Source organism: uncultured Roseibium sp. (genome assembly GCF_947499295.1).
Classification (GTDB): domain Bacteria; phylum Pseudomonadota; class Alphaproteobacteria; order Rhizobiales; family Stappiaceae; genus Roseibium.
The window spans coordinates 57,672-114,625 of sequence record NZ_CANMNP010000011.1 but is presented as its reverse complement, the minus strand read 5'-3'; the positions used below and the strand labels follow the sequence as shown (position 1 = coordinate 114,625).

The 56,954-nt window shown below is 55.7% G+C and carries 53 protein-coding genes and 2 pseudogenes (2 of these 55 cut by a window edge); 38 read left to right on the top strand and 17 right to left on the bottom strand.

All coding sequences use genetic code 11. The features are described 5' to 3' along the window. The 9 genes from Q0835_RS17570 to Q0835_RS17530 all read left to right on the top strand — a co-directional run. Window positions 1-188, top strand: partial view of an ABC transporter ATP-binding protein gene (locus tag Q0835_RS17570; protein ID WP_298963431.1) — the 3' end only. It extends 658 nt beyond the left edge of the window; only the last 188 of its 846 coding nucleotides appear in the window; the start codon falls outside the window, past its left edge; its stop codon occupies window positions 186-188. Beyond that, entirely contained in the window at window positions 185-916 is a 732-nt protein-coding gene (locus tag Q0835_RS17565) for an ABC transporter ATP-binding protein (RefSeq protein WP_298963429.1), read from the top strand. The genes Q0835_RS17570 and Q0835_RS17565 overlap by 4 nt, the downstream gene beginning before the upstream one ends. Window positions 917-926: 10 nt before the next feature. Further along, window positions 927-1,295, top strand: a complete 369-nt coding sequence (locus Q0835_RS17560; protein WP_298821547.1) for a DUF6867 family protein — start codon at window positions 927-929, stop codon at window positions 1,293-1,295. A gap of 165 nt (window positions 1,296-1,460) precedes the next feature. Then, window positions 1,461-2,561, top strand: a complete 1,101-nt coding sequence (locus Q0835_RS17555; RefSeq protein WP_298821546.1) for a branched-chain amino acid ABC transporter substrate-binding protein — start codon at window positions 1,461-1,463, stop codon at window positions 2,559-2,561. 323 nt (window positions 2,562-2,884) lie between these two features. Further along, window positions 2,885-3,406 (top strand): ubiquinone biosynthesis methyltransferase UbiE, encoded by a 522-nt coding sequence (locus Q0835_RS17550; protein WP_298821544.1) that lies wholly within the window; start codon window positions 2,885-2,887, stop codon window positions 3,404-3,406. Continuing rightward, window positions 3,403-4,581: a class I SAM-dependent methyltransferase gene (locus Q0835_RS17545; RefSeq protein ID WP_298821542.1), complete on the top strand. Its 1,179-nt coding sequence runs from the start codon at window positions 3,403-3,405 to the stop codon at window positions 4,579-4,581. The genes Q0835_RS17550 and Q0835_RS17545 overlap by 4 nt, the downstream gene beginning before the upstream one ends. Then, complete coding sequence (locus Q0835_RS17540) at window positions 4,578-6,986, top strand: SpoIIE family protein phosphatase (protein WP_298963427.1); 2,409 nt, start codon at window positions 4,578-4,580, stop codon at window positions 6,984-6,986. Before Q0835_RS17545 ends, Q0835_RS17540 begins: the two co-directional genes overlap by 4 nt. A 3-nt stretch (window positions 6,987-6,989) precedes the next feature. After that, window positions 6,990-7,535: an ATP-binding protein gene (locus Q0835_RS17535; RefSeq protein ID WP_298963423.1), complete on the top strand. Its 546-nt coding sequence runs from the start codon at window positions 6,990-6,992 to the stop codon at window positions 7,533-7,535. A 31-nt stretch (window positions 7,536-7,566) separates the two neighbouring features. Further along, window positions 7,567-7,905, top strand: a complete 339-nt coding sequence (locus Q0835_RS17530) for a hypothetical protein (protein WP_298821534.1) — start codon at window positions 7,567-7,569, stop codon at window positions 7,903-7,905. Between the two features lie 73 nt (window positions 7,906-7,978). Here Q0835_RS17530 and Q0835_RS17525 read toward each other — a convergent pair whose 3' ends face one another. The 7 genes from Q0835_RS17525 to Q0835_RS17495 all read right to left on the bottom strand — a co-directional run bounded on the left by Q0835_RS17525 (window position 7,979) and on the right by Q0835_RS17495 (window position 16,590). Next, the gene (locus tag Q0835_RS17525; protein WP_298821520.1) at window positions 7,979-8,386 is read right to left on the bottom strand and encodes a hypothetical protein; all 408 of its coding nucleotides are present in this window, start codon (window positions 8,384-8,386) and stop codon (window positions 7,979-7,981) included. A 204-nt stretch (window positions 8,387-8,590) separates the two neighbouring features. Next, window positions 8,591-9,064 (bottom strand): hypothetical protein, encoded by a 474-nt coding sequence (locus Q0835_RS17520; protein ID WP_152498926.1) that lies wholly within the window; start codon window positions 9,062-9,064, stop codon window positions 8,591-8,593. Between the two features lie 40 nt (window positions 9,065-9,104). Then, entirely contained in the window at window positions 9,105-10,313 is a 1,209-nt protein-coding gene (locus tag Q0835_RS17515; RefSeq protein ID WP_298963421.1) for a hypothetical protein, read from the bottom strand. Between the two features lie 169 nt (window positions 10,314-10,482). After that, a complete protein-coding gene (locus tag Q0835_RS17510) occupies window positions 10,483-11,241 on the bottom strand; it encodes a TfuA-like protein (protein WP_298963417.1) in 759 nt (252 codons plus the stop codon). Next, window positions 11,231-12,433, bottom strand: coding sequence for a YcaO-like family protein (locus Q0835_RS17505; protein ID WP_298963414.1), 1,203 nt, complete (start codon window positions 12,431-12,433; stop codon window positions 11,231-11,233). The genes Q0835_RS17510 and Q0835_RS17505 overlap by 11 nt, the downstream gene beginning before the upstream one ends. Window positions 12,434-12,437: 4 nt before the next feature. Next, window positions 12,438-15,569, bottom strand: coding sequence for an AAA family ATPase (locus Q0835_RS17500; protein ID WP_298963411.1), 3,132 nt, complete (start codon window positions 15,567-15,569; stop codon window positions 12,438-12,440). A 547-nt stretch (window positions 15,570-16,116) separates the two neighbouring features. Beyond that, entirely contained in the window at window positions 16,117-16,590 is a 474-nt protein-coding gene (locus tag Q0835_RS17495; RefSeq protein ID WP_298963408.1) for a nuclear transport factor 2 family protein, read from the bottom strand. A 252-nt stretch (window positions 16,591-16,842) separates the two neighbouring features. On the opposite strand from Q0835_RS17495, the gene Q0835_RS17490 reads away from it, so the two are divergent. From Q0835_RS17490 to Q0835_RS17465, 6 genes are all read left to right on the top strand, one after another. Continuing rightward, the gene (locus Q0835_RS17490) at window positions 16,843-17,376 is read left to right on the top strand and encodes a TetR/AcrR family transcriptional regulator (protein WP_298963405.1); all 534 of its coding nucleotides are present in this window, start codon (window positions 16,843-16,845) and stop codon (window positions 17,374-17,376) included. A gap of 82 nt (window positions 17,377-17,458) precedes the next feature. Beyond that, entirely contained in the window at window positions 17,459-17,878 is a 420-nt protein-coding gene (locus Q0835_RS17485) for a nuclear transport factor 2 family protein (protein WP_298963402.1), read from the top strand. Between the two features lie 242 nt (window positions 17,879-18,120). Beyond that, entirely contained in the window at window positions 18,121-18,564 is a 444-nt protein-coding gene (locus tag Q0835_RS17480) for a DMT family transporter (protein ID WP_298821492.1), read from the top strand. 296 nt (window positions 18,565-18,860) lie between these two features. Beyond that, window positions 18,861-19,856 (top strand): MBL fold metallo-hydrolase, encoded by a 996-nt coding sequence (locus Q0835_RS17475; protein WP_298963399.1) that lies wholly within the window; start codon window positions 18,861-18,863, stop codon window positions 19,854-19,856. Window positions 19,857-19,934: 78 nt separating this feature from the next. Beyond that, on the top strand, window positions 19,935-20,885 hold the full coding sequence (locus Q0835_RS17470; protein WP_298963398.1) for an NADP-dependent oxidoreductase: 951 nt from the start codon (window positions 19,935-19,937) through the stop codon (window positions 20,883-20,885). A gap of 81 nt (window positions 20,886-20,966) precedes the next feature. Continuing rightward, on the top strand, window positions 20,967-21,527 hold the full coding sequence (locus Q0835_RS17465; RefSeq protein WP_298821485.1) for a TetR/AcrR family transcriptional regulator: 561 nt from the start codon (window positions 20,967-20,969) through the stop codon (window positions 21,525-21,527). A gap of 125 nt (window positions 21,528-21,652) precedes the next feature. Here Q0835_RS17465 and Q0835_RS17460 read toward each other — a convergent pair whose 3' ends face one another. Genes Q0835_RS17460 through Q0835_RS17440 form a run of 5 tightly spaced genes read right to left on the bottom strand, consistent with a single transcriptional unit; the run spans window position 21,653 to window position 30,240 of the window. Beyond that, complete coding sequence (locus tag Q0835_RS17460) at window positions 21,653-23,440, bottom strand: hypothetical protein (RefSeq protein ID WP_298963396.1); 1,788 nt, start codon at window positions 23,438-23,440, stop codon at window positions 21,653-21,655. Beyond that, window positions 23,419-24,516, bottom strand: coding sequence for a glycosyl hydrolase family 8 (locus tag Q0835_RS17455; RefSeq protein WP_298963394.1), 1,098 nt, complete (start codon window positions 24,514-24,516; stop codon window positions 23,419-23,421). The genes Q0835_RS17460 and Q0835_RS17455 overlap by 22 nt, the downstream gene beginning before the upstream one ends. Before the next feature lies 1 nt (window position 24,517). Beyond that, a complete protein-coding gene (locus Q0835_RS17450; protein ID WP_298963392.1) occupies window positions 24,518-26,803 on the bottom strand; it encodes a cellulose biosynthesis cyclic di-GMP-binding regulatory protein BcsB in 2,286 nt (761 codons plus the stop codon). An 8-nt stretch (window positions 26,804-26,811) separates the two neighbouring features. Continuing rightward, entirely contained in the window at window positions 26,812-29,067 is a 2,256-nt protein-coding gene (gene bcsA, locus Q0835_RS17445; protein ID WP_298963390.1) for a UDP-forming cellulose synthase catalytic subunit, read from the bottom strand. Between the two features lie 18 nt (window positions 29,068-29,085). Continuing rightward, window positions 29,086-30,240 carry a LuxR C-terminal-related transcriptional regulator gene (locus tag Q0835_RS17440; protein WP_298963388.1) on the bottom strand — a complete coding sequence of 385 codons (1,155 nt, stop codon included), beginning with the start codon at window positions 30,238-30,240 and terminating at the stop codon, window positions 29,086-29,088. A 990-nt stretch (window positions 30,241-31,230) separates the two neighbouring features. Here Q0835_RS17440 and Q0835_RS17435 point away from each other — a divergent pair. Continuing rightward, window positions 31,231-32,055, top strand: a pseudogene (locus tag Q0835_RS17435) (integrase arm-type DNA-binding domain-containing protein); the annotation flags it as partial. Window positions 32,056-32,351: 296 nt separating this feature from the next. On the opposite strand, the gene Q0835_RS17430 reads toward Q0835_RS17435, so the two are convergent. Further along, complete coding sequence (locus tag Q0835_RS17430; RefSeq protein WP_298963386.1) at window positions 32,352-32,810, bottom strand: mobile mystery protein A; 459 nt, start codon at window positions 32,808-32,810, stop codon at window positions 32,352-32,354. A gap of 709 nt (window positions 32,811-33,519) precedes the next feature. Here Q0835_RS17430 and Q0835_RS17425 point away from each other — a divergent pair. From Q0835_RS17425 to Q0835_RS17410, 4 genes and pseudogenes are all read left to right on the top strand, one after another. Continuing rightward, the gene (locus Q0835_RS17425; protein WP_298963384.1) at window positions 33,520-34,476 is read left to right on the top strand and encodes a zincin-like metallopeptidase domain-containing protein; all 957 of its coding nucleotides are present in this window, start codon (window positions 33,520-33,522) and stop codon (window positions 34,474-34,476) included. Beyond that, window positions 34,473-34,796, top strand: a pseudogene (locus Q0835_RS17420) (DUF2958 domain-containing protein); the annotation flags it as partial. The gene Q0835_RS17425 and the pseudogene Q0835_RS17420, both read left to right, overlap by 4 nt. 102 nt (window positions 34,797-34,898) lie before the next feature. Beyond that, window positions 34,899-35,396, top strand: a complete 498-nt coding sequence (locus Q0835_RS17415) for a pirin-like C-terminal cupin domain-containing protein (RefSeq protein ID WP_298963537.1) — start codon at window positions 34,899-34,901, stop codon at window positions 35,394-35,396. A gap of 39 nt (window positions 35,397-35,435) precedes the next feature. Then, the gene (locus Q0835_RS17410) at window positions 35,436-36,050 is read left to right on the top strand and encodes an isochorismatase family protein (protein ID WP_298963382.1); all 615 of its coding nucleotides are present in this window, start codon (window positions 35,436-35,438) and stop codon (window positions 36,048-36,050) included. A 359-nt stretch (window positions 36,051-36,409) separates the two neighbouring features. Here Q0835_RS17410 and Q0835_RS17405 read toward each other — a convergent pair whose 3' ends face one another. Beyond that, window positions 36,410-36,913, bottom strand: coding sequence for an SRPBCC family protein (locus tag Q0835_RS17405; RefSeq protein ID WP_298963380.1), 504 nt, complete (start codon window positions 36,911-36,913; stop codon window positions 36,410-36,412). A gap of 376 nt (window positions 36,914-37,289) precedes the next feature. On the opposite strand from Q0835_RS17405, the gene Q0835_RS17400 reads away from it, so the two are divergent. Further along, a complete protein-coding gene (locus Q0835_RS17400; RefSeq protein WP_298963378.1) occupies window positions 37,290-39,356 on the top strand; it encodes a protein-disulfide reductase DsbD domain-containing protein in 2,067 nt (688 codons plus the stop codon). Here Q0835_RS17400 and Q0835_RS17395 read toward each other — a convergent pair. Further along, complete coding sequence (locus Q0835_RS17395) at window positions 39,353-40,249, bottom strand: LysR family transcriptional regulator (protein ID WP_298963376.1); 897 nt, start codon at window positions 40,247-40,249, stop codon at window positions 39,353-39,355. The two genes, Q0835_RS17400 and Q0835_RS17395, sit on opposite strands and share 4 nt — an antisense overlap. A gap of 172 nt (window positions 40,250-40,421) precedes the next feature. Between Q0835_RS17395 and Q0835_RS17390 the strand changes: the two genes are divergently transcribed. Together Q0835_RS17390 and Q0835_RS17385 are read left to right on the top strand one after the other, a co-directional pair. After that, the gene (locus tag Q0835_RS17390; protein WP_298963373.1) at window positions 40,422-41,480 is read left to right on the top strand and encodes an SRPBCC family protein; all 1,059 of its coding nucleotides are present in this window, start codon (window positions 40,422-40,424) and stop codon (window positions 41,478-41,480) included. Window positions 41,481-41,497: 17 nt separating this feature from the next. Beyond that, a complete protein-coding gene (locus tag Q0835_RS17385; protein ID WP_298963370.1) occupies window positions 41,498-42,865 on the top strand; it encodes a dienelactone hydrolase family protein in 1,368 nt (455 codons plus the stop codon). Between the two features lie 596 nt (window positions 42,866-43,461). Here Q0835_RS17385 and Q0835_RS17380 read toward each other — a convergent pair. Continuing rightward, a complete protein-coding gene (locus tag Q0835_RS17380; protein WP_298963367.1) occupies window positions 43,462-43,989 on the bottom strand; it encodes a Crp/Fnr family transcriptional regulator in 528 nt (175 codons plus the stop codon). Window positions 43,990-44,057: 68 nt separating this feature from the next. On the opposite strand from Q0835_RS17380, the gene Q0835_RS17375 reads away from it, so the two are divergent. Next, window positions 44,058-44,618 (top strand): hypothetical protein, encoded by a 561-nt coding sequence (locus Q0835_RS17375; RefSeq protein WP_298963364.1) that lies wholly within the window; start codon window positions 44,058-44,060, stop codon window positions 44,616-44,618. A gap of 65 nt (window positions 44,619-44,683) precedes the next feature. Here Q0835_RS17375 and Q0835_RS17370 read toward each other — a convergent pair whose 3' ends face one another. Continuing rightward, window positions 44,684-44,887: a heavy-metal-associated domain-containing protein gene (locus Q0835_RS17370; protein WP_298963361.1), complete on the bottom strand. Its 204-nt coding sequence runs from the start codon at window positions 44,885-44,887 to the stop codon at window positions 44,684-44,686. Window positions 44,888-45,049: 162 nt separating this feature from the next. Here Q0835_RS17370 and Q0835_RS17365 point away from each other — a divergent pair, with 162 nt between their 5' ends. From Q0835_RS17365 to Q0835_RS17300, 14 genes are all read left to right on the top strand, one after another. Beyond that, a complete protein-coding gene (locus Q0835_RS17365; RefSeq protein ID WP_298963356.1) occupies window positions 45,050-47,560 on the top strand; it encodes a heavy metal translocating P-type ATPase in 2,511 nt (836 codons plus the stop codon). An 11-nt stretch (window positions 47,561-47,571) separates the two neighbouring features. Further along, entirely contained in the window at window positions 47,572-47,964 is a 393-nt protein-coding gene (gene cueR / locus Q0835_RS17360; protein WP_298963353.1) for a Cu(I)-responsive transcriptional regulator, read from the top strand. Next, window positions 47,964-48,383: a cytochrome c gene (locus tag Q0835_RS17355; RefSeq protein ID WP_298963352.1), complete on the top strand. Its 420-nt coding sequence runs from the start codon at window positions 47,964-47,966 to the stop codon at window positions 48,381-48,383. Before cueR ends, Q0835_RS17355 begins: the two co-directional genes overlap by 1 nt. 46 nt (window positions 48,384-48,429) lie before the next feature. After that, window positions 48,430-48,732, top strand: a complete 303-nt coding sequence (locus Q0835_RS17350) for a hypothetical protein (RefSeq protein WP_298963349.1) — start codon at window positions 48,430-48,432, stop codon at window positions 48,730-48,732. 60 nt (window positions 48,733-48,792) lie between these two features. Next, on the top strand, window positions 48,793-49,377 hold the full coding sequence (locus Q0835_RS17345; protein ID WP_298963346.1) for a cytochrome c: 585 nt from the start codon (window positions 48,793-48,795) through the stop codon (window positions 49,375-49,377). 3 nt (window positions 49,378-49,380) lie between these two features. After that, on the top strand, window positions 49,381-50,271 hold the full coding sequence (locus Q0835_RS17340) for a cytochrome c (protein ID WP_298963343.1): 891 nt from the start codon (window positions 49,381-49,383) through the stop codon (window positions 50,269-50,271). A gap of 4 nt (window positions 50,272-50,275) precedes the next feature. Further along, on the top strand, window positions 50,276-51,670 hold the full coding sequence (locus Q0835_RS17335; protein ID WP_298963341.1) for a multicopper oxidase family protein: 1,395 nt from the start codon (window positions 50,276-50,278) through the stop codon (window positions 51,668-51,670). Window positions 51,671-51,731: 61 nt separating this feature from the next. Then, the gene (locus tag Q0835_RS17330) at window positions 51,732-52,085 is read left to right on the top strand and encodes a hypothetical protein (protein ID WP_298963339.1); all 354 of its coding nucleotides are present in this window, start codon (window positions 51,732-51,734) and stop codon (window positions 52,083-52,085) included. A gap of 131 nt (window positions 52,086-52,216) precedes the next feature. Then, window positions 52,217-52,522 carry a hypothetical protein gene (locus tag Q0835_RS17325; protein ID WP_298963337.1) on the top strand — a complete coding sequence of 102 codons (306 nt, stop codon included), beginning with the start codon at window positions 52,217-52,219 and terminating at the stop codon, window positions 52,520-52,522. Next, window positions 52,515-52,979: a DUF411 domain-containing protein gene (locus tag Q0835_RS17320; protein ID WP_298963335.1), complete on the top strand. Its 465-nt coding sequence runs from the start codon at window positions 52,515-52,517 to the stop codon at window positions 52,977-52,979. Before Q0835_RS17325 ends, Q0835_RS17320 begins: the two co-directional genes overlap by 8 nt. Before the next feature lie 6 nt (window positions 52,980-52,985). Next, the gene (locus Q0835_RS17315) at window positions 52,986-53,651 is read left to right on the top strand and encodes a L,D-transpeptidase (RefSeq protein ID WP_298963333.1); all 666 of its coding nucleotides are present in this window, start codon (window positions 52,986-52,988) and stop codon (window positions 53,649-53,651) included. Beyond that, window positions 53,651-54,139, top strand: coding sequence for a c-type cytochrome (locus Q0835_RS17310; protein ID WP_298963331.1), 489 nt, complete (start codon window positions 53,651-53,653; stop codon window positions 54,137-54,139). The genes Q0835_RS17315 and Q0835_RS17310 overlap by 1 nt, the downstream gene beginning before the upstream one ends. Next, the gene (locus Q0835_RS17305) at window positions 54,136-54,882 is read left to right on the top strand and encodes a DsbA family protein (protein WP_298963328.1); all 747 of its coding nucleotides are present in this window, start codon (window positions 54,136-54,138) and stop codon (window positions 54,880-54,882) included. Before Q0835_RS17310 ends, Q0835_RS17305 begins: the two co-directional genes overlap by 4 nt. Window positions 54,883-55,227: 345 nt before the next feature. Further along, window positions 55,228-56,954, top strand: partial view of a hypothetical protein gene (locus Q0835_RS17300; RefSeq protein ID WP_298963326.1) — the start only. The gene runs 2,230 nt beyond the window's last position; only the first 1,727 of its 3,957 coding nucleotides appear in the window; the start codon lies at window positions 55,228-55,230; its stop codon lies beyond the right edge, outside the window.

Here is a 56,954-nt window from a genome sequence, read left to right as displayed (position 1 = left end):
TCCTTCTTATCGAGCACGACATGAGCGTCGTCATGGAAATCTCCGATCACGTCGTGGTGCTGGACTATGGCGAAAAAATCTCCGACGGCACCGCACCCGAAGTGAAGGATGACCCCAAGGTGATTGCCGCTTACCTCGGCGTTCCGGATGAAGAAGTAGATGCAGTGGAAGAGGAGGTCGGCCTATGACAGCCCCGAACCATATGCTTGAAGTCCGGAATGTTGAAACCCACTACGGTAAGATTATCGCGCTGCGCGGCGTCGACCTGACGGTAGACAAAGGCGAGATCGTTTCCCTGATCGGTGCCAACGGGGCAGGCAAGTCCACCCTGATGATGACCATATGCGGAACGCCTCATGCTTCGTCTGGCGAAGTCCTCTATGACGGCGAAAACATCACACACATGCCGACGCATGAAATTATGCGAAAGTCCATTGCGCAGTCGCCTGAAGGCCGCAGGATCTTCCCGCGCATGAGCGTTATGGAAAATCTTGTCATGGGTGCGGAAATGGCCGGAAACGAGGACGTGGAAGGCAGCCTTGATCGTGCATTCGACCTGTTCCCGCGCCTGAAGGAAAGGCGAAACCAGCGTGGCGGCACATTGTCCGGTGGGGAGCAGCAAATGCTTGCCATTGCCCGGGCGCTCATGTCCAAGCCGCGCTTGCTTCTGCTCGATGAGCCCTCCCTCGGTCTGGCGCCGATCATCGTGAAGCAGATTTTCGATGCGATCAGGGACCTTAACCAGACTGACGGTCTGACGGTGTTCCTTGTGGAGCAGAATGCCTATCACGCCCTGAAACTGGCACATCGTGGATATGTGATGGTGAACGGCAAGATCACCATGTCCGGAACTGGTAAGGAGCTGCTGACGCGTGAAGACGTGCAGGCGGCCTACCTTGAGGGCGGACGGCACTAGGAGACGCGACATGGGTATTCTTTATGAAACGAACTTTGGCGTCTTTTTGATCCTGCTGTGCGGGCTCGGAGGCGGCGCGGCCTGGATGACGGGGCGCGCCTGCGCCAGCACCTGGCGTCCGATTTGGGTGTTGCTGTGGTTCTTGTTCTTGTTGACAGTGGCAATCAGGTTCCTGACCTTCGCGCTTTTCGAAGGCTCTCTGTTGTCAGTGCATTACTTGATTGTGGATTATCTGGTTGTGCTTGCCTTCGGTCTCGCGGGCTGGCGTTTCACGCGGACTAACCAGATGACAACACAGTATGTTTGGCTTTACCAAAAAACAGGTCCGTTCACTTGGCGGTTGCGTGAAGGACAATCTGACCGTTACGCTGAGGGCTGAAAAATTCCAGGGGCGCATATTGTGTGCCCATGGGGAACCGGCCGGGTTCTGGACGAAATAAGAAAAGAATCGTTCTAGCCGCGGCCAAAGTTGAAGCAGGCGTTTTGGGAAGCGCAGGCTTTGTGTCCAAAATGGTCCAGAAAACTGGAACCAGGGGAGTTGACAATGAAAAAATATCTATTGGCGAGTGTTGCTGCAGTTGCTGGTGTGGCCATGTCCACTGCCGCACTTGCAGACATCGTGATTGCAACAGCCGGACCGATGACTGGTCAGTACGCGTCTTTCGGAGCGCAGATGAAAGCTGGTGCCGAACAGGCAGTTGCTGACATCAATGCTGCCGGGGGCGTCAACGGCGAAAAGCTTGTTCTGGAAGTGGGTGACGATGCCTGCGATCCCAAACAGGCTGTTGCGGTTGCAAACCAGATGGTTGGCAAGGGCGTTGTGTTCATGGCCGGTCACTTCTGTTCCGGTTCGTCCATCCCGGCTTCCGCTGTTTATGCTGAAGAGGGTATCGTTCAGATTTCTCCGGCATCCACCAACCCGAAATTCACCGATGAGCGTCCTGGTCCGGGTGTCTTTCGCGTGTGCGGTCGTGACGACCAGCAGGGTCAGGTTGCCGGTACTTATCTGGCTGAGGAATTCGGCGACAAGAACATTGCCGTTGTTCACGACAAAACTGCCTACGGCAAGGGCCTGGCCGACGCCACCAAAGGCGTTATGAACAGCCTTGGTAAAGAGGAAACTCTTTACGAAGCCTACACCGCCGGTGAAAAGGACTACACCGCGCTGGTCTCCAAGCTGAAGCAGGATAAAATCGACGTTCTTTATGTCGGCGGCTACCATACGGAAGCAGGTCTGATGAAGCGCCAGATGGTTGACCAGGGTATGGACACCATCCTCGTTTCCGGTGATGCGCTCGTCACCGACGAGTATTGGTCAATCACCGGCCCGGCCGGCGAAGGCACATTGATGACCTTCTCTCCGGACCCGCGCAAGAACCCGATTGCGGCGCCCGTCGTGAAAGCGCTTGAAGATGCCGGTAAAACCGCAGAAGGCTACTCTCTGTACACATATGCGGCGATCCAGGCATGGGCGGCAGCTGCAACGACTGCAAAGTCCACGGACTATGATGCTGTCGTTGGCGCTCTGAACGCTGGTGATTTCGCAACCGTTCTCGGCGACTTGTCCTTCGACGACAAGGGCGATGTCTCTCTGCCTGGCTATGTCTGGTACGAGTGGAAAGACGGTCAGTACGACTACAAGTAAGTTGCCAACACACTGATCGGAACGACCCGATTGAGCCCGTCCGGATAATTCCGGGCGGGTTTTCTTGTTTTCGGATTTGATGATGACGCGCGAAGTAGCAACTTGGAACCTTAGGAAAAAACCAAAAAGGCTTTACCTCGTGTTTTCATGGAATGTTGCATGCGATTGCTGTTGCTATATCGCCGACAATGAGCGAAACCCTATTATTAAATAAGTGAATTACTGATGACACACGTGTCACCAGAGCATTTTTACGTGCAAAGTGTAAAACAGCGAACACTCCGCATAAGGGTGCAAGGGACTATGCCAACGGGGGAATAGAAATGCAGGCGACTTCTGAAGGCATGTCATTGAATTCCGACGTGCCGCAGATGCTCCATATGGACTTGGATATCAAGGATTTTTGCTCTGATTGGGCGCATTGCGATCTGATGTCGGGTTATCTGGCCCGAATGGTCAGCCACAATCGGCTGGATTCGCTGCTTTTTTCAAATCTCTATTCATCCGCCTTGAACGAACTCCTGGAAACTGTATTCCGCGTTCATGGAGAAGACGGCAAGCTTGAATGCGCGGTGCGCCGTCAAGGCAACCACGACCGGATAGAGCTGACCTTTCCTGCAGATCAACCAACATTCGAGACTTACCGGCAAGCTATTGAAAAGGTGCAGGCCTCGGATGCGGAAGCACTTTATCTGGAAGCATTGTTCACGGAAGACGAACCGGATGCAGGCCTTGGACTGCTGGAACTGGGTGTCGACTACGGTGCGCGTTTGACAATCGACAGGCTTGAAAATGGCCGTATGTGTCTTGTCGCTGAATTGGCGCTTGAGGACGAAACAGAATGATCGCTGACAGTATTTCGCAAGGATTTCAGTGGAATTTCAACGAAAACGACCAGGAATTTTCATTGCACGGCAGCTTGAGGCCGCAGCGCAGCGAAGAAATGAACAGCTGCATTTCCGCGCTTGAAAACTCCGTTTCCGGCGTCAGCGGGCGCTTCTATGTCAATGTGCGCCGGCTGGTGCGCATGAACAATGTCGCTTTTCATGCCTTCGCGGGCAAGATCCTGGACCTGGTGCGCGGGCGCAGCGATCTGAAAGTGCACGTGACAACCTCGAGCGTGGTTGGCTGGGCGACCCGCAAATTCGCGGTGCTCGAGACCATGTCCGAAAACATCACCGTCGGTGAATACGACAACGAGTTTTATCCGGGTCAGACGTTCCTGGAAGAGGGCGGCTTTATCCCGATTTTGCGCACGCAGACCAAACTGACATGGCGTCATGAACGGGCCATCTTGCAGCGCCATGGCCTGGAACCCGGATTGCAGGTAGCAGACATCTGCTGCGGTATCGGGGACTTCGCGGTTCTCTTGCAAAAGGAATTTCAGCCCGATCGGCTGGTCGCTCTGGATCACAGTCGGTCCAGTCTCGACTATGCGCGCAAGGTCGCGACGGATTTCGGCATTCGCGGTATCGACTATGTGTTTGGTGATGCTTCTGAAATGCTGCTGGAAAGCGACCAGTTCGACTTCGTCACCTGCCGCCATTCCCTTCAGGTGTTCGACCGGCCCGAACTGATCCTTCAGGAGCTGCTGCGCATCTGCAAGCCGGGCGGACGCATTTACATCACCAACGAGAAAAACTCCCACTGTCTTGGTGAACCGAGATCGGAATCGATCCAGCGCACCTACAATGAAGTCGCGCGGCTTTGGGCCCACTTCAACATGGATATCGAGCTTGGCCCCAAGAGCCGGCGGTATCTGATCGATGCAGGCCTTGAAGATATTCAGATGGAATCGTTCATGGTGACCAACCTGGACGGTGATCCTCAGGATTTCGCCGATATTATCCAGTCCTGGGAAGATGTCTATGCCGGCAAGATGGCTGTCGAGCGTGGCGACAGTGAAGAGCAAATCCGCGAATTCAGGCAGGGTTTCCAGGATCATATCTTCGCGGCCAAGCATCCACGAGGATATGCAGGCTGGCCGATCTGGGTCGCTTCGGGACGGAAACCAAAATGAGTGTCACACATGTAGGGACTGAGGCTCCGGATCCGCAGGACGGGCAATCAGTTGGCCGGTTTTCGAGGCACAGTTTTCGGGCCAAATTCATTGCGGTCGTCGGTGCGGCGGTTCTGTTCGATCTCATGTTGGCGGGCGGCGTTGCCATCTGGAATGTGCAACGTTTGTCCAATGATGCGACCGAGAAGGTCGCGACCGGCCTCACCAGCGCCACGGAAGAGTATCTGCGGACCTATATCGACACGACAGCGCTCAGAACCGATCTGCTACTCGATCAGGTTTTTTCCGAGGTTGAAGCGCTTGGCGGCGCCATGCAGACGCTGATTGACAATCCTCAGACCGGCACCAATGTCGGCAGGACTGTCGAAGCAGACCCTAAGCTTGGCGACAAGCTGGTTTACAATCCGCAGGCTGGCTGGTCACAGAATTCTCCGGGGGAATCTGTTGTCAGCGTCTGGGGGTATCTGCTGGATGACGAGGGCAATCCGCTGCCCGAGGTCGAGGCACAGATATCAGACAGCTCCGCTTTTAATCTGATTGCACCAGGTATCCTGAAGACCGGTTCGCCAAAGCTGCAGATGTATTATGTCGGCCCGAAAGACAAGCCGATCATGCGCACAACGCCGTATACCGACCAGGCGCAGACATTCGACAAGCTTTATCCCGGCCACAATGAAGACAACTTCTGGGATTTTTTCTTTCCAGGCGTCTATGAGGGCTGGCAAAGCTGGATCAAGGACCCGGGCAATCGGCCGGTTGACCGCGATATCGTGGGTACGGACCCCTATATTGATGCGATCACCGGTGCGCGCATCGTGAGCTTCTTTTATCCGTTGTGGACCGCAGACCGTTCAGATGTCGCCGGCATGGCAGCCGTGGACATCACGCTCGATCAGCTTTCCAATCTGGTGGAAAATGTAAAGATCGCTGAAACCGGCTTTGGTTTTCTCACATCGTCGGCCGGGAATGTCATCGCTGTGAGCGAAGCCGGAGCGGAAACGCTTGGTCTCGTCTCCGTCGGTGGTGAAGGCCAGGGCGTGACAGGGATCGATCGGCTCCTTGGAAAGAGCCGTTTCCCTGAGGTTGCAAATCTTGAGCTGCCGCACAATACGGGCACGGTCATCGATTCCATAACGCTCGGCGGCGATGGCGATTTCAACGAAGAGACGGGCGAAGGATATATCGTTGTTCTGAAGGAACTTTCGCCCATCAATCTCTGGAATGGGGAAACGATTGTTTCGGAAAATCTGACACTTGGCTTCATGGTTGCCAAGGATGAGATCTATGCACCGTTGACAGCCGTGCAGTTGGAGTTGTCCGAGGCGACTGAGCGGATCGTTTATTGGCAGATCGCGGCGCTTCTGATCAGCTTGGTGATCGTGACCGTTGCCGTTTATGCCATTTCCGGCCGGATCACCAAAGGCTTGTCGCAGCTGGCCGGTGCAGCTCGTGCACTGCAAAACAAGGACTACTCCGTCAGGGTGGATATCCCGACCCGCGATGAAGTGGCAGCTGCCGGACTTGCCTTCAACCGCATGGCCGAAGAGATCAGCTTCCATACCGAAAACCTTGAGAACCTGGTCGACGAGCGAACGAAGAAGCTCGAAACAGCGAACAAGGAAATCGGTGCTCTTAACAAGCGGCTCAAGTCGGAGAATGTGCGTCTGGGCGCGGAACTTGATGTCGCCAAGCGCATTCAGGAGATGGTGCTTCCGCGTCGCAGTGAGCTGGAGATCATCCCGCAAATCGAAATTGCGGCCTTCATGGAACCGGCCGATGAGGTTGGTGGCGACTACTACGACGTGCTCTTTGATGGCGAACACATCAAGGTGGGTATCGGTGATGTGACCGGCCACGGCTTGGAAAGCGGAGTTCTGATGCTGATGGTTCAGTCAGTCGCCCGCGCCTTGCAGGAAAAGGGTGACAAGGACCCGATCGCGTTTCTGGATGTGCTCAACCGGGCTGTCTACAAGAACATCACACGGACCAAATCCGACAAACATCTGACCCTTGCATTTGTCGACTACATTGATGGCAAGGTGACGCTGTCCGGCCAGCATGAAGAAGTGCTGATCATCCGATCAACTGGCGAGACCGAGCGTATCGACACCATGGATCTCGGGTTCCCGGTCGGATTGGAAGCAGATATCTCCGCGTTTGTCGCGACGCTGGATTTGAGTTTCGGTCCGGACGATATTCTGATCCTTCACACCGATGGCATCACCGAAGCTGAAAACGCGGCTGGAAACATGTTTGGTCTGGATCGGTTGAGCGAGAGTGCCCACAGCAATCGCCACAAAACGGCAAAGGGTATCGCTGAAGCCGTCATAGATGACGTCAAGATGCACATCGGTGAATATAAGGTATTTGACGATATCACGCTCGTGGTTTTGAAGCACAGGTAGGTCATGGTCGAGGATTTTGGACATACTCATTCTTCAAACGGCGGCGACGCGACGCGGTTCTGCCTGAAGTTGATGGCCGAGCCATTGGAACTCAGCTGGCATCATTGCGGTGTGACATCGGATTTCATCGGTGAGTATTTCAGCCGGGCCTGTCCCGGAGATGTCGACCCGGTCGATGCCCGCCACAGCATCAGTTACATGATCAACGAGATCCTCGAGAACGCGGTCAAATTCCGATATGGCGGCGACATCGCCATCGACAGCAGTCTCCTGGGAGAAACGTTTGAGATTCAGATCGTCAACAAGATCGACAATGAGACGGCGTCACGTTTTCAGGAGCTTCTGCGCGAACTCCTGGAGCGCGACCCCGGTGAGCTCTTGTTGGAGAAAATCGAAGAAAATGCCCTTAATCCCGACTCGACCGGCTCAGGCCTCGGCCTGCTTACGCTCATGAGCGACTACGAGGCCAAATTGGGCTGGTCTTTCCTCCGCGAGCATGTAAGTGAAGGCGTAAAGCTGACCACGTTTGCCTCATTGCGACTTTCCTGATCGCTGACTTATTCCAAAGGAAGAAACCAACATGGAAATCAGCACCAACGATTACCGCGTTTGGACTGAAGGTGCGTCCATCCACTATGAAGGCACCATGCGGCTTTCAGGTACGGAAGCCTATGCGCCGATACTTGAAATCATGAACTCCGTTCTCGGGTCCAAACCTGATCTCATCACGCTTGATCTGACCGGTCTTGAGTTTCTGAACAGTTCCGGCATCAATCTCTTTGCAAAGTTTACAATCGAAATCCGGAAACAGCCGGACGTCGGCGTCCGCGTTCTCGGCTCCAAGAGCATCCCCTGGCAATCCAAGTCCCTCCGCAACCTTCAACGGCTGCACCCGGCGCTGGAACTGACGATTTCCTGACGGCGTTTTGGACATCTGACCGACAGAGCCCCATGCAACACCGGTCAGGTTCTGTCTTGCCCGGCAAGTTTGCTCAGGCCTCGCTGCTTTTCTCGCAGTGGAAGCGGACGTAAAGTCGGCCTGGTGCCAGCGAGGTTTTATCGGCACGCATCTTGACGGACATTTCGAAGGCGTCTTCGACCGTGAAGGCGGATTTGACACCTTCGGTTGCCCAATAGCTCGTATCGCTTTGCAGGAGCAACTTCAGATCCTCGATATGGACGATCTTGTCACCTGAGCTATTGACTGTCGCAAACGCCTCGATAGTAACATCGAGAGCGTTTTCGTCCGGATTGTTGGGCACATAGGAAAATTCAGCCGATGTCACGGTCATCTCGCCTGGAACAACACCTTTGGCCAGGTTCTCCTGGCCGTCTAGTGCCATGATCCTGATCTGACCGACTTCATAGGTTCCGCAAAAAGGTTGTTTTTCATCGGACATCGCGATGAGGTCCTCCTCGTTCTCAGTGTTTTATGGACCGGTGCTGGATGTATTGTCAGCGTCAATGGACATACGCACCTCCCAACAGGTGATTTGGGCGTTGCTATCTTTTTTGCCGAATAACCAACAGTAGCACATGCCCTCGCCGGGTCTCTTTGCCATGACCCCGGCGCGATTTGGCAACGCGTGCCGGCATGGCCGGACCTATGACGTCAGTCTTCCGGATTTATGTGCCATTTGCATATTGGCCGCATAGGAATTCGGCGACCTGCGACCCGGCATGTTGGCTTCCAGAACAAGAGTTTCAAGCAATCCGTCTTCCACGGAGATTTCTGTTGTTCTGTTGAGTTTGTTCATGCGCCAGAACTGAAGCTTCCGGTTTTTTGGAACGTAGTCGCCTGGAATATCGGTTGCGTCACCGGTGACCACCATGATCTTGGGTTTCGGCAATTCGTAATAGTTGCCTTCATAAACATAGGCCCTGATCAATGCGATCTGCTGGTCCGCACCGGTGTCCATCAACTGGATGGTCAGCCGGCTGTCCGGGCTGCCGCCGGACTCGATCTTGACCTCGGCCACCGTCTTGCTGCCGCTGCCGGCAATGTTGCTTCCAATAAGAATGATTTCCGCCGGGTCGTATGGTGGTATGGACAGGATGGTCGGCAGTTGATCGCTCATTTAACTTCCCCCTTTTGAAATTCTGATTGTCGACGGCATGTCAGGTTCTCACCAGGATTTCCCGCCACGCCAGGTTTTCCATCAGGATGTCTCCGGCGGCAGAGTTGCCAAGGGCATCCAACTGGTCGGCAATTGCGGCGCCGGCCAGCGCATAGTTGAGTGTATCGGGATTGAGCGCACTCCAGGACCGCGCAATTGCCGATCCCATGAGGTCCCTTGCATTTGCCAGCGCCGATTTGAGCAAAAACTCACGCGCATTGAAGGCATCGGCAAACCGGTGCCCAATCAGTTCGATTTCATGATGATCAAGCTCGAACAGCCGGTCATGCGACACGCTTTCCGGAAGATCAACCAGGTTTCCGTCAACCGCGTTGTGGTGGTAAATCTCAATCAGGGTATCGAATATTGCACCGGTAAAGGGCTTTGACAGATCGTGCACGGAATCTGTGACGGTGCTCATTTTTCGGTCGTTGCTGGCAGTCCGGATCTGTCGGTCACCGGACAGTTCCGCTATCCGGTTAAGTTCATTCATTGTCAGAAGATTGCCACGGGTCGATCGCAGCAGCCGGTCGAGTACGCTGTCGAAATGAAGAAGCGAAATGAGTGCGATCATGTCCGAAACGCTCTCGTGGTAACCGAAATATTCGCGGTTCGCGCTCCCGCCGACAGGTGTTCCCATTTCTGCAAAAATGAGCGCATGGCCGAATTCGTGGGCGATGACGTCGAAGTTCAGCGCATATGGATAGACCGTCTCCTGATCATTGAGCTCAGTACCGAACTCCATATATCCATATCCAGACTGGGCATTGTTCCAGTTGACAAAAGGAATGATCTCAAGCCGTTCGTAGGTTTGCGAAAAATGCCAGATGATCTCATGACCGAGGTAACTTTCCCAGATGTCGAGGACGCGCCTGAGTGAAGCAAACACGTGAGCGCAGACAAATTGACGGCTTGATGGGTCCAGATGATCGAAATGTCCGTCTGGTCCGGCTTCTGCGGGCGGATGTTGTTCACCGTTGAAAGGAGGCTGGAAGGGGTACTCGTATACAGGCTTTTCAAAAAGCGGATCTGCGACATACATGCGGCGGTCCGCCGGTCCTGGCTGGATCTCGTTCGGCGACGTGCTGATCCAGACTGTTTCCGGTTTCTCATAGCCCGCCAGGTGCGGCACCTGCGGATAAAGAAGAAACCGGGTGCCGAGACGCCCCGTTTCAGGTGAGATGGTTTCCCGATCGAGATAGATACTCAATTCAACCTCTGAAATCCGGTAATTTCACATCCGGTCCGGAAACCGGCGTTGGTCACAATCTCTTGTTGCGCAAGCGTGTAAGTTGTTTCTCCGTTTTCCGCACAGCATTCAAAAACGATGTTTTGGGCTTGCCCATCGAAACTTCCGCAGGGGAATTATTGAAAGACTATCAAGCACCTGAGAAGCTGTCCAATGAAAATCCCGCATCTGCGAGGTCCTGTCGAAACGCGTCAGTTGGCACGAAAGTCCCTGCAGTTGAGGCGGGAGGCCAGCTGCCTGATTTCTGACGATCGGTGAGCTCATCTAGTAGAAGTTGCGCATCAAATTGCTTTTGAGTGCAACCGGGTTTCACCAGATCTGAAGTCGAAATATTTGCACCATTTTTCCGGGCGCTGTCCAACACGGTTTTCAAGCGCCGCTCTGTGTAATGAAGCTGTGAAGCCGCAAGAACCAGGGCACTTTCTTGAGGCGAGGTGATATTGCCTTTCTTTCGCGAATTCTTGACCTGAATGCGCAAATCAACAAGGGCCTCAGTGATCGCGACGGCACCGAGTTCCTCTGGCGTATGAAGGACCGCGACCGCATCATCAGGTGCAAGGGCGTATCGCCGGTACCACCGATAGATCAACCCTCGACCATGCATTCCATGGTCCGACAGTTCAGCAGCTCTGAGAGCACCCATGCTGGCAGCACCGAAAATGGAAGCGCCGCGATCAATCGCCCAGAGGATCTCTTTGTGTCTGACTGCGGGAGCACCTTGAAAAACACCATCGATCAGAGCAACGACGCAGTCTTTTGCCTCAAGCGACACAGCAGCAATATCGCCCTGTGCTGCAGGCGGGCGAATATCAGCCTCAAGAGCCTGAGGAAGGCCGCCGGGTGGTAAACTCGGGCCAATGAAAACGACAAGTGGACGCTTAGTCTGCATCATGCCTCCCAACCCGGCCGACCAGCGGCACGATCCGGACGATGAAAAGCGGAACGTCTTTTAAGGCAAGGACCGGAACAATGGCTGCGGTCAATCCTGCTTCCGCCAGCGCTTCGGCAAAATCCTTCATCCTCACGGGTGAATTTTTTCCGACGAATGATGCGTCCTGCCCTGACCTCTTGCCCATTTGCCGCCTTTCAAAGGCGATCAGCTGATCATCGGGATTTCTGGGGTAGGAACTGCGGGTTATGTCTTCGCGAGCGCCCGAAATTACCGATGCGCGTGTTTGAATGCTTTCAAGAAGTGCCGCACGCAGCGCTGCGCTGAGGGTGGGGCGGCAGGCAAATCCATCCGCAGCAAATGGAAGAGAGGTTGCCGACGCACGTTCATCCAGGAGTTTGACCCAGACCACGGGAAAGCGGCCAACCGGGCTGCATTCAAAGGCAGCAAACAAGAGACCGGCATCTTTTACCTGGGAAATGAGTCTGGCTGTGCAACGGTCGGCACTCGTTTCCGGTACAATGCGGTTTTTCTCGAAGAACCCATGTGTCGTCATGGCCTGGTCTGTGCTTATCCGCTCCAGAACTTCAAGGAACCCGTGCTGAATTGCTTCCTCCAAACTCGCCCCACCGCCCAGGCCGGTCGTGCTACGGATGAAAGGGGACAATGCATGAATTGAAGATGGCGTGTAATCGGTGCTGACCAGAGCTGCAGGAACGCTGACGATATCCTGTGAAATAGGTTCAATTCCGCGCAAAAACGCAATTGGCTCCTTCGCCCACTCGTCTGACGCCTTCGACGCCAAATGACAGGACAGATTGTGTGCTGCCGCGTGTCCATAGACGTCGTTGGGCGATGCCCTGTCGCCGATTTGCTCAGGCGTTTCGCAGGCATAGGTTTCGACAGCTTCGATGGTTGCGCTGACAGCTGCCTCTGCAAGGGTTAAGCCTTTACCCTGGTTGACGGCGTTCGATCGCGCCAGCGGCCGGACAGCCTGGACAACCGGGATACCAACGCGATCAAGACCGGTGACATCTGCCAGCCGTGTAATGCCGAAGGACGTCAGATGAGGCCTTAAACGGGCAAGATAGTCGTCTGCGCGAAAGCGACGCGAGAGCTCCGACGCGGGCGATTCGCGGCATATTGCGATGATTTCATTGAACAATTCCTGGTTTGGGTGGATTGCCTCCATCCCCTCAGCTCAGACGGCTTGCCAGTAGGGCGGATGTGCGAACCTTTTCGCTACCTTGTTCCAATTCCTGCAGAATGCGCTGGGCCCGCTCCAGATGTCCTGGTGTTGCTTTGTCTGGCTGCAGCGTCACCAAGTCTGCTAAGGCCCTCAAGATCAGAACTTTCGCATTCTGGCTCAGGGCGACGTCTTCGGCCTTGGCGAGGTCCGCAAGAATCTGGTCTGCTCCGGATCCGGCTCTGGCACCAAGGCGGGCGCGCCGCCGGTAGAGTTCGGCAAGCCAGAAGGCATGTCCTGTTTCCTCAGCACGTTCAATCGCTGAACTCAAGACGGCCAATCCGTTGTCAGAACGGCCCAGCATTCCGTCGAGTTCGCCCGCCATCTCAAGGTAGACGGGAAAGTCTTCTTCCGTGCCGATCTCCTGCTGAATGGCCAACCCTTCTGTCAGATTGGCACGGCCACGCTCAGGGTCTCCCGACATTCCCTGTGCCCAGCCTGCAAAGATCAGGCTTTTGGCCTCCAGAGACTTAAGGTCGTGTTCCACGGCAGCTGTTTTCATGCGCCTTGCAAGACTTGCCACTCGGTCGACATCACCTCTGTAGCGATGGAGCATGATGCCGATATCAAGCGCGTGGCAGTTGCTGCCGACATGATCAATGTGCCTGGCCCAGGCATCCGATTGCTCCATGTGGGCGACTGCCGATTCCGTTTGCCCGATGAACCAGGAGGACAAGGCTTTTTCGCCGAGGCCACAAACCCTGGCATCGTGGCCGCCATATCGGGTTCGATGTTCCAGTGCTTCATCTTCGCTATAAAGTTCAAGCCCCTTGGAAATGGCTTCCAGGCAGTCATTGTGATTGCCAAGATTGAACGCTGTAGCCCATCGGCAATGGTGGGCCTGAAGCTCGATTTCCCTATCGTTCACACCCGTCAGGTCGCTGAGAATGGTTTCAGCCCGTTCGCGTTGTTCCTTGAAATTGGCAGCCGTGAACCACCAGCCCCAGTAAAGCGGAAATCCCGTAGCACGAAGGGTTTCCGGCGTTTCGTGCAGAAGCTCCACACCGCGTTTATAAAGTGCTGAGGCTTCCTTCGAGCCCGTTCCGTCCATCGTGGCAACAACGGGACCGAGCAACTTGACGATTTCCAGTTCAAGTTCGCCAGCGACGGCCTTGTCGCTGATTTTTTCTGCGATTGAGCGGGCGCGGGTCAGATGGGTTCGGGCTTCCTTGAGTGCAGACTGCGAAGATGCGGAGCGGGCGGCGTCAATATAGTGCCGGGCAGCTGCGACAGGCAGTTTGGCTTGCTCAGCGTGAACCGCAAGTTCGGCGCTGGTGAACGGTTGTCCGGTGGCCTCGTTGCCTGTGGCAATTCTATAGAGCGCGGTGTGCAGTGTGCGCCGGTTCGCCCGCAATAGCCCGGCATACGCAGCTTGTTGCAGCAACATGTGCCGGAAGCGGTAGGCCGGTTCCGCCTCATTTGAATGCTTTTCGATAAAGCCGCCCGCCATAAGCTGGTTGAGGCTCTCATCGGCAGAGGCAGGTGTGCCGGTAGATGCCAGAAGCGCGACCAGCGTCAGAATATTGAAGCTTCTGCCGATCACGCTTGCGGCCTGAGCTACAATCTTGGCTTTGCCGAGAGCTGCAAGCCGCGCAGCCAGAAGATCCTGCAGGCTGGCGGTCTCTTCAGACTCAAAGAGGGATTCCCAGGCACTCTCGTCGGCCATTTTTTCTGCGCCGCGGTCTATCACAAAGCGTGTCAGTTCTTCGGCAAACAAAGGCACACCCTCGCAACGCGCTGCGATGGCGCGGGCCAGGCGGGGCGGCAATGCAGCAGCTCCAGTAATGTTTCCGACCAATTCAATGATGCTGTCCTCACCCAGTCGCGACAAGCGCAGCTTGGAAACGTGAGGGAGCTCAGTCCATTCGCGTTTGGGCCGCTCACGCGATGTCACCACGATGAAGACCGGAGCCGAAGAAATCCGGTCAAGGAGATGCTCCAGAACTTCGATCGTCTGACTGTCGGCCCAGTGCAGGTCCTCCAGTTTGATGACACAGGGCTTGGCGCTCGCTATGGCCATGACAGCATCAACAAGCGTATCGACAGAAGATGCTGGATGCACCTCAGCTGGATCTTGCTGAGGCAAAGGTGACAGCAAAAAAGCAAGTGCTTTATAAAACTCTGGCGACTGATCTCCAGGAAGGGGCAGAACCTCGGCGATGGCGTCAGCTGAAGGCGTCTCGAAATCGAAAGAGGGATTGTATCTTCTGATTTCGGCGCGCAGACTTTTGACAAAGGGCGAAAACGGGATGTCGCGGCATTCCGGTTCGCACTGGAAGTCTAGAAGATGTGCACCGTCATCCCGGGCCTGCTGCGCAACTTGAAACGACAGCCGGGACTTTCCAATCCCGGGTTCGCCATGGACGTAGAGCACCTGTCCTTCACCTCTGGAAGCCAGCTGCCATCGGTCAGTTGCCTCCTCCAGCTCGTCCCGTCTTGCCAAAAAAGGCTGTCCGGCGTCCCGAAGTGTCTCGAACCGGTCGAAGGTCCCGCGGCGCCCAAGTGGCTGCCAGAGACTTTGAGGTTGATCGAAACCCTTCAGGGAATGGGCACCGAGGCTTTCATAGTGATAGATGCGCCGCGTTGCGCGATAGGTGGCGTTTGAAACGGCGACGGTCCCGACATGTGCGATGCCTTGAATACGGGCGGCAAGTGTAGGCGCAATGCCGATGATCTCCTCCCGATCCGCCAATGCGCCGCTTCCCGCTGGTCCTGAAACCGCCGGTCCTGTGGCGACTCCAACCCTGACCTGAATATCGCAGTCGAAGCGTTTTTGGATGTCGGCGCGCTCTTTCAGAATCGCGAGACCGGCAGCCACGGCGCGTTGAGGGGCGTCTTCGTCTGCAATCGGATACCCGAAATAGGCTGAACCGCCATCGCCCATCAAAAGATCGAGATGACCGCCATGCCCTGCAATGGCATTGTGAGCGGCATGATGAAGCGCCTGCTGCACTTCCCGGTAATCTTCCAGGTCCATATTCGTGACCATGGAAGTCGAGCCGACCAGGTCATAAAAAAGTGCGGTGAGCTGGCGACGCTCCCCCTTTTGTATCCCAAGATCCGCTGCGGTTTTCTGGGTCATGATTTGCCTTTGACCGGCCTCTTCTGTTTGACCGATAGAACGCTCTCGGTTCCACTATGATGAAAGGGTTGCACCGACCTCTGCCATAAAGCAAGCAACCTATTTCTTTTTAATGTAAACCGAACACAAGGCAATCAACAACTTGTTGAACTTAAGGGAAGATTAAAGAGCAAGGTAGTGCAAAGCTCATCCATCGAGGGCCAAATGTGCAATGCGCCTCCAACGAAAACTCACGAAGCAGAAAAAGACACTTGCTTAGTGAGACGAAGCCTCACTGTGTGCCGGGCTAGGTGTGTCTTGGGTTTTGGCGCATGTGAAACTGGTGGCTCCCGTCACAGGCGTCTAATAAGGCATGACATCTGTCGTCGTCACCCCGGCTTCGTGCTCCTGCAAGATGCCGACGATCTGTTCTTCTGTAAACCAAGAACGCCTCATGCCGTCCGTCTTCTGGGCGCGGCGGACTCTACACTATACAGGAGGAATTCTTGGGTTTCAGGTCAGAGCCAAGGGCGGCCCTTTGGCAGCGCCGCCCTGTTCTTTCTCATACTTAGTTGTTGGCGTGGGAGTTGTAGACTTTTCCGCTGATCTTCCACAGGTCGCCTTCTTTGTAGAGAACAAAGAAATCGGTGAAGCGGTTGCCGCCCCAGTCAATGAATTCGACGCGGGCTGCAGCGGCGGGGCCGGAAACATTGATCCAGGCAATGTGATGACGGACGTTTTCGGATGGCCCGCCATCGTCAATCGCGCCTGCGAATGTATCCGCATCCATATTGTAGAGCGTTCCACCAATGGAACCGACAATATGCGCATGGTCGTAGAAGGCCGTGCGGGTCAAGGCGCCATCCCCAGTGCGGGCGGAAACAATATATGGCTGCAGCGCTTCCTTGATGGCCTCATATTCCTCGAAGGTGGCGATTTCATCAGGCGTTGCCGCGTCCTGCGCTGCTGCAAGCTGCCCTAAAGTCACGAGTGCGCTGAGGACTGTCAAAAAAGCAAAGCTGTTAAGCGTCATGCGGATCATTGGAAGTTCCTTTCGGGGGGAGAGTTTGTGTCACGCTTTTCGCTGACCTACATGTATGTAGATATTTCTGACGCCAAAATACACACCTCTCACAAAAAGTTCATGTCTTCGCGTTCCGACCAACAGTCAAGCTTTTGGTGCGATGGCTGTCATGCATTGAGCTATGGGAATTCCGTCATACACCCCAAGTCAATCATCTCACCATTGACTTTCGTCCTACCTACATCCATGTAGATACGGAGGAGAATGAAGATGATTGATACCCGCACCCGCATTTTGGACCTCGCAGAGGATTTTACCCAAACCAAGGGCTTCAACAATTTCAGCTACCTTGATCTTGCGGCAGAAATCGGCGTGAAAAACTCCAGCATTCACTACCACTTCAAGGCCAAGAAAGACCTCGCCTTAGCGCTTGTTGAGCGCATCAGGAATGTGCATGGCGAGGCACTACAGGACTTCAATCATTGGTTCGAAACACCACAAGAACGGCTTGGCGCGCTGATAGACCACTTCAGATGCTACGTGCAGAATGAAAAAATCTGCATGTGTGGGATGATGGCTGCCGAGTTTCAAACGGTGAGCCCTGAAGTCCGCAGGGCGTTGGCTTTGTACTTCGGTGACATACGCAAGTGGCTCGCCGACCAGTTTATCCAAATGAACGAACCGAAGCCCGAAGACCGCGCACTTCAGTTTCTCAGCGGCCTTGAAGGGTCTTTGTTGCTCGCCCGCCTTGATGCCGACCCAATGATGGTCGATCGGGCACTTGACGTTTTTGTGAGCCAATAGCTCTTTTTATTTCTTACAGACTACATACATGTAGGTCAGTATTGCATTAACGCAGATCCATGAACTCTCCTGGAGAGACAAAATGTCAAACAGTAACACCACCGCACTCAGCGTCGAAAACACAGCAGACGAAGCTCAAAGCTTCGGTGAATACAAAGCGATCGAAAAGGCGTTGAAGCCTTATATCGACGCCGCAAAAAAAGGTGACGGCGCTCTGGCCCGGACCGGCTTTTTCGACCATGCGCATATTGTCGGTTCCATCGGGGGAACGGTCTACAATATGGATGCAGACACATTCGCAGGCGCTGTTTCCGAAGGCGGTCCTGCTCCGGACGTCCAACACCATATCGCCTGGATCAACGTTTCGGGTCCGGCCGCAGCAGCCCGCGTCGAATTCATCCACTGGGGTGAAAACCGCTTCACCGATTTCTTTGTTCTCTACAAAAAGGACGGCGAGTGGAAAATAAGCGGCAAAGTCTACGATTCTCACTCCAAGAACTGATCGCTGACGTTGCCCGACCTAAGAGCCGGAACTTTGTTGCTTCTTCCTGACAGCAGGTTTGCTTCTTGCGACCCAATCGAATGCGCCGATCATGCTATCGCACGCCTTCGAGTTTAAGGACACATTTCGTTACCTCGCAGGTGATCGCACACGCAGCCCTATGATCTCGTTACGCGTTTCGCAAACTCTAAATGATTGCGCGCCTGATCCCGTCCAGAATCCAGACTCAATGGCTGAATCCAATGATCAAAATGCTACTGCTCAGCGCTATCGTATTCGCAGCCGGAATTGGCATCCCTGTCATGGCCGCCATCAATGCGGGGCTCGGTACCCGATTGGCCAGCCCGACCTTTGCAACAGCAATTCTGATGTTCGTCGGTCTGGTCTTCGCCACCTCATATTTGCTGGTTCAGGGCGTGCCGTCCTTTCCAACAAGGATGCCTCCACTTTATTCGTTCTCCGGAGGTTTCTTTGTTGTCTTCTATGTCCTCGCCGTAACAGCCATCGCGCCTAAAATTGGACTTGGAAATGCAATTTTCCTCGTCCTCTTGGGTCAAATCGTGTCGACGAGTGTCATCGATCATTTTGGACTTTTGGGTGCTGTCAAGACACCGATCAGCGCTCAAAAGGCCCTCGGCATTGCGTTCATGACGCTTGGTATCATACTCGCCCGCAGGGTCGTTTAACCTGGGTCGTTTAACCAGGACCGTCTGACCAGGATTGTGTCGCAGCCAAAGCAAAACTCAAGAATTCAATGTGATCAATCGCGTAAACGGGGCCAGATTTAGCCCAGCCGTTTTTCATTCGATGTCCAAAAATCTCAAGAGAAAAATGTTACAAGTAATTGTTTTAATGGCGTAATTTCTTCTCATCACGAAAGGGTTATCCATCAGGTTTTCTTCGGGCTTGAAGTTTAAGACGACCGGTCATATTAAAATCGTGTAGCACCACGTACACGCAACTCGAACAACCAGGACACACCATGTCAGATACCTCAAATTCTCTCATCAATCGTCGTAGATTCATGTCAAGCGCTGCAACAATTGCTGTTGGCGGTGCGGCCGCATCCTCGCTAGTCATGCCCCTTCAAGCGGCGACACCGATTGTCGGCACGCAGACACCGCTGGTGTACCGCCGCAAGCTAGGGAGCTACGAGATCACCGTCCTGGGAGACGGCTATGTCGACCTTCCTCACCAAATTTGGGCCAATGTCACTCCTGAACAGGCTGACGGCTACCTTGCTGATGTGTTTCAACCTGCCGGATCGATCCGCAACGGCGTAAATGCCTATCTTATCAACACTGGCGAAAAACTGATCCTCGTTGACAGTGGCGCGCGCGATCTGTTCGGTCCAAACGCCGGCCTGCTCCCGGGCAACTTGGCGGCAATTGGTGTGAAGCCAGAAGACATCGACCAGGTTCTGATTACTCACGTTCATCCGGATCACATTGCTGGAATGTTCTCAGCAGAAGGCGACGTGGTCATGCCGAACGGCCAAGTCTTCGTCGATGAAACAGATCTCAACTATTGGACCAGCGAAGCTGCCCAAGCGCAAGCCGTCGACATCTCGAAACCCTGGTTCGATGTGGCACGTCAATGGAAAGGCGTCTTTGATGGTCGCATCTCCACGTTTAAAGGCGAAAAAGATCTGGGTGACGGAATCTCTGCATTCCCATTGCCCGGCCACACGCCAGGTCACACTGGCTACCGGGTCGAGAGCGGCGGCGAGACCCTTTACATCATCGGCGATGCCGTGATCAGTGCGGCCATCCAATTTGCGAACCCCGATGCGTCCGCTATTTGGGACACGAACGCAGAAGATGGCAAACAGTCCCGTCGTGCGATCTTTGATGTGGCCGCTCAGGAACGGGCACTGGTTACTGCCACCCACGTGCCGTTCCCCTCCTTCGGGTATGTCGACCGTCGCGCAGACGGGTCTTACGCATGGGTTCCAGAAGAATGGCGCTACGCCACCTGATTTGAACCACCCGATCAAAGCGAGTGCCGACGTCATCGGCACTCGTACTTCTCCCCTGAAAAACCACGGAATTTAGAGATGCGCGCCGTTTTTGTCGAAGCCAATGGGGGCCCCGAGGCCCTGAAAATCAAGAACGTTCCAAAGCCAACACCGGGGATTGATGAAGTCCTTGTCAAGGTCGAAGCCGCCGCTGTCAACCCATTCGATGTCCAAGTCCGCCGCGGCGACTATGCAGCTTACATGCCGACACCGCACAAATTGGGTGTAGATGTCTCCGGAACGGTTGAAGCCGTCGGGGAAGGCGTTAGCGCGTTCAATGTGGGAGATGACGTGTTCTATAGCGCGCGCGTTTTGTCCAACGAAGGCGGCTATGCCGAATACCATGTCGAACAGGCACAAATAATCGCCAAAAAACCCAAAGGTCTGTCGTTTGTGGGTGCAGCTGCACTACCAATCGCGGCCAGCACCGCTTGGGTTTGTTTGATTGAACGTGGACGCCTGAAAGCAGGTGATCGCGTCCTGATCCACGGTGGGTCTGGCGGCGTCGGCCTGTTTGCTGTTCAGATTGCGCACCTGGCCGGTGCCGAAGTGGTCGCCACCAGCCGCAAGGAGGTGCAGGACCTTGTACAGAGCCTTGGCGCGGACACAACCGTCGATTACCGTGCAGCCAATGCATGGGATCAGCTCGCCGCGCATTCAAATGGCGGGTATGATGTCATTATCGATCTCGTCGGTGGGGACACGATACAAAAATCCCTCAGCCTTTTGGGTGCTGGTGGGCGCGTTGTCAGCATCGTCGACCAGCCTAACCCGCAAAGCCTCTATGACGGTTGGGGCGTTAACGCCGAGATTCATCTGGTCTTCCTGACACCAAGCGCTGAACGACTTTCCCGCCTTGGGTCTCTGACAGAACGCGGATTGCTCAAGCCGCTGGTCGAACAGACTTTGCCACTGGACCAAGCCGCCGAAGCACACCGCTTGATAGAGGCCGGTGGGCGTAGAGGGAAGATTGTTATCGTCACCTCCTGACCGAACAGTATAAATGAAACCGATTGGTGCGGGCCGGACAATCCTGACCCGCGTCAGTCTGAAATCAATAGGTAACGACGAATGCCAAGAGCAAGCCACAAAGAAAAAATCGTTGATGCTGGACTCGCTGTGTTTCACGAAAAGGGCTACCACGCGAGCGGTGTGCAAACGGTCGTGGACTACGCCGGCGTCCCAAAGGGGTCTTTCTACAATCATTTCAAAAGCAAAGAAGAACTTGGTCTTGAGGTTCTGAAGGCATATTGGCGCCAATCAGAGGATCTGCGCGCCGCACTCAGAGACCCGGAACAAAGTCCGCTTGATCGAATTGACGCCCATCTTGCAGCGTTCAACGTATCCCAATCGGGCTGCCTGGTTGGAAACTTCACCAGTGAAATGGCGCACGAACCAGAGTTCCGAGAAGCCCTGAAGGAGGTCTACTCAGCCTGGATTGCAGACTTTGAAGCCTGCATTGTTGAGGGCCAGCAGGACGGTAGTATTCGAAGCGACGAAACAGCAAAGTCACTTGCCGAATTTGTTGTCACTGCGTTGGAAGGTTCGGTCTTGAAAAGAAAACTTGAAGACGACGAACAGACCCTCGTCAATTTCCGGAAAACAATGCTGATGTTTTTAGCGGCGGCCTAATCGCAATTGAAGGACAAGAGCGAGGCTCGGCTGTTAAGTTGCTGAAAAGCGTTTCTTTGAAACAGAAAATCCCCGGATAAGACTATCCGGGGACGAATTGGCAGGCTTAAGCAAGCAACCAGTGCTTACTGGTACTTGTACATCTTCTTTTCGGAAAACCACTTGCCTTGCCGTGTTTCTTTTGTGGAGCGCGCCTTGTCTGCCTCAGCAAAGAGCCGATGAGCCTCTTTGCTCTTGCCTGTGTGATATAGCGACCAAGCGCGCATGAGCATTGCTTTACGGCTTTCCCGGCCACCGGCTGCGTTTCTTTCAAGATATGTGAGCGCACCGCGCCAATCGCCATCGCCCATTTCACGTTCCGCGGAGCGGATAGCAGTGTTAGAGCGGGAAACGGATGGCCGCTTCTTGCGGCTGGTTGCCACCGTTGATTTATTGCTCTTGGTGGCAACTGTTCTGAGTGCAGGAAAATCACCGGACCATTCGGCGACAAGTTGCTGTTCACGGGCTTTTTGTTTCGTGCGCTGGGCAACGACAACCAGACCAAGCACCGCTGCTTCATTGGGCTGATACTGCATTGACTTGTCGAACCAGATTTCCGCTTCTTCAAATTCGTGCATCTCATAGAAGTGCCAACCGAGGACCTGGGCGGCAATTGGCGATTCAGCATCCTGGATGACGTTGGCAAAGCGTGAAAGCCGCTTGAACTCCATCTCTTCGCCATATCCCTCGATGAGCGCAATGGCGACCACTTCGAGGTAGGCCTTCAGGATGAGAGGATCCCTCCTGCGGTTTTTGTACGCCAGTTCTTCCGCTTCTTCGTAGCTTCCTGCCTCCTTGAGAGAAACCACAATTCCTTCAATGGATTTGACTGTGGGCTTCATCTTGTGAGCAGTGCGGAACCAGGTTTCAGCGATTTTGTAGTCTTCTCTGGAATAGAAGTACCAGCCGAGAAGTTCAGCATCTTCCGGGTTCTTGAGCGACTTGGCTGCGCGGCCGAGTGCCTCCAGATCAGAGGTGTCAACGAGCGCAGTGATATCTGCTGCCCCGTTGCCAATCTCCCCGCGCAGAATGTTCAGATAAACCTGATTGAATTCCGATTGCCCATCCAGCCGTGTTCTACCCATCTGGACCAATTGCTCGACGGCATTGCGCGGCAACAGTTCGGCCGCTTTTTGAACCGTGGCAATACGTTCTTTTTCATCGCTGCAATTGGCCAGAATGTACTTGTAGGCCTCAAGGGCTTTCAGCTCCTGGCCAGCGCTCAACAGCGCTTTTGCGGTCCGCCAGATAACATCGATCTCGCGGCAAACGAGCAGGTCGGGGTTTTCCACTGCAAGCCTGATCACTTCACCATTGTTTTCGATGTTTGACGCCTGGACCAGCGCTTTGCGTGCCTCTGCGTTGACAATTTGCCGGCGCAGTTCAGTGGAGGGCTCATAACCAGGATAAAGCTTTATATATTCTCGGATTTTGGCATAAAGCTCCTGTGTTTTTTTCGCAGCAAACAGATCCCACAGAGGTTGCTCGTTTACTTCGATCCGATTGGTGTCGAAGATATTCTCCGGTGGTTCCCATTCAGGGTGAAGGCTTTTGAGCCTCTTTATTTCCGCCGAAACGCGTCCGATTTCGCCATTCTTCGCGTAGTAGCGCAGTGCGGATTCATCCACCTCCGGCTCTGCAGTGACGACGCCTTGGCCGTTAGCAGGCCCGGTCGGCTTGTCAACCGTGAGAGAAAAGGGTGAAACGCTCACCGGTTGCGCTATTGGTTGATCGTTGCTTTGCAGTTTAAGCGTTAGGGGAAGGCTTCCCGACGGTTGGCTCGGCGCGGCTTCCCAAGGGGCGGACTGCGCATCGACGCCATTGGTGGCGAGCGTTAGAGCAAGCGCGGCAATCACCATTCTGGAGAAAGACATTTTGGGTTCCTCTCTGCAAGTGCGAGAACTGTAAAAATCTGAAGTGTTGAGGAGTAATAAGAGTCCGATCCGAACTGCAGTAGTGAGGTCGGAAAAGGTTCTGACGTGTCGATGCAGCGCGACAATGCGACGATTGATCGAAATCCGATCTCACTCATTGTGGACTGTATCGCACCGGTCACAACCTGGGTGACCGCTGGTCCACCTGGATTGCTGAAACCGTGCAATGTTGAAAAATCGGCTGCTTTCTTCTCGCGAAACGCGTTGCTGGAAAATGCGAGATAAAGCGGAATGCGAATGGCGTTGTAGCCGAACTCCGGTGGGAATTTATCGGAAGGCACGAGTTTGAAGCCGCTGATGTCCACCCAGTCTGGTGGAAGATAGGTGGGTGCCCGTTGGGAAAGATCCAGAATTTCCTCGCCCACAACAGCGATCTCTGCCCAGTTGGCCGATCTGTCGAATTGGGCAATGCTTTCCAGGGCGGGAAACACCCAATAGGACGGATTGACCGTCAAGGTCTTTCCCTCGTCTTCAACAAATCCCATTGCACCTGGAAGAAGAACCGGGCCAAGGCTTGTTTCGTGTACGAGAAGAGTGGCAACGTCCTGCAGGATTTTCCTTGCAGAAGCCAGGTTGTCAGGATTGTCCCATCGCTTGTAAGCCTCTAGAAGTGCCCAGGCAATGAGTAGGTCCCCATCCGTTGCATTGTTGATATCCGTAATATTGGGGCCTTGGTCCGTGTGTTCGACTTTCCAGGCAAAGAGGCTGTCGTTGCGGACCTGAAGCGTTTCAAACGAGTAGTCTCGAATAAGCTGAAACGCGTCGAGATCGTCCGCGGCAACGGCCAGAACCATACCGTAACCTTGGCTTTCGCTGTGGCTGATGCCCTTGTTGGCGTCGTCAATAACAGCACCGGCGTCCGTGACGAAGCGGCTCTTGTAGTCACGCCAGGCAGACCTCAGCCACAGCGACAACGCATCTTTTTCGCGGGCGCCGTGTCCGAATACCGGGTCGGACACAGCGCTGCTCGAAGCAAGCACAATTGCAAGCAGTGCTGAAATGACAGTTTTCAACATTTCAGCGCCCTGATTTTCTGAGCGCAACATAGTAGCTGAATGCCAGAACGACGCCGAACAGCACCATGAAGACCACAAAGTCGAGCATGTTGTGCGAAATCACGCCGGCAACAACCAACCGGCTGTTTCTGAGCTCGGAAGGATTGGCGAGCGACGCAAAATAATTTGCTTCTGAGAAACGGTCGGACAGAACGGTGTTGTCAGACGTTTTGTAAAGCGATGTGTCGCCCCCGAGCCAGGCCAGTCTTCCCTCCCGAAGAAGCGTGTCAACTCCGGACTTGACATCGTCGCCCGTCAATCCGGTGACGACCGTCCAAACGTCCTGCTTCACGGGTGCGCCAAAAAACGCGACCCAGCTTTCTTGCGGTGTGAGATCGGTGGTTCGCTGTGAGATGAGAACATCATTCTTTTCAAGCTTGAAGCTTTTTTGCGTCTGAAATTCAGAACCTAATTTGAACCCCATGTTGCGCCATGCCGAGTTGGCATATCTTCTCAAATCTGCCCAAAGGCCTGGCTCATTCGCATCAAGGGTCTCAAGGCCGACGAAATTTGCGACATGGCCGCGAGATGCGCTTCGGCGAGTGTCTTGAAGCGTATCGGTGTAAGCCTGCTTTGCGAGGCCGGAAAGCCGGTTGACGGGCGCTACGATCAAGCCTGGTTGAGACCCAACATCACCGGCGCCCATGACTAGCGAGACAGGCTGGACAATCTGGTTGATGGCAGATGCCGCTACAGCAAGCTGAGCAGCGGCCTCGAGGCTGTTGCGGTCATTTGACGGCACCTGAATATAGGTTGGCCGGTTATCCGCAGTGCTTTGAGGCAACAGATTGCCCGGCGACACGCTTGGCGTCACACGCATTCTGGCCAGAGAATCGAATTCGATCGTGGAGGTGCTTGTCTCGAAGGCCAAACGATCGACCCCATTGAGCGATGAGACATCGCAAACCTCATCCTCGGAAGTCAGAGAGGACACTTCAATGCGAAGCTCGTTGAAGCCGGGTGAAAATCCTCCGAGAGGAATGTTCACCGGCGAGCGGGAAGTGATCCCTTCCCTGGTCAATTCCGCTGAAGCAAGAGCAGCTCCATTTGCAAACACCTGAAGCCGGTTTGCATTCGAAAGGTTGGCAAGCGCCTCAATATCCAGGCTCAGAGTCGCCTTTCCATAATCGCCGACGAAATAGTCTTCCGGCAATCTGATGGAGAAGTCCCGTTGCATGAGCCGGCCATCGAAACGTTGGCTGCTGACCCCCAGTTCAGCAAGTGAAACAGCTGTTCCTGGCGTTATCTCGTAACCAAACTTGGTTGTGAATACTTTGATCCCGCGCTGCGTGCCGGTGATTGGAAGCTTTGACAGCGCTTCTTGAAATTGTGCGATGGAATGGTCCAATGCAGGTCGACTGTCTGCGGCAATCAAAAGCGACAATCGGCCTGTTTCCGGACTACGCATGAGCACTAGTCCTTGGATACCGGACCGGGTCCGCCCGACTGCATAGCCGGCCTTTGACAGTTCCGCACGCGTGCCGACAATAATGTCCATTCCTGCATTGGTGCCAGGTTCGGTCCGGATCTCGATGTTCGGATTCTGATATTTTCCGAAAACCGCTACCGCCTGCGCCACGGCGAGAGATCGATCCAGATTGGACATGCTCATGTTGGCGGGCTGGACCAGCCGGAAATTTGTCGAGCCTGTCACGTCGTTGGGAATTGCCCTGAGGACTTCCAGACCGGAAACGAGTTTCGGTGCAGTGTCGGCGCCGGGGTCGAAGACAAGCCCGGTGTTGGCTGGATTGAGCACCGTCCAAAGCTCATAGGTAGCTGGGATGGTGCAATCGACCCGGTGCTTGTGTCTCGCAACAAAGCGGACTTCGTTAAATCCCTCGACGATCAGTCCGGGCGGCAGATCGAAGCTTCGCAAAGATGCCTGTTCGCCGGAGGTTAGTTCAATGTCACCGACAAACTGTCCGTTGATCGTGACGCTCAGGTTGGAATACTCCGGTGCTGCGGAGACGGCCGTCAGATAGTCGACCTGCAGTTTGCGGTAAAGCAAAGCCTCGTCACGTGGCGCGTAAAGGGCAAGACGCAGTTCTGAAAACTCGCCCTCTAGGCGCATCTGGTCCGCCGTCGCAGTGAGTCGACGGATCGTGCGCCGTTCTTCTGTCTTTGTTTCCAGAACCGACAGATCGAGTTGTTGGGCATTGGCACCGAAAGGGACCGTGAGAACAGCTGCCGCCAGAAGCGCTGATTTCAGACACATGCTTCCAGTCGACACGATTGAATTTTTTATCATGAGGGACCTCACTCTGCAGGTGTCATAAAGGTTTCGGGAAGGTCGTTTTCGACGCGCGCGGATTTGCGACGCGCAGCGCTTCCAAAGAGCGAAAAGAACGCGACCACCGGAATACGAATGCCGTAGTGAACCGACCAGCGCACAAGCCGCAGCATGCCTCCGATGGGCGAGGCTCCTGTAAGTTTCCGGTTGTGCAGTGCTCTTGGAATGGAAAGGTCTGCAAACACCAGATCGCTGGACGCCTGGGCACACTTGGCGACTGTATCGATGTAACCGGCGCCGACGAGAAGGCCGGAGGAACTTGCCCGTTGAGAAGCAATATTCACGCTGATGCCGTCTTCTGGGCCGAAGTCTTCCATGTCTGTCGACGTACTGCCATTTCGACTTTGTTTTTGAGCCGGCAGCACTTTGAGGAGCCCTCGTTCGCCAAGCATGTTTCCGCTATGCGGCACTTTGTCGAAGTGCATCAGAACACCGTTGGTGTTGGCTTCCACCAACGTGACGGGAACCGTGTCTTCGCCAAGTTTCAATAGGCCTTTGCGCTGAACACGTATGCGAGGTGCAGTCCTGACTTCCTTGCGTTCCAGAATGGCTCCGAGCGCTGCCCCGGTGACGATCAGATTGAAAACATGCCAGATGCCCACCACTGACAGGAGTGCGGTTTGGCCAGGGTCATTCTCAAGGCGCCAAAACAGCACACCCGTCGTGGCCAGCATGAGCACAAACACGACGACATAAGGCCACGCGAGAACCGACAGTTGTTCCTTTTCAAGCGTTTCGCCTTTGGTGGTCACGTTGAATTTCGGGCTGCGTGGATTAAGCACCACCGAAATGATTGCCGGGAACAGGAAGATCGACTGGATGTACTCGTAGAGTTCGGAGATCCAGGGCCATCTCAACTTGCCATAGAGGCCCGACTGGATGGTTACGACTGCCAGAATGTAGGTGAGCGTATAGGCGAGAAATTCCTGAGGTGAGGCAATGTAGATCTTCATGCTGAATAGGATGAAGAGCAAGGGTGCCAGCAGGAAGACAAGCCTCGGAAAAGGAAACAGCCAAAAGAGTGCGCTTGAAACATATGCAACCCGCTGCATGAAGTTCAGGCCCGGTTTGAAAAGCGGGTTTTTCAAAAGGAGAATTTGCAGCATTCCGCGGCACCAGCGCGACCGCTGGCCGATGAATGAAGCAATCGTGTCTGGCTGAAGGCCGGCGATCATCGGACGGTCGACATATGCACTCTTCCAACCGCGGGAGTGTAGTTCCAATGCGGTCTCGCAGTCTTCCGTGATCGAGACGCCGGAGAATCCGCCAACTTCATTGAGCGCAGACCGGCGTAATACCGCTCCAGATCCGCAGAAGAACGTTGCGTCCCACTTGTCCAGACCCTTCTGGATCATTCCGTAGAACATGTCGTTTTCGGACGGCATGAAGTTGAAGGTGCGCAAGTTGCGCTCAACCGGGTCGGGGTTGAGGAAAAAGTGCGGGGTCTGAACCAGGAAGAGCTTGGGATCGGAGAAATAGGCCACTGTCTCGCGCAGGAATTCACGCGCCGGTGCGTGGTCGGCATCAAAGACCACAACCAGGTCTCCTTCGGAGCGTGACAGACCGTAGTTCAGGTTCCCGGCCTTTGCGTGTTCGTTCCTTTCACGGGCCAGATATGTAGCGCCGAGTTCGTCGCAAATGCGTTTCAGTGTTTCCGCCCGATCCCGGGCTTCGCGCGCATCTGCCGGGTCGTAGGCATTCAGTTTTTGGTCCGTTGCGCCGTCGTCGAGGAGAAAGACCCTGAATTTGTCCGCCGGATAGTCCATGTTTTTGGCCGCAGCGATGGTGCAGGCCACCAGACCGGGGTCCTCGTTGTAACTTGGAATGAAAACATCAACGCTCGGAGCGTCTTCATCCCGTGTCAGAACCTTGCGAGGCCGCTGGTAACGATCCGACACGATAAGAGCTGACAGAAAGAACATGAGAATGCAGAAAAGCTCGGCGGCCAAAAGCAAAACGCCGGGCACGAAGTCTGCCAGATTCTCGATTGGCGGCACCGTTTGTGTTACGCGCCAATAGACGTAGCGGCCAACGATAATGCCGCCCAGGGAGAGAAAAATGACCCGCCCTAGAGTGCCGGGAATAGCCTTTGTGAATTGCATTGCGAGCAGTAGGAACAGCCCGAGAAACAGCTGCACCTCTACGGACAAAGGCAAGGTCGCAATGAAAAACATTGCAATGGTAGCCACAGTGGCGAACAAATACGCCAGAAACTTCAGCATTGTCCTAACTCCATACTTTTATTGTTTAATTTCAAGTTCCGGGGCGATGGAAATTGCCCTTTGAACGACGTTGATCAGCTCAGCCTGCGAGCTGACTTCAAGCCTTTGCTGCGCCATTGCGATGTGATTGCGCGCAGTGTTGTAGCGAATACCGATTTCCTCGGCGGCCTGCCTGACGCTCTTGCCGGCGATCAGTTGCTGTATGAGGCGCGCCTGCTGTAGCGTCACACCGGCTGTTGCTTTGATCAGCAACGGATCCGCGTTGATGGGACCTTCGGTTGAGGCAACAAGAATTTTTTTGGTGAAGTAGTTTCGAACCGGGTCGTCTTGTTTGTCTTCATCAGAAAACGAAGGCACCGGTTCCAACAAAAGTTGTGTTCCTGACGCCGTATGCAGAATGTGCCGCTGCGTTGAAGGCGAGCTTTGCGAAAGCCCCTGTACAGCTAGTGCGTCAATGCTTTTTGCCGGATAGAACCGGGCAAGAAGGTCAGCTGGTCCCAAGATCCGGCCATCAACGATCCTCAGGTCTTCACCGCTTTGCAGCAAAGCCTCGGCCGCGGAGTTTTTTGTCAGGAGGTACCCGTTGCCATAGACGACCAATGCGGCATGCTTGATGTGCTTGATCCAATAGTCTGAGCTTTTCAGGTCTATCCTGTTAAAACCGAAAACGAGTTCTTCGGCATAGCTGCGGAAGCCCCCGAAAATATCTCCCATATAGGCAACCACGCCTTGGAAGAGCTGCTCGGAGAAGCCGCAGGGAATGTGCGCAGTCAAAAAAAGCTGAAGCCCGCTACCAAGGTCAACGGAAAGGGTCGCCGCCCGATCGGTCTCCAAAACCGATTTTGCTGGATCTTCGCTGCCATTTTCTTGGATACAGCGCAATACAACCGCATCATGATACACCGGTGCACAGATATCCCGTTTCAATGCAGCCAGTGTTTGTTTTTCTTGTTCAATGAGGAAACTTGCATCCCAGAGCCGTCCCGGGTCGTCAGTCGTAAACTGTGCTTCCACTGAATTTCGTAAGGAATCGAAAACAAAGACGCTGAAGACGAGATACTCAAATCGTCTTGCGAGCATATAGGGAAAGTCGAGTTTTTCGTGTGTACGGCGGTCTTTTAAAAAGCCGCCATACGTAATGTCTTCTCCGAAATGCCGAGAACCGAAATACATTTGGTGCCCCCACCTAAGTAAAGCTGCCGTAGTCTGTTGCCTGTCTAAGTGATCGCTTCTGTATGGCGACCGATAATTTCAATTTTTGAGTAAGTGCGCCCCATGTGCCGGAGCGTTAAAAAAGTATTAACAAACTAATAAACCAATGCTGCAACTCTTGTCTTGGTGCAGTTGCATCAAAATTTGGGCGTAGATGTATTATGGTTTACAGAATTGTTTGATTTATTTGCATCAACATTTTCGAATTCTTCAGGAAAAGGAGTTGTCTAATCACGGTTCATCTGAAGAAAAATCGAATACAACCATATTTAAAACTCTGGGCTGTAGACGGGGGCGTAGAATTTCGCAGTAATGCTGCAGTGCAATACGGATGTTTTTCTTCCAAATATACGATGGCTTGGCTAGGTGTTGGCCGATGAGCACATTGTTTTTGGCAACAATTGGTGTTGGCTGCAAAAATAGTCTTGTGAGCGAAAGAAATAAATTCTGCTCAAAAAGCGTGCAGGGTTGAGTAAATAAGACACACACCCCTACCATCGCATAAATGCAAGTCGCGAGTTCGTGATCATTTTTTTGAAAATCGCCGGCTTCAGAGTACAATTTCAGCCGATTTCGCGCATGCCGAACCAATGCTCTGCACCAACTTGTGCAAGAGGCACCACAAAAATTTGACGGGTTCAAGTGCGGTATTCCGCCTGCCAACTTGCAGCAAGGCCACTTCGCCAAACAGCCGGTGTTTTGAATCTTGAGGCTTTGGCGCACCCGACAGGATTCGAACCTGTGACCTCTGCCTTCGGAGCGCGTCTGGACGGTTTTCGCTGCTGTTTCTATTTGTTCGCAGTGGCGCGCTAAGTCACTACGTAGATTAGATTTTTCTAGATCCGAACACCGAAGTCAGTATCCAGGAACGCGTCATAATTTCCTTCCGGGTGTTTCCGTGGTGCTTCCGAAAAGGCGCCTCTGGAACCACTCAAGTTCAGGAGAATTGACGTGCCTAAGCTGACCAAACGAATTGTCGATCAGGTAGAAACGGGCAAAGCCGACTACTTCATTTGGGACGATGATCTGCAAGGATTCGGTCTCCGAGTCTTCGCCTCCGGCAGGCGGAGTTATGTCGTTCAGTACCGTGCCAAGGGTCGCACGCGCCGATTCACCATCGGGCCGCATGGGATCTGGACACCTGAAACAGCGCGCCGAGAGGCCCGCATTTTGCTCGGCCGCGTCGCCCAAGGCGATAACCCTGCCGAGGAACGGGAACTCGACCACAAGGCCATTAACGTCAAAGAGCTTTGTGAGCGCTATCTCGAAGACGCCAAGGCAGGGCTAATTCTGGGAAAAAAACGGCGCCCAAAAAAAGATTCAACGATCTATACAGACGAAGGTCGGATCAAGCGCCACATCATTCCTTTGCTCGGTACGCGCCGGGTCAAGGACCTGACGTCGGCCGATATCACGCGATTCATGCGCGATGTTGCCGCCGGCAGGACGAAGATGACCGAAAGGACCAAGAAATACGGCCGGACGATTGTCCGCGGTGGCATTGGCACGGGTACCCGTACCTTGGGTCTGCTTGGCGCAATCCTTACCTACGCGCGTGAGAACGGAATTATCGAGACCAACCCGGCGCATGGAATTCGCAAGCCAGCGGACCAGAAGCTTAACCGCAGACTTTCTGAAGATGAATACCGGCTTCTTGGTCAGCTGCTTTGTAATGCTGACGACGACGATCAGCTTGCGACCGCGGCTTCAATGGTTCGCGCGCTCGCGCTGTCTGGCTGCCGGCGTGGGGAGATCATCAATCTCGACTGGCGGGAAGCCGCCGAGTTGCAGATGGATATGCTGCGGGTCGATGCCGATATTCTTTCCGGTTTTCCGGACCGAGCCAGCCCATGACCAGACATCCCCAAACATCCTCTTGTGCAGCTCGAAAACAAAGCCCTCGGTCAATAGATCCGCATTGCGGCGACGATCGATCCAGGCGACCGCATCATCTATATTCGCCTGCTCAGCTTCATTGAGGTCGGCACGGGTCGTGATCCATGTCTGCAGCAGTCCCTCTCGCTCTTCTGCATCAAGGGGTGTTGCATCGTCGGGCTGTGCAAAGACGTCGCTCACGTGGACTCCCAGAGATCGCGATCGCGCAACGCCGTCTCGATATAGTTCCGGATGCGCTTCTCCAGGTCGCGATCGACCTGCTGATCTTCGAGCGCCATGGAATGCGAGACGCGGCCGAGCGCCTGCAACGCAATTTCGCGTGCCTTGTGATCGACCATCTCGGTGAGGCTTGTCTTGGGCACGAGCGCATAGACAAGCACGCAGTCCATCGCCTCAGCAGCGCGGCGTAGCGTGTTGAGCTGGATCGTGCCACCCGCCTCGGAGCGCTCGAGGCTGACAATGCCCTGGGCGGTCATCCCAAGCCTTTTTCCGAGCTGTGCACCCGTCATGCCGATCGCGTCGCGAATGGCGCGGACCCACCCTTTTGGTGGCCTGGTGAAGCGATCGATTGGCTTGATCAACGCTAGTTTGCTGTCGAGCCGATCTCTGGCTCTGTTCCGAATCGCGGGTTTCATAAACTTGTGACTTTATTCAAGACGAAGAATTATCAAGTTGCAACTTGATACAATAATTAAAATGATAAAGCCAGAAATTTATTATATGGATAACTTCTGAAAGCCATAACTTTATTTTTAGCGGTAATGACTAGGTCGAATGGACGCGTGTCGGTCCCTTAAATCCGCCAGCGCATGAGCCGGCATTCTTCGGAGTAGCGTGATCGACACATCGCTCAAGCAGTGCGAAACCATCATCTCATATGCCAGGGATAAATGGTTCCACGTCACCAGAATCTGGCATCCTGCATCACGGGAGAGGCCTGAGGCCTTTGCGACCTTGGCAATTGAGGTGAACCAGGGTTTTAAGCGCTATTTTGAACGTCAGTTGGTCAGGGTCGCGACGTGAGCAGCGCGTGGCTTGGCTGGATAGGGTGTGAGAGGAAGAAGATCTGCTTCGACCCTTGCCCGCCCGTTTCCGGCCCCGTTTCGCGGTTGCGCGAGCCAAATGCACAGGTGGTGTTCGCTTCCTGAAATCCTGCGTTCTGCCTTTACGGCTTTAAGACTATGCGGGGGAAGGCCTTCCCCCTGGTCGGCACTGTGTTGCCGGCCACCCCCTTCTGCGGGGAGACCCCGCAACACCCCCTGAGAGTGAGAGCGCGGACTGGGTTTGCCGTGACGGGTTGGAAGCTGGAGAGGAGGTCTCCGGCGCCTGTCACGGAGAACCGAGATGTCAAGACATGATCGCACCCGACGCGCCGGCTCGGCCAGGGCGAACCTTTACGACGAAGTCACCAACAAGATCATCGCCGAGCTGGAAGAGGGCCGCGTGCCCTGGGTGCAGCCCTGGGGCACGTCCGCAGCGAAAGCCCCGCTCGGCTTGCCGAAGAATGCAAGCACGGGCCGCAGCTACAGCGGCATCAACATCCTTCTTCTCTGCGGCGCTCTCGTCCAGCACGGCTTTCCCGGTCAGGGCTGGCTCACATTCCGGCAGGCTCTTTCCCTTGGCGGAAACCTACGCAAGGTCGAACGCGGCACCACCATCGTCTATGCCGACAACTTCGTTCCCGAGGACGAGAAGAAGCGTGCTCGCGACACCGGCGAAGAGGCGCAGGCCATCCCGTTCCTCAAACGATTCACCGTGTTCAACACGGCGCAAAGCGAGGGGTTGCCCGACGACATCGCCGTCACCATTCCGCCGCCGCCACCAGAGCTGATCGAACCGAAGGTCGAAGCGCTCATCAAGGCGACCGGCATTGATTTCCACATCGGCGGTAACAAGGCGTTCTACGTTCCGGCCGACGACTATGTGGTCGTGCCGCCACCGCAGGCTTGCTTTGAACCGATCAACTGGCACAGAACGGCCCTGCACGAAATCGGTCACGCCAGCGGTCATCACAGTCGGCTCAAACGTGATCTCTCTGGCTCCTTCGGCTCGAAGAAATACGCCTTTGAAGAACTGATTGCCGAACAGATTTCGGCTTTCTGCTGCGCGTCGCTCGGCATCGTCCCGACCGTACGCCATGCGGATTACATCGGCTCTTGGCTCGACGTCCTGCGCGAGGATTCCCGTGCCATCGTCCGTGCCGCCTCGCAAGCCAGCAAGGCGGCGGACTGGATCTTGTCCTTCCTTTCGGATGAGACTGGTTCCGCCGACACCGCTACTTGCGACAGGAGGGCGCCATGAACCTCTTGACACCCGAACTGCGCGAACGCCTGCTTGCCAATGGCCGTGAGCGCGACGTCGACCATGTGCCGGTGGTCAAGTTCTTCAATCCCTTCGGTGCCGGCGTCTGGCTCGCGTCCGAGCTGGATCCGGACGGCGACATTCTGTTTGGCCTTGCCGATCTCGGCTATCCGGAATTGGGCAGCTTTTCACTCGAAGAACTCGCGTCCATCCGCTTGCCCTTCGGAATGGGCATCGAACGCGACATCCTGTTTCAGACGGAGACGCCGGTTTCAACGTGGGCGGAAGCGGCCCGGCGAGCCGGCAGCATCCGCGGGGCTGGAAATGACGTCGACCTGGCCCCCGGTGATCTCTATTGGTTCAAGGCCGCACAAGGGGCTATTCACAATGAAGCACCGCGGCCGGGTGCCAGAACCCATGCGTTGCAGGTTTTCGTCAACCTGGCCGAAGAAAACCGGCATGACGCGCCATCAGCGTTTCACCTTGCTGCCAAGGACATTCCAAAACTGCCGGGCGACCGCGCCACCGCACGGCTTGTCCTTGGCGAAAGCAATGGTGTTGCGGGCGCCGCAGCACCGGACATCCCATTGACGTTGCTCGACATTGAGATTCAGGCCGGGGGACGGTTCACGCATCAAGGCGACAGCCGCCACCATGCTTGGATCCTCGGGGTCAAGGGAACATCCACCGTGTCGTGGAATGAAAGCACTGCCGAACTGACGACAGGCAAAGCCATTGCCTTTGCCGGCGCCATCGACATCTCATTTTTCTCCGCACAGGGCGCGCACGTCGTCCTGTTTCGTGGCCCCCCTCTCCGCCAAGCCTTCGTCCAACGCGGCCCGTTTGCGATGGGCAACGCGGCTGAGCTTGACGCAGTCGAGGCCGACTATCGAGCCGGCCGCCTCGGCTCAATTGACTGAACACAACCCACTCAAGAGCAATCAGAAAAGGAGAAGACCATGACCAATCGACACAACCCGCTCCCCCTGACCCGTGACAATACCGCTGTCGTGTTTGTCGACAATCAGGTCGGGCTGATGACCGGCATCCGCGACTATTCGATCGCGGATCTCAAGCACAATATTGTCGGTTTGGCCAAATCCGCGAAGATCCTCGGCCTGCCGATTGTCACGACTACTACTTCGTCAGAAACACTGCGGGGACCCGCCATTCCGGAATTGACGGCAGCTCTGCCTGACCAGACTTTCATCGACCGGACAACCGTAAATGCCTGGGATGACCCGCGGGTGGAAGAAGCCATTCGCGCAACCGGGCGGAGCAAACTCATTTTCGCGGGTCTTTCCCTCGAGGTCTGCGCCGCGTTGCCCGCAATGCGTGCCGTTCGCGAAGGATTTGAAGCCTATATCGCCGTGGACGCCAGCGGGACATTCAACATGACGAAGCGCGAAACCGCTTTGGTCCGTTTGACCCAAGCCGGAGTGGTCGTCGCCGATGGCGCAAGCCTTGTGATCGAAATCCTCGCGGACAATGCCAGCAATCAGGCTGGTGAAGTCTACAGCGCCCTGGGCATGGATTGGTCGCTTCTCGTCAGCCAGGTCCGACAGAGCGCGTGACTGCGCGCAATCCGTGAGAGACCAAAAATCGGAAGCTTCAGCGGGTCATTTTTGGCTGGATAGTCGTTGTATACGGACCCTACAGCTTCTCCAAGCAGTTACGAAGTGTGGAAAGCTGCGCTTCGTTCTCAAAAAAATTCCAACAGAACTCGGTCCGCGGAGCAGAATTTCGAGTCCTCCAGCACATATTTCTGCTTTCCGCCGTCACTTCCCCGGGGAGAGACGCCCTGTAGCGGGCATTGATTTTATCTGCAACGAACCTCCGCTTCGGGCCAAGTGAGACAAAGCCTGGCAAGGGCAGACTACGGGCATGCACTTCAGCCACGAGCGCGCCTTTAAACCAACGCTCACTCTCAAGGTCAGGCAGGGACGGCACCGGCTGCCACGGGCGAGGCGTGTTTCACGCCCTTGCTGTCGATCTTGCCACCGGTTTTCAGGTGATGTTCGAGGCTGTCGAGCATGAGCGACACACGCTTCTTCATCACGGGTTTCATCATCAGGTTCCCCATGATCGCGCCGAGGGGCCCCATGCCCAATTGGATATCCATCTCCACCGTAACATCGGTCGCGTTGCCGCGCGGAGAAAGGCGTATCACGGACGTGCCACCCTTCATCGGTTTCGGCGCCTCGCTGAGCGACAAGTGGACTGCACGGCCGTTCTCGATCTTGGTGATTGTTTCGACGATCGAGGTCTTGTCGACGAACTCGCAACGCCGTTTCGCGCCGACGCCCTCGTTGTTGTGGCTCAGCAGCGGCGAGCGCACGACCCAGGGCTGGAAGCGCCAGATGCCACCCCAGTCGTTGAAGGCCGCCCAGGCATCTTCCGCCGAAGCGTTGATCCGTTTTGTCAGTTCTGCACGCATGGTGGTTCCTTTCGCGTTTCAGGGTTTTCGATTGAATCTTCTTGGTTCGTGTCCGGAGGACAAAAACTCTGTCCTCGGCGGAATCGAGTGAGAGGTTGGAATGGTCGACATCGCGTGATGATGTCCGCCACCGCACCGTCTGCAGTTTCGGGCGTCTTGAGTTCGAGTTGAATTGTGGCGTGCTTGGTCATTTCGGGCGCGTCCTCTGGCGCGATTTTGTTCGCTTGGCATTGTTGAAAGTGATTACCGCCCCTCGCTTTTGCCACTTCTAATTTTGCACCAGTGAGGTGCAAATTTCGAAGGTGATGGACGGAAATCCTTCCACTAAGAACATGCGGTACGACCCCACTCCCTGACCACCGCAGGAGGAAAGCCGATGCGTCGTCTCATGCTCACTGCCCTCATGGCCGCTTTGCTTCATACGGCGCCGCAGGCGTCTTCAGCCGAGGAAGGTTGGACAGAACTCGATCTGTCCAAGACGCGGATCGTAGCAGCTCAGACGGCGCTGCCGGCGAACGGGGCGATCCGGATAGGCGTCGACATTGCGCTTGATGATGGATGGAAGACCTATTGGAGGAGCCCTGGCGACGCCGGCTATCCCGTCACCGTCGACTGGTCCAGATCGCAAAATGCGGAAGTCGGAGAGATGCAATGGCCCGCACCGTACCGTTTTTCGCTCTTCGATCTCGATACCTTCGGTTATGGTGAGCGGGTGGTCTTTCCCTTCGATGTGACGGTTCTCGATCCCTCACAGCCGACACATCTAAACGCCACTGTCGATTACCTGCTCTGCAAGGAGGTCTGCGTCCCGCAGGTCGCCCAGGTTTCTCTGACGCTGGAACCGGGTGTGTCGGTGGCCAGCACCGAAGCTCAGCTTATCGATCTTTACAGTTCACAGGTTCCTGGCAATGGGGCCGGGGCAGGGCTGGACCTTCGCATGGCTGCAATCGAACCGGGCGGGTCCCGCGTGAGTGTCGAGGTCGCGTCGATCTTTCCGTTCACCTCTCCAGACGTGATCATCGAGGGGCCGGAAGACGTTATCTTCGGCAGGCCTGAAATCGCGTTTCGCGAGGACGGACTTGTCCTATCGGCGTCCGTGCCAGCCGAGACCTTCGAAGGTGGGTCCGTGCGCCTATCAGCGGAAGACATCACGATTACGGTCGTTGACGGTGCGCGCGGCCTTGAGACGGGGATAAACAGCAACCCTGCAACGTCCCGCGCTCCGGTCCCGACGACGGCCTTCCTTGGGCTGCTGGGCATCGCCTTTGTTGGTGGCCTGATCCTGAACCTCATGCCCTGCGTCTTGCCGGTTCTGTCGATCAAGCTTCTGTCGGTCGTCTCGCATGGCGGGCAAAGCCCGACGCGCGTGCGTCTTTCTTTCTTGGCGTCAGCGTTCGGAATTATCGCCTCCTTCTGGGTGCTGGCCCTCGGCGCCATTGCGCTCGGCGTGCTTGGGGTCGCGGTGGGATGGGGCATCCAGTTCCAGAACCCGTACTTCCTGGTCTTAATGGCGAGCGTCGTTATGATCTTCGCCTACAACCTCTTCGGCATGTTCGAGATATCCTTGCCGCAATGGATGTCCGTCGCCGCACAGATCGGCGACTCAGACAGCCTGCGCGGGCATTTCCTGACCGGCGTTTTCGCGACGCTCCTGGCCACGCCCTGTTCGGCGCCCTTCGTTGGAACGGCGGTCGGTTTCGCGCTGTCTTCGGGCGCGCCCGAGATCCTGGCCATCTTCACGGCTCTCGGCTTTGGGCTCGCGGCGCCGTTCCTGCTCGTTTCGATTTTCCCGAAAATGGCGACGTCGATGCCGAAGCCAGGCAAATGGATGCTAAAGCTCAAGAAACTTCTGGGTCTGGCACTTGCGGCGACTGCGGTGTGGCTGCTGTTCGTTATCGCCGGCGTCTCAGGGAAGGTCCTCGCCCTGGTCGTTGCCACAGGGTTGGCGGGCATCGGGGCGGTACTCTGGGCCGGTCGCGGGGACGCAAACGGGTCGGCCTTTGTCGGCACAGCGATCGCAGCGCTCTCGCTTGCTCTCATGGCAAGTCCTGCCATTTTCTCTGCCGGGGGTGGATTTGCGTCCCAGGCTGCGACGGCAAATTTCGCGAATTTCAGCGTTGCGGAACGCGATCGCCTTGTGTCCGCCGGAGATGTCGTGTTCGTGGACGTGACGGCGGACTGGTGCATCACCTGCCAGGTGAACAAGCGCCTCGCTCTCAGCGACGGGAACGTGCGGGCTGCGCTGGAGGCCGAAGGCATCACGCCGCTCCGGGCGGACTGGACCCAGCGCGACGACGCGATCCTGTCTTACCTGACGAGCCAAGGGCGTTACGGCATCCCGTTCAATGCCGTCTATGGGCCGGGCGCGCCTGACGGCATAGTGTTGCCGGAACTGCTAACGCCCGGCGCCGTCCTCGACGCGCTGCAAGAGGCGCGGGGTTAGGCCCCCCGGCCCTCGATCAGGTCCAGCTTGTCGGACACTGCGTCGTAGAGGTACTCCCGGAACCGGCGAAGCCGGACGCTGTCGCGCAGGTCCGGGTGGGTAAGGACCCACAGCGAGGTATGTGGCACGGCGCGGGCGCTGGGAACCCGTCGAAGATCCGGTTCGAGGTCACCCATCATGCAAGGCAGATAGGCCATTCCGAGTCCCCGTTTTGCGAACGCCATCTGCACGAACACGTCGTCGAAGCTGCCCATTACCGGCATGGGTTCCAGCCCGGCGGAATGGACCCATTTCGGATACTCGACCACATCGTCCCAGCCCAACCATTTGGCGTTACGGTTCACGCCACTGAAGACATGCGCATCAATATAGTCGGCTGATGCATACGCACAGGACGCCTGAGTCGCGAGGTTACGCCCAACGAGATAGTTGGGGGGCGAGTTGCCTTGTGACGTGAAGCGCATTGCGATGTCGGCCTCGCGCTTGGAAAGGTCGAGCAGATCCTCGGTCAGTTCCAGGGTCAGGTTGACGAGAGGATTTTGCTTGACGAAGCGCGTGAGGTCGTCGGTCAGCACGCAGACCGCCATCGGCAGGGGCAGGGTGAAACGCACGTCCCCCGACAGTTCCGAGTCCCGTCCCGCAACCGACCGCTCAGCGGCGTGCATGGTTTCCTCAATCTTCTGCGCGGAGACCACGAGCTCTTCCCCGGACGGCGTAATCAGCAGTCCGTCGGGCGTGCGGTCGAAGAGCCGGGTCTTCAGTGCGAATTCCAGCGCATCCATGCGGCGCGACACTGTCGAATGTGCGACCTTGAGGTTTTCGGAGGCCCCGCGGATCGAACCGGCCCTGGCCACGGCGAGGAAAACCTTCAGGTCATTCCAGTCAACTGACATGCGTTCGGGGTCTCCTCGTCGTCTGAAGTGCAAAAATGGATGAGTCGTCAGTTACATGGTCCTAGCAATATTGACTGTTCCAATTTTCGTCCAGTGTGGCGCAAAAAAGGAACGTGCGGTGCGTTTTCAAGTAAGCTAGCACGATGGCGCAGGTATTAACAGGAGGTTTCCCATGCGCCTGATTTCCACTTTCAAGACGACAGCCGCCGTCATCGCGGTCGTGACAAGCCTGGCCGGCGCTGCGACGGTGACCGCCGCACAGGAGATGCCGCCGCGCGTCGTCGGCGCCGTGTTGGTCGACGAACTGACACTGGCGCCGATGCAGTTCGAGATCGAAGTCGAATTGGCCGCATCGCCCACGGACGTTTTCGCCTTCGTCTCGGACAGCATGAATGTTGGCAAAATCATCGACGGCGTTGCTGGTGTCGAGGTTTCTGGTGACGGCATGATGCGCGACTTGATGTTGGCCGACGGCACGGTGGTGTCGGAAACAATCAAGGTGAGCGACGCCGGCCAGATGTCCTTTGCCTATAGCCTGCCCGCCGAGAACCCGATGGGTCTGTCGAACCACCTGGCCGTGATCCAGGTGCGCGCCGCCGACGAGCGCGGCGGGTCGGTTCTATCCTGGCAGCAGTATTTCGACGGAGAGGCTTCGGCCGACGCGTCGGCGCTCTACCTGGCGGCGGCTCAGCGGTTGGCAGAGCGGTTCGGCGGTTACATCAGCGGAGAGCACAGCGGCTTCGCCGAGGTGACGCTCTCACATACCCGGACTTTCGACGTCCCCGCCACGGTGGTCTGGGCGGAAGTTGCCGAGAACTACGCGAATGCGCACGAATGGGCCAGCGTAATCCAGTCGATCGAGTTCGAAGATGCCGATGCCGGCGCGATCGGTGACGTCCGGTCGTGCTTCATCCCGGGTCTCGGGGGCGCCACGCGCGAAGTGATCACGCGATACGACGAAGACAGCTTCACGTATGCCTACACGATCGAAGAAGGAATGCCGCCCTTCGTGACGTCGAACGAGGCGGTCTGGAGCGTGACGCCGGTCGACGAGGACACCTCGGAAGTCAACGTTACGATCACCTTCTCGACCGCGCCGGGCGTGCCGCCGGGGGCCATCGCCTTTGCCAGGTCGAACTTCTTTTTCTTCGCAGGGCTCGGGATCGAGGATCTCAGGTACTTCCTGGAAAACGGTGAGCCGCACCCGCGCGAAATCGCGTCACGCTCTTGATCGGAAAGGCGCAAGCCATGGCATTCCTCAGATCACCACTCACGGCACTCTGCCTTGGCCTTTGTCTGACCGCCGGGGCCCCGACCGGGGCCCTGGCACAAGCAGAGCCGACGACGCTTTCGGTCGAAGCGGGCGGCAAGGAACTGACTGCGCGAGTCATTCGTCGCGCGGCGACCGACAACGCCTCGCTGATCGTCGGATTGCACGGCTACGGAATGAATGAAGGACAGATCGAGACACTCGTGAATGTCGAACCCGCGTCGAGCAACAGCTTTGTTGCGCTCCGGGGGCCGGTCCCTGTGGAGGGCGGAGGACACGCCTGGTTTCCCGTCGATGACAGCCAAGTTTACGCCTTGAGCCAGCCTGCCGACTTCACGACCAACGCTGATATTGTCGCGGACGCGATTGCGGCCCTGACTGCGGAACTCAGTGCGGACCCGCGTCAGGTCTACGTCGTCGGCTTCAGCCAGGGGGCGTCGATGGCGCTCGGACTTGCGCTGACGCACCCCGATCTTGCAGCGGGGTACATCGCGTTCGCTGGTAGCCTTCCGCCTGAAGTGCGGACTGAAGACTGGACTATCAAAAACGGTGCCCCTGTGCTTATCGGCTATGGCACCCGCGACTCGCGGTTCAGCGCTGAGGAGCTTGACGCCACGATCGCGGCGCTGTCGGAGGCGGACCTGTCGGTTGAATTGCAGACCTTCGCCGTCCCCCACGTTGTCAGCGGTGCCGGGCGCCGAGCCATCGCGGCCTGGATCGACGACCGCATCGCCGGACGACCGGTTGCACAAACCCGTCCGCTGCCGCTTGCGGTGACCGCAGCCCCCGATACCGGCGAAGACCCTCAGGCGATCATCGCCGAAGCGCTGGCCGCCGCCGAGGCGCGGGGCGGATATTTCGGGAACCCGGACGGCGATCTCGTGATCTACAAATTCTTCGACTTCAACTGCTCGATCTGCCGGATTGCGCACCGGCAGATGGGTCGTTTCCTTGCGCAAATGCCCGACAATACCCGCGTCGTCGCGGTGGACGTGCCGTTGATCGGGCCAGGTTCACGCGAGGCGACGGCACACACATTCTCGATCGTGTCCCCTGACGATTACAACCGCGCCTACCACGCGTTGATGGTCGGGCGGGGTCAGTTAAACGGCGTGCGGGCCTTGCGCGAACTTGAGAAACTCGGAATCTTGCCAAGTCTGACCGACTCTCAGGAAGCCATCGACGCCTACCAGATCGAAATGCGGATAAACACAGCCGCGATGCGCGCTCTTGGGATACAAGGAACGCCGGGCTTCTATGTCCGGCTTGCAGATGGTCGCGAAGGGGCCTTTACCGGCTGGGATGCTGCCGCGATCGCCGCTTTCATAGGTGCCACACTCGAATAATCAGGCAGCAAGAGAGTCACGTTTCCACGACCGTAACCGTCATTTTCAGAGCGCAAATCAGGTGCACCAAAAGCCTTGCTTGCAATGAGACGACGCTGTGAATCAAAGCGCCAGTGCTTCAAAAAGTGTCTTATTGGGCAGCAGCGTTTATTGGCTTGTTCTGCTCCCAACGCGGGCAAATACCTTGTGGCGCGAGTCTACATCTGCGGATCGTAATAACATTCATAAGCAAAGTGGACCTTTATGCAAAACACTGAAAAAATCCGCTTCCCGCCCAATCCGTGAATTTGCTGCCTTTCGAATAAATGTCAGCTTTCGGGCTCAGGTTGCAATGTGTCGATCGTCCAAAATGGCGGGGCAATGCAGACAGGGGGATATATCTGGTCTGGGGCCGGAAGAGGACATTCGGGTTTTGTCTTTGGGGACTGCGAAAGCGGCCATTGGTGATGAAAACAGTGAAGGTCTGCTTCGAGACCATCCAAGACCTTCGGTGCGGCGCGCTGAACTCGAAACTCGGGTGGCCAACGGACATTTGATGCGAATCGAGCAGATGTCCGCTTCTAATTTCTGTATGTTTAAGTGCGATCGAGTAACGCTTATTTTCTTCGTCGTTTCGACAGTTCACGATAAAGTGCTTCCGGGGAGACACCGATTTCCGCGGCAATGTCCTTGGTCCGTCTTTCAGGAGAAGTGCCGGAATTGACCGCCAGCCAGAAATCGAGGCGATCAGCTACCTTTTTCAAGCTCCGGACTTCCGTGTTTAACCGCGCACGTTGAACGGAATGAGAAAGACTGGCCGCCCAGTTTTCTGCCCAGCTTCGATTTGATGCAAGGCGGTCCTTGAATGCGTCCGTCTCAAGCTGCGCGACGGTGCTTCGGCATCGGGCGATCGCATCGCAATGATAGGTTTCAGAATAGACAGAGGCCTCCGCTAAAACAGCGTCCCGGCCTGCACTTTGCAATACGATTTCGTTCCCCGAAGGGGTGACCCGAACTAGGTCGATTTCACCATCCAGGATCAGAAAAACACTCAACACGTTGTCGCCAGTATGAAAAAGGCAATCGCCCCTCTCACACGATCTGCGGACTGCGTCTGAGAAAACCAGTGAAAGCCAATCGGACATGATTGCTATCATATGTGCCTATGCGCCTTCGGGGTAGACCTTGGAGACCATTACAAGGAGCCAACCTTATGAAAAACCTTCTGATGCTGCCGATTTTCCTGACGCTCACCGCAGGTCAAAGCCTCGCTGAGACGTCAACGCACAGTCACTCTGCGGCGCATCAACACCAAGCTTCACAGATCGGCGCGCCAAGTGAGCCGGGTCAGGGTGCATTTGCTTCGATCCAGGAAATCGTCGAGCTCTTGCTCACAGATCCCGAAACCGAATGGGAACGCGTTGATCTGGAAGCCTTGCGCGGCCATCTGGCCGATATGGACAATGTTACGCTCCGTTCAATCGTTGCCGTGGAACCTCTGGCCAACGGGGCTCGCTTCACGGTTACATCCAAGCAAGGCAGCGTGCGCCAATCCATCAAGAACATGGTTCTGGCACACAGCCATGAAATGTCCGGGACTTTCGGTTGGAACTTGAGCGCGGAAGAGATTCCTGACGGAGCCATTTTGACGGTAACCGGAACAGTCGAAGATGCGCCCAGGATCCAGGGCCTTGGTTTTATCGGTGTCATGACGCTCGGCATGCATCATCAAAGCCATCATCTGGCAATTGCTCGCGGACATAATCCTCACTGAAGCTTGACTGTCTTCAGGCTTGGCATGGGCGCACTCGCCGAACGTTCCCTGTGCAAGTAACCGGATCAATTTGAAACGAGTGTCGTAGGTTCGTAGCCAGCGTCCCGGATAACACGCAAGATGTTATCCGGTTGTCGCAAGCTCGAGATTTCGACGATGCGTTTTTCAAGGTCGCACGCAACGACAGCCGCCGGTTCTGCTGCCAAGACCGCCTTCTCGATCGCCATTACACAATGGCTACAGCTCATATCCGGAATGCAGAGTTTCATGATGTACCTCCTGCCTCAAACCTCGAGGGTTATGGAGGTTCTTGCTAGGGGAAGGTCAACAGGTAGAACTACTTACAGGTTTTTTCGATAATTTCTGTTGACCTTCCAGCGACTGGAAACCCCATGTGAGGAGCAATCATCAACGTCACATTGGACCATGACATGTCCTCGAAACAGAAACTATCCTTGTCCGTTCAGGGGATGTCCTGTGCGTCCTGCGTCGGACGCGTGGAGCGCGGTCTTTCCGAGATTGAAGGGATCACGGACGTCACAGTGAACCTCGCGACTGAAACCGCACATCTGACCGCGGACACCGCTGAGCAGGCTTTGGACGCGATAACCAAACTCGGAAAGATGGGATATCCGGCACGAACGGAAACTCTGGTTCTCAACATAGGGTCGATGTCGTGCGCTTCCTGCGTGGGCCGCGTGGAGAATGCTCTGAAGAACGTGCCGGGCGTTGTCGAGGTGAGTGTCAATCTGGCTTCAGAAACCGCGAGCATCACCTATGCCGAGGGTGCTTCGACGCCTCAGGCGCTAATGGAAGCCTCGGGCGCTGCCGGATATCCGGCGTCACTTGCTGAAGCAGGAGCAACGCGTGTCCGCACTGAAAGGAAGCAAGAGGAAGCGCAGGATCTCTTTCACAAGATGACCGTGGCGGCGGTTTTCGCGTTTCCTGTCTTCATTGTCGAAATGGGCAGCCACGTCATTCCGGGCATGCACCATTGGATCATCGCGACGATTGGGCAGCAAACGAGTTGGGTGCTGCAATTCCTCTTAACCACCATCGTCTTGGCTGGCCCGGGACGAGGTTTTTACTTGAAGGGGTTCCCGGCGCTGCTCAGGGGCGCTCCGGATATGAACAGCCTGGTCGCAGTCGGTACCGGCGCGGCATACCTGTATTCCGTCGTTGCAACGTTCCTTCCATCATTGATCCCGGATGCAGTCAGGGCTGTCTACTTTGAAGCGGCAGCCGTCATCGTGGTCTTGATCCTGCTTGGGCGGTTCCTGGAAGCCCGGGCCAAGGGGAGAACCGGTGCCGCGATTCAAAAACTGCTTGGTCTTCAAGCGAAGACGGCGAGAGTACTGCGGGATGGTGAGCAGATTGAGGTTCCCATCGACGCCCTGGCGATAGGTGACACGATCGTCGTGCGCCCAGGGGAACGTATCGCAGTTGATGGCGATGTGATTGAGGGGTCATCGCATGTCGACGAGAGCATGATTTCCGGCGAGCCTGTTCCAGTTGAAAAGGCAGTTGGTGCTCAAGTCACTGGAGGCACGGTCAATGGATCGGGCGGCCTGCAATACACGGCGACGAGGGTTGGGGCAGACACGACGCTATCGCAAATCATCCGTATGGTGGAGGAAGCTCAGGGTGCAAAACTCCCGATCCAGGGACTGGTCGACAAGATTACCCTTTGGTTTGTTCCGGCTGTGATGATCGTTGCCGCTCTCACCGTTGTCGCATGGCTGATCTTTGGTCCGGAACCGGCGCTCACCTTTGCGCTTGTTGCGGGCGTTTCGGTTCTGATCATTGCCTGTCCGTGCGCCATGGGACTGGCCACACCCACGTCAATCATGGTCGGAACGGGCAGGGCAGCTGAAATGGGTGTCTTGTTCCGGAAAGGCGATGCCCTTCAACAACTGGCGGAAGTCGGTGTTGTTGCGCTCGACAAAACCGGAACAGTCACCGAAGGCCGGCCGGAACTGACCGATATGGTACTGGCGGACGATTTTGACTGCCAGGATGTGCTGGAAATGGTTGCTGCCGTTGAGAGCCGGTCGGAACACCCTGTCGCAGAGGCGATCGTTCGCGCGGCGTCCGTTGAAAACAAGAGACGTCTGGATGCTGAAGACTTTGTGTCGATCACCGGACACGGTGTAAGCGCTCTGGTTTCCGGGAAGAAAGTTCTGGTTGGTGCCGATCGTCTCATGCTCAAGGAAAACGTCGCGATTGGTCATCTGCGGGATCGGGAAGAGGATCTTGCGAGACGCGGCCGGACAGCACTCTTTGCGGCAATTGACGGCCAGGTTGCGGCTGTGATCGGGGTCTCCGATCCGGTCAAACCGTCGAGCCGGGATGCCATCGCTGCCCTTCATGCACAGGGGCTCAAGGTGGCAATGATTACCGGTGACAAACGGGAAACAGCCGAAGCGATCGCAGTGGAAACAGGCATCGACACCATTGTCGCCGGCGTACTGCCGGATGGCAAAGTCGCCGCTTTGAACGACCTTCGCGGCGGTGGAAACAAAATCGCCTTTGTAGGTGACGGTATCAACGATGCACCCGCTTTGGCCCACGCGGATGTCGGGATCGCAATTGGAACTGGAACCGACGTCGCGATTGAATCTGCGGATGTGGTCTTGATGTCGGGCGATTTGCGCGGCGTGGTCAATGCCCATGAGGTGTCAAAACGCACCATGCGCAACATCAAGGAAAACCTCTTTTGGGCCTTCGCATACAACACTGCCCTCATTCCGGTGGCCGCAGGTGTGCTTTACCCCGCTCTCGGGGTCCTTCTTTCTCCGGTTCTGGCAGCGGGCGCGATGGCACTTTCCTCCGTTTTTGTGCTCACCAATGCACTACGGTTGCGGGGCATCAAGCCATCCATGGATGAGAGTCGCGAGCGACATGAGCCGGCGCGGGAACACATCCCGGTAGCGGCGGAATAAGGAAGATGGTGATGAACATAGGAGATGTTTCCCGCAAATCCGGTCTCCCAGCAAAAACGATCCGATACTATGAGGACATCGGCCTCGTCACACCACCACGCAGCGAAAACGGCTACAGAGCATTTCGTGAAACAGAGCTGCACAAGCTTGCGTTCCTTGGAAGAGCTCGTGAGCTCGGTTTTACGATCGAAGATTGCCGGACCCTCCTGGCTCTTTACGAAGACGACGGCCGGGAGAGCTCTCAAGTGAAACGGGTGGCGCAAGACCATCTGCACAAGATCGATGAAAAAATCGGGCAATTGCAATCCATGCGCGGGACCCTTGCGCATCTGATCGACGAATGTGCGGGGGACCATCGCCCGGATTGTCCAATCCTAGAAGATCTCGCAGGAGAACAGAGCTGATGCCACGGAAGCTCTTGCTTTTGATGTGCGTGGTGCTGATTGCGGCCGGAGGATACTTTCTGTTTGAACGATCATCTGATGAGCCGTCGGTGGAACAAGGTCAGGCGATGGTCGAAGTCGTCATCCCGCCGCTGGATGCGACAACGAAACTCGGCGAGCGGCTGTTCAACGAAAGCTGTGCAAGTTGCCATGGCGCGAATGCGGCGGGCCAACAGGGCATCGCTCCACCACTTGTGCACAAGATCTACGAACCGGGTCATCACGCTGACGGTGCGTTTTTTCTTGCCGTCAAGCAGGGTGTTCGGGCACATCATTGGCCATTTGGTGACATGCCACCTGTTGAGGGCTTGACGCAACGGGATGTTGAGCGGATTGTTGCATACATTCGGCTCCTTCAAAGAGCCAACGGCATTCAGTAAAGGTCCAATGAAACGCTTTCTGCCAATATTCTTGACCAGGTTTTTGATGTCAGTTGCAGTGCTGATGCTTGTCGTCGGCGGGGCTACGTTCAATCACCCGGTGGCAGGCCATGATCACTCTGGTCATGAACATGCGGATACACTCGATCATCATCATGGCACCGGCCAAGGTGATATCGAATACACAGACACGCAGACAGTTCATTGTGGTGCCAACCTTCTTATTCTGACCTGCGAATTTGAACCGATTGCTCCAACCGGTTCCGGTGACCTTGAGCTCGTTGAAGCGGCCTTTGTTATGTCGAAATCGAGTACCGTCGAGCCTCCACCCCCACGCCTCTTCTCCTAGTCCCAGTTCAAAAGCGGTGGCCCAGGTCACCAATAGTCTGGAAACAGGAAAGAGAAACCAATGAAACTGTCCGTAATTTTAGTTTCGGGCGCGCTTGTCGTGACAGGCGCTGCCGCCGCCGTGGCACATGGCGGTGCCACTGGAATCGTGAAAGAACGCATGGACTCCATGAGTGCCATGGGCAAGGTGATAAAGACGCTGTCTGCAATGATGCGCGGTGAAACCGATTATGACGCGGACGTCGTTCGCAAGGGGGCGGAAATCCTTCAGAGCCATTCCGGCGAAGCGCTGACAAAGCAATTCCCGGAAGGCAGCATTGAAGGTCCTTCGGAAGCCAAGCCCGAGATCTGGTCCAACTGGGAAGAGTTTTCTGGAATTTCCGGACAACTGGAATTGTTCGCAACCGCTCTGGGCGAAGCCGCTGGCAACGGACTTTCTACACCGGGAGCGGGCGGCGGCATGATGGGCCAGGGCAACATGATGGGCGGTCAGAGCGGCATGATGGGTCAGGGCACTATGATGGGCGATCCATCCCACATGCAGAATCCCGAGATGCTCGCCCAAATGCCGGTGCAGGGGCTCTTTGCCATGACAGCTCAGACCTGCTCGGCCTGTCATACAAAGTTCCGCATCGAGAAGAAGTAACCCGTGCGGATCTGGCTTTTTGGCGCGTTCTCCGCTCTTGCGATGGCAGGAGCGGGGTTCGCCGGGCTGTATCTCTGGCCAATCGGGAAACCGGTCGAACTCGCGGCTGCGAAAGGTGACCCGCAGCGCGGTGCATATCTCGCCCGCATGTCCGGGTGCATTGCCTGTCACACGGATTTTGAAGGCGGTGGGAAACCGCTTGCCGGAGGGCTGAAACTTCCGACCGACTTTGGCACTTTCTATTCACCGAACCTGACCACCGACAAGGAGAACGGCATAGGCGCTTGGACTATGGAAGACTTTGCCAAAGCTGTGCGCCAAGGTGTCTCACCGGATGGAGACCCCTATTATCCATCCTTTCCATACCCGTTTTATGCCAAGTTTTCCGATCAGGACGTCGCAGATCTATGGGCGGCATTTCAGACTGTTCCTCCGGTAGCTGAGACCTCCAAGGCGCATGAAATGGTCCCGCCGTTCAACATCCGGTCCGGTCTCAAGATCTGGCGTGGTGCATTCCTTGACCCCAAGCCGTTTCGACCGGAGCCTGACAGGAGTGGGGCGTGGAACCGGGGCAAATACATCGTCGAGGGTCCGGCCCATTGTGGTGCGTGCCACACGCCTCGCAATTTCCTCGGAGCCAGGCAGGCCGAACTCTATTTGCACGGTGCCGACAAGTTGCCCGATGGCGGCAAATTGCCGCCTCTTACCGGCTCTTCCTTGAAGGAGGCAGGTTGGACGATAAACTCTTTGTCCTATGCATTGCAGACCGGGGTAATGCCTGACGGCGATGTATTCGGGGGCTCGATGGGAGAGGTCGTGAGGGACGGCACGGCGTTTTTGTCTGAGGAAGACAGAAAAGCCATCGCGACCTACCTGCTGGAGAGAGACGAATAAGACCATGATCAGCAGACGAAATTTTTTGGCAACCACGGCCGCCGCGACGACGGCCATTGCCGGGCCCCCTTTGTTCAGCGTTGCGCATGCGGACGATGGTTTCCTCGAGATCACCGCTGGTCCGACCTCGAAGAAGCTCTATCATGAGGACGCGCGAGCCTCCGATCTTTGGCTCTATAACGGCAAAACCCCGGGTCCGGAAATCAGGGTGACGGTCGGTGAACGCGTGAAGGTGCGCCTCACGAACAATCTTGAAGAGCCGACGTCCATCCACTGGCACGGCATCCGGATCGCCAATGCAATGGACGGTGTTTCTGGTCTCACTCAGGAACCTGTTCAACCGGGCGAGACGTTTGAATATGACTTTGTGGTTCCCGACGCAGGGACATACTGGTATCACGCACACAACAAGAGCTGGAATCAGGTTGCGCGCGGGCTTTATGGTCCCCTCATTGTCGACGAAGCGACTCCGGCCTTCGATCCGGAACATGATCTGACATTAGTAATCGATGACTGGCGTCTTCAAAAGGACGGCAGTCTTGATGTCGCGAGTCTTGGTCATTTGATGGACTGGAGCCATGGTGGCCGGTTCGGCAACTATCTCACGGTCAACGGCAGAAGCCGCCCGAATTTCGAATTGAAGGAAGGGCAAGCCTATCGGCTCCGACTGATTAACGCTGCCAACGCAAGGATCTTTTCGATCGCCCCGGAAAGTTTTGGTGCGTTGGTTTTGGCCTATGATGGTCAACCACTTCCGAAACCTGAAAAACCTGCTTACTCGCCCCTGCTGCTCTCACCGGCGCAGCGAATGGATCTGTTGGTGACACCGGAAAGGGATTTCGCGTTTGAAGAGCTATCGGGCGACACTCCCTATCCCTTTGCGTTCTTTAAGGTTCAAGGCCGTCAGGACACCAGGAAAGCGTTCCTCCCATTGGTACCAAATCCAATCCCGGAGCCTGACCTCACCAACGCGAAGACATACACAATCGACATGACCGGCGGCGCCATGGGGCGCATGGTCGAGACTGTCTACAATGGCAAGGTCCTGACGGGTGAAGACTTTCCGAGAACCGGACAGCTCTGGGCATTCAATGGTGTCGCAAATCTCGCGGAAGATCCATTTTTCAAGATAAAGCGCGGCGAGAGCGTTATTCTTGAAGTGCTCAACGACACCTCATTTCTGCACGCGATGCATATCCATGGCCATCATTTCAGGGTCATCGAACGGGAAGGTGCGACGATCGATGACGGTCAGCCCTGGCGGGACACGTTTGCAATTGGCCCAAGTCAAAGCGCCAGGATTGCTTTTGTGGCAGATAATCCGGGCAAGTGGCTGTTTCACTGCCATATGCTGGAACATGCGGCAGCAGGCATGAACACCTGGTTTGAAGTCGTCTAGATCACTCGTCTGTGTTCGGCATGGAATGGTGCTCGCGGCGAATTTGGAGTATTGACGCGGTATGCGCAGTGTTTTGATCGCATTGTTGATCATAATATTCTCAGGGGTTCATACGGCCGCTGCATTCGGCGCTGCGCACATGGAAACGGGCGTCATCGCGCATTCGGCTGCGGCCGATCATGATCAGACAAAAGCCGCTGACAAAAGCCACTCACACCATATGAAATGCTGTGAAAAGGCCAACGATACGGATACCGACCTAAAACTGTCGGGCTGCGGCGCAGACTGTGTGTCTTTCGTTGCAAGCAGCATGGACGTGCTGTTCACCTCATCGGTCTCACCGGAATACAGTCGCGTTCTTTTGTTGCTCGCCGTTCTCTCCCTGCCTCAGGACCATCCTCCCAAACGGGTTTGACGCTTCGAGCCGGAGTGCGTTTTTTCGCGCTTCGGAAAGGTCAATGGTTTGGAAGGACGAATGGTGAATTCCCGATATTTGCTGAAGTTGTAGGTCGGCACCATTCGCCTTGAGAAAGAGGCAAATGCTCAATGCGCATTCAGGAAAACGGAAGCCGGATTCCGGCGGCGGTACCTCGTGTGAAGGCCAGGACCGCTGACGATAGCCCGGCGAAAAAGCGCGTCAGCGGACACACCCTCTTCATGATGGCCTGTTGTGCCGCGATGGTTCCTGGAACCGCCATCATTTTTGCATCGGCCCCGGCAGGTCAATCACTGACAGAAACGCTGCTTCTGGCCGTGCCCGTTCTCGGGTGCCTCGGCATGCATGTCGTCATGCACCGGTTCATGGGCAGGTCGTGCCACGACGCGGAAAACAAGGATCAGAATAATGACTAAGAAAGCTCTCGCTGCTGTTGCCCTCGCAGGGTTGATTTCACTCTCCGGAACGGCGCTGGCCGAGGAAGACAAAACCGTAACAGTGTTCAAGACGCCCTGGTGCGGATGCTGTCAGGTGTGGACGGACGCCGTTGAAAAGGCCGGGTACCACGTCATCGTGAAAGACATGGAGGATCTGTCCGCGATCAAGAAGCAGGCGGGAGTTCCGGCTGAAATGGAGGGCTGCCATACCGCGGTCATCGGGGATGACCGCAAATATGTGATCGAAGGACATGTGCCCCTCGAGGCAATCGAAAAGATGATGTCGGAACGGCCGGACATCCGCGGAATTGCGGTTCCTGGTATGCCGCAGGGGTCTCTCGGCATGGGGTATGATCCGTCTGCCAGGTACACGGTCTATTCGTTGAGCGCCAAGCCGTCCGAAACGCCGCAACCTTACATGACCACAGGTGAATAGGTCTCCATGATGAACATCTCAAGGAGAACCTTCCTTGCAGGGTCGGCGAGCCTATCCGGGCTCGCCGTCAGCGGTTGCGTCTCCAGTACCTCCGATCCCGAGTTTTATATCCCGTCTCAGGACCCTGCGTATCTGTCCATGTACGGGGCCATGCCGGAGGAACGGTTTCCGCTTCCCGCAATCAATCTGAAAAACGTGCCCGACCAGTACTATCGGCAACAGGTGGATTACCCGACCAGTGAACGGGTCGGGACACTCGTTGTCGATACAAGCAACTATTATCTCTACCTCGTACAGGAGAACAGCAAGGCCATGCGCTATGGCGTGGGGCTGGGCCGGGCCGGGTTTGAATGGTCCGGCCGGGCCAGGATTGCCCGCAAATCCGCCTGGCCCAAGTGGACACCGCCTGACGAGATGATCGAGCGGGAACCGGAACTCGAAAAATGGAGCTGGCGGAACGGCGGGATGCCGCCCGGTCTGGAGAACCCACTCGGGGCGAGGGCCCTTTACATCTTTCAGGGCAACCAGGACACGCTCTACCGGCTCCATGGAACCGCAGAATACTGGACGATCGGGTCAGCGGTTTCCAGCGGCTGCGTGCGCCTGATGAACCAGGACATCATTGATCTTCATGGACGGGTTCCGGTTGGAACGCCGATTGTGGTGCTGTGATGGGCAAGGTGTTGAAAAGCAGGTATTTGCTGGCAGGAGCCTTGATCCTGGGGGCAGGCGCCGCAGGTCTATATGTGCTCAGCGGCGGTGTCTCGGCGGGGACACAGCTGCGGCCGGATGATGCTGCTCTGACGCGTCTGGGAGCCGAGATTTACGTCCAGAGCTGCGCGGCCTGCCACGGTGCCGCGCTGGAAGGTGAGGAAGACTGGCAATCCGCAAATGCCGACGGGACGCTCAAGGCACCGCCTCACGACGAAACCGGCCACACCTGGCACCACGCCGACGAGTTGCTGTTCCGGATCACGAAATTCGGAACGGCAAAAGGAGCGGGGATCGAGGATTTTCAGTCCAACATGCCCGCTTTCGAAGACAGCTTGAGCGACCGGGAGATCATCGCTGTTCTCTCCTGGATCAAGGCCCAATGGCCAGACGAAATCAGAGAACGGCACGACATGATGAACGAACGGATGAGGAACTTGAACCAATGAAACGTCTGCTTCTGAAACTCTGCATTCTGCTGGTCGCGCCCTTGTCGATGGCATTGCCCGCGCTCGCCGATACTGCGGAAACGCTCTCCGAGGAGAGGATCAAGGAACTGGCCCTCGAAGCAATTCTGGAAAATCCGGAAATCATCGAGCTGGCAATCCAGCGCCTGCAACAGGTTCAGCTCGAACGGCAGCAGGCCGCGATAGCGGCGACACTGGAGTCTCGCCGGACCGAACTGGAGCGCGACCCGAATGCACCTGTTCTGGGGAACCCGGATGGGGATGTCACTTTGGTCGAGTTCTTTGACTACAACTGCCCCTATTGCAAGCGGGCGAAGCCCATTGTGGAGGCCTTGCTGGAAGCCGACCCGAATATCCGCGTTGTATTCCGGGAGTGGCCTGTCCTGAGCGAAGGCTCGGTTTATGCGGCGCGTGCCGCGCTGGCTGCGCGCCAGCAGGACAAATACGAGGAATTCCACTGGGCTCTGATGGCCTTCAGGGGCCGGGCGGAAGAGGCGTCGGTTCTTGAAATAGCCGAGGAAGTCGGCCTCGATATCGATAAGCTTCAGTCCGACATGCAGGCCGACGACCTGGACAATCACATCCGCCTGTCCATGCAACTGGCCGAAGGCTTGAACATCACCGGCACCCCGTCATTTGTCGTCGGCAATACGGTGCTGCCCGGTCTGCCTACGCAGGAGCAGTTGTCGGCTGCGGTCAGTGAGGCGCGAGCGTTAGATGACTAAGTCAGTGATTGAGGGTATGTAGGGTAAATTCGGTTCAGTGCCGTTGTTTAGGTGTTTTCGAGCATGCGTCCGCTTTGCGCCGCAAATCTAGTCGTTCAAAATTTGACGCGAGAGGCCGAAAGACGGACGTCCGTCTTTCGGCTACTTCACGCCCACTGTGCTTGAGAGTAAAGCAAGGCGTTCGGAGACTGGAGGCGGCCAGTTCCGAAATCAAACTGGTGTCAAACAAGCAAAAGAGCTCTCAATCTAGCGTTGCGCACTACCCGTAAAGCGTGCATCATTAATTGTATGACTCATGTAGCCCGCCGTATTGAAATCAACAGACCGGATGGAAACACTGAAATATTGTCTGAAGCTGACTTTGCAGCACTTGGCGCGCCGCTTGTGCTTCTTGGTGAGCCGGGTGCCGGTAAGTCTGACACCGCTGATTGCTTTTCTGAGCTTGATGGCCATACGAAATTTTCGGCGGATGTGCTTGCCACCGAAGCTCCTGCCCCTGGGCTGGAGACCAGCATTCCAGTGATTGATGGTCTCGACGAGACCCTGGGAAATGGACAGGAAAGCCCGTTTCTCTCGATACTGAAGCGCCTCCATCAGGCAAACGTGCACACGTTTGTAATTACTTGCCGCGCAGCGGACTGGGCTGATGTTCAGAATGAACGCCTAGTTCGGAATTGGTTTGGTCAAACACCGATTGTTGGACGTCTTCAACCGCTCAATGACGATGAAATCGTCGAGACGGTAGACGTGTTCGGCACTTATGAAGCCGGTGGCCAGGCTTTTCTGGAGGAGGCTCGAACCAGAAATGCCTTGGATTTAGCCCGAAATCCGCAGGCGCTCAGGCTCTTGTTGACTGCCATCAGAGAGCACGGTTGGCCAGAAACCAAGACAGCGCTTTATCAATACGCCTGTGAAAGCTTCGCAGGTGAAGAAAACCAAATTCACCGATCCATCAATGCCTCTAGGCCGGCTGCCGAGTTAATTCTTTCTACGGCCGGATTCGTTTTTGCTCAGCTCTTACTATCGGGTAAGCGCGGTGTGAACGTTGATGGTCAGGATAGCGAGTTCCATATCCGACTCGCGGAACTTGCAAGTGACACGGTCAATGCTGACATGATCAACGCAGCAGTATCGGCGTTACTATTCAAGGCTTCGGGCGTAGGAACTGTCGAGCCTTATCACAGGACCATCGCGGAATATCTCGCGGCAAAGTGGCTTGTTGATCAACTGCGATCCGGTACCTTGTCGTTTCGCAGGCTTGAAACTCTACTCTACAAGAATGGCCATGTCCCCAGATCTCTTAGAGGCCTTCACGCGTGGCTGGCGACACTTTACCCCAGCGCCACATCACGTTTCGTCCCCAACGATCCTTACGGCTGTTTTCGCTACGGCGATATTGAGCAATTTAATGTCGAACAAACGCGCCAATTGATCGAGCAGCTTCAAAACCTTGCGTCGATTGATCCGTACTTTCGTAGCGAGGATTGGGACGGTCAGGTTGGAAATGGTCTCGCTCGGCCGGAGCTACGTGATGATATCGTAGGTCTAATCCGTAATCCGGACGTTCCGTATAATCTCTCTACCGTCATCCTTGAATCGCTCAAAGGTACAGAGCTCGCCGCGTCCATTACAGATGATCTACGCAGCATCGTGCTCGACAATTCGATGCCCTATATAAGTCGAGATCGGGCTCTAGAAGCGCTTCAGTTTGCTTGTCCCGACGAAGACTGGGTCCGACTGGGTCAAAACCTCATTCGGGATGGCGACCACAGTTCAGCACGTATCGCTGTAGAAGTAGCCAGTGACTACTGCACGCATTTCACTGGCGAACAAATTGCTGAAATCACCAATAACTATGATGCTTTGAACGAACAACGTTCTGTGAACATATCCATTGGAATTGCCTATCGCCTCCTGCCAATTATGTCATTGGAGCAAAAAGTTGAGGCGCTTTCTGTTTTTGCGGCGAATCTACCGGAAGAGCGCCATAATCGCTCGAGTTACCAGCGGAAAATTGAAGAGCGTCTTTGTGATACGCTGAAGTCTTTTCTGGAGCAAGGTGGCGAGACCAC

Excerpts from the sequence above, each read along its gene's own strand:
- Q0835_RS17345 (WP_298963346.1), top strand. The coding sequence starts at position 48,793 with ATGAAACTGTCCGTAATTTTAGTTTCGGGCGCGCTTGTCGTGACAGGC.
- Q0835_RS17450 (WP_298963392.1), bottom strand. The coding sequence starts at position 26,803 with ATGATAAAAAATTCAATCGTGTCGACTGGAAGCATGTGTCTGAAATCA.
- Q0835_RS17465 (WP_298821485.1), top strand. The coding sequence starts at position 20,967 with ATGCCAAGAGCAAGCCACAAAGAAAAAATCGTTGATGCTGGACTCGCT.
- Q0835_RS17355 (WP_298963352.1), top strand. The coding sequence starts at position 47,964 with ATGCCACGGAAGCTCTTGCTTTTGATGTGCGTGGTGCTGATTGCGGCC.
- Q0835_RS17525 (WP_298821520.1), bottom strand. The coding sequence starts at position 8,386 with ATGTCCGATGAAAAACAACCTTTTTGCGGAACCTATGAAGTCGGTCAG.
- Q0835_RS17510 (WP_298963417.1), bottom strand. The coding sequence starts at position 11,241 with ATGCAGACTAAGCGTCCACTTGTCGTTTTCATTGGCCCGAGTTTACCA.
- Q0835_RS17460 (WP_298963396.1), bottom strand. The coding sequence starts at position 23,440 with ATGTCTTTCTCCAGAATGGTGATTGCCGCGCTTGCTCTAACGCTCGCC.
- Q0835_RS17550 (WP_298821544.1), top strand. The coding sequence starts at position 2,885 with ATGCAGGCGACTTCTGAAGGCATGTCATTGAATTCCGACGTGCCGCAG.
- Q0835_RS17385 (WP_298963370.1), top strand. The coding sequence starts at position 41,498 with ATGGCATTCCTCAGATCACCACTCACGGCACTCTGCCTTGGCCTTTGT.
- Q0835_RS17505 (WP_298963414.1), bottom strand. The coding sequence starts at position 12,433 with ATGGAGGCAATCCACCCAAACCAGGAATTGTTCAATGAAATCATCGCA.
- Q0835_RS17545 (WP_298821542.1), top strand. The coding sequence starts at position 3,403 with ATGATCGCTGACAGTATTTCGCAAGGATTTCAGTGGAATTTCAACGAA.
- Q0835_RS17535 (WP_298963423.1), top strand. The coding sequence starts at position 6,990 with ATGGTCGAGGATTTTGGACATACTCATTCTTCAAACGGCGGCGACGCG.
- cueR (WP_298963353.1), top strand. The coding sequence starts at position 47,572 with ATGAACATAGGAGATGTTTCCCGCAAATCCGGTCTCCCAGCAAAAACG.
- Q0835_RS17395 (WP_298963376.1), bottom strand. The coding sequence starts at position 40,249 with ATGTCAGTTGACTGGAATGACCTGAAGGTTTTCCTCGCCGTGGCCAGG.
- Q0835_RS17305 (WP_298963328.1), top strand. The coding sequence starts at position 54,136 with ATGAAACGTCTGCTTCTGAAACTCTGCATTCTGCTGGTCGCGCCCTTG.
- Q0835_RS17350 (WP_298963349.1), top strand. The coding sequence starts at position 48,430 with ATGTCAGTTGCAGTGCTGATGCTTGTCGTCGGCGGGGCTACGTTCAAT.
- Q0835_RS17540 (WP_298963427.1), top strand. The coding sequence starts at position 4,578 with ATGAGTGTCACACATGTAGGGACTGAGGCTCCGGATCCGCAGGACGGG.
- Q0835_RS17565 (WP_298963429.1), top strand. The coding sequence starts at position 185 with ATGACAGCCCCGAACCATATGCTTGAAGTCCGGAATGTTGAAACCCAC.
- Q0835_RS17320 (WP_298963335.1), top strand. The coding sequence starts at position 52,515 with ATGACTAAGAAAGCTCTCGCTGCTGTTGCCCTCGCAGGGTTGATTTCA.
- Q0835_RS17480 (WP_298821492.1), top strand. The coding sequence starts at position 18,121 with ATGATCAAAATGCTACTGCTCAGCGCTATCGTATTCGCAGCCGGAATT.
- Q0835_RS17520 (WP_152498926.1), bottom strand. The coding sequence starts at position 9,064 with ATGAGCGATCAACTGCCGACCATCCTGTCCATACCACCATACGACCCG.
- Q0835_RS17325 (WP_298963337.1), top strand. The coding sequence starts at position 52,217 with ATGCGCATTCAGGAAAACGGAAGCCGGATTCCGGCGGCGGTACCTCGT.
- Q0835_RS17315 (WP_298963333.1), top strand. The coding sequence starts at position 52,986 with ATGATGAACATCTCAAGGAGAACCTTCCTTGCAGGGTCGGCGAGCCTA.
- Q0835_RS17425 (WP_298963384.1), top strand. The coding sequence starts at position 33,520 with ATGTCAAGACATGATCGCACCCGACGCGCCGGCTCGGCCAGGGCGAAC.
- Q0835_RS17335 (WP_298963341.1), top strand. The coding sequence starts at position 50,276 with ATGATCAGCAGACGAAATTTTTTGGCAACCACGGCCGCCGCGACGACG.
- Q0835_RS17380 (WP_298963367.1), bottom strand. The coding sequence starts at position 43,989 with ATGTCCGATTGGCTTTCACTGGTTTTCTCAGACGCAGTCCGCAGATCG.
- Q0835_RS17500 (WP_298963411.1), bottom strand. The coding sequence starts at position 15,569 with ATGACCCAGAAAACCGCAGCGGATCTTGGGATACAAAAGGGGGAGCGT.
- Q0835_RS17495 (WP_298963408.1), bottom strand. The coding sequence starts at position 16,590 with ATGATCCGCATGACGCTTAACAGCTTTGCTTTTTTGACAGTCCTCAGC.
- Q0835_RS17440 (WP_298963388.1), bottom strand. The coding sequence starts at position 30,240 with ATGTATTTCGGTTCTCGGCATTTCGGAGAAGACATTACGTATGGCGGC.
- Q0835_RS17330 (WP_298963339.1), top strand. The coding sequence starts at position 51,732 with ATGCGCAGTGTTTTGATCGCATTGTTGATCATAATATTCTCAGGGGTT.
- Q0835_RS17370 (WP_298963361.1), bottom strand. The coding sequence starts at position 44,887 with ATGAAACTCTGCATTCCGGATATGAGCTGTAGCCATTGTGTAATGGCG.
- Q0835_RS17430 (WP_298963386.1), bottom strand. The coding sequence starts at position 32,810 with ATGAAACCCGCGATTCGGAACAGAGCCAGAGATCGGCTCGACAGCAAA.
- Q0835_RS17470 (WP_298963398.1), top strand. The coding sequence starts at position 19,935 with ATGCGCGCCGTTTTTGTCGAAGCCAATGGGGGCCCCGAGGCCCTGAAA.
- Q0835_RS17390 (WP_298963373.1), top strand. The coding sequence starts at position 40,422 with ATGCGCCTGATTTCCACTTTCAAGACGACAGCCGCCGTCATCGCGGTC.
- Q0835_RS17485 (WP_298963402.1), top strand. The coding sequence starts at position 17,459 with ATGTCAAACAGTAACACCACCGCACTCAGCGTCGAAAACACAGCAGAC.
- Q0835_RS17400 (WP_298963378.1), top strand. The coding sequence starts at position 37,290 with ATGCGTCGTCTCATGCTCACTGCCCTCATGGCCGCTTTGCTTCATACG.
- bcsA (WP_298963390.1), bottom strand. The coding sequence starts at position 29,067 with ATGCTGAAGTTTCTGGCGTATTTGTTCGCCACTGTGGCTACCATTGCA.
- Q0835_RS17490 (WP_298963405.1), top strand. The coding sequence starts at position 16,843 with ATGATTGATACCCGCACCCGCATTTTGGACCTCGCAGAGGATTTTACC.
- Q0835_RS17530 (WP_298821534.1), top strand. The coding sequence starts at position 7,567 with ATGGAAATCAGCACCAACGATTACCGCGTTTGGACTGAAGGTGCGTCC.
- Q0835_RS17475 (WP_298963399.1), top strand. The coding sequence starts at position 18,861 with ATGTCAGATACCTCAAATTCTCTCATCAATCGTCGTAGATTCATGTCA.
- Q0835_RS17410 (WP_298963382.1), top strand. The coding sequence starts at position 35,436 with ATGACCAATCGACACAACCCGCTCCCCCTGACCCGTGACAATACCGCT.
- Q0835_RS17375 (WP_298963364.1), top strand. The coding sequence starts at position 44,058 with ATGAAAAACCTTCTGATGCTGCCGATTTTCCTGACGCTCACCGCAGGT.
- Q0835_RS17555 (WP_298821546.1), top strand. The coding sequence starts at position 1,461 with ATGAAAAAATATCTATTGGCGAGTGTTGCTGCAGTTGCTGGTGTGGCC.
- Q0835_RS17365 (WP_298963356.1), top strand. The coding sequence starts at position 45,050 with ATGTCCTCGAAACAGAAACTATCCTTGTCCGTTCAGGGGATGTCCTGT.
- Q0835_RS17310 (WP_298963331.1), top strand. The coding sequence starts at position 53,651 with ATGGGCAAGGTGTTGAAAAGCAGGTATTTGCTGGCAGGAGCCTTGATC.
- Q0835_RS17560 (WP_298821547.1), top strand. The coding sequence starts at position 927 with ATGGGTATTCTTTATGAAACGAACTTTGGCGTCTTTTTGATCCTGCTG.
- Q0835_RS17405 (WP_298963380.1), bottom strand. The coding sequence starts at position 36,913 with ATGCGTGCAGAACTGACAAAACGGATCAACGCTTCGGCGGAAGATGCC.
- Q0835_RS17455 (WP_298963394.1), bottom strand. The coding sequence starts at position 24,516 with ATGTTGAAAACTGTCATTTCAGCACTGCTTGCAATTGTGCTTGCTTCG.